This is a genomic window from Micromonospora sp. WMMC241, assembly GCF_027460165.1.
Classification (GTDB): domain Bacteria; phylum Actinomycetota; class Actinomycetes; order Mycobacteriales; family Micromonosporaceae; genus Micromonospora; species Micromonospora humi.
In genome coordinates this window covers 3,816,267-3,873,937 of sequence record NZ_JAPZBF010000001.1, presented here as the reverse complement: position 1 = coordinate 3,873,937, position 57,671 = coordinate 3,816,267, and the positions used below count along the sequence as shown (strand labels likewise).

At 75.5% G+C, this 57,671-nt stretch carries 4 protein-coding genes (2 of these 4 cut by a window edge); all 4 read left to right on the top strand.

What is annotated here, in order from left to right; all coding sequences use genetic code 11:
* Window positions 1-12,587 carry the 3' portion of a type I polyketide synthase gene (locus tag O7598_RS17575; RefSeq protein WP_269692420.1) on the top strand. Its footprint begins 10,792 nt before the window's first position, so only the last 12,587 of its 23,379 coding nucleotides appear in the window; its start codon lies off the left edge, out of view; its stop codon occupies window positions 12,585-12,587.
* A gap of 192 nt (window positions 12,588-12,779) precedes the next feature.
* Window positions 12,780-46,658 carry a type I polyketide synthase gene (locus O7598_RS17570; protein ID WP_269692419.1) on the top strand — a complete coding sequence of 11,293 codons (33,879 nt, stop codon included), beginning with the start codon at window positions 12,780-12,782 and terminating at the stop codon, window positions 46,656-46,658.
* Complete coding sequence (locus O7598_RS17565; protein WP_442929929.1) at window positions 46,655-55,132, top strand: type I polyketide synthase; 8,478 nt, start codon at window positions 46,655-46,657, stop codon at window positions 55,130-55,132. Before O7598_RS17570 ends, O7598_RS17565 begins: the two co-directional genes overlap by 4 nt.
* A 25-nt stretch (window positions 55,133-55,157) precedes the next feature.
* Window positions 55,158-57,671: the 5' portion of a type I polyketide synthase gene (locus O7598_RS17560; RefSeq protein WP_269692417.1), read on the top strand. It continues 7,326 nt past the right edge of the window; 2,514 of the gene's 9,840 nt are visible here — the first part of the coding sequence; its start codon is at window positions 55,158-55,160; the stop codon falls past the right edge of the window.

Below are 57,671 nucleotides of genomic sequence, written 5' to 3'. Positions count from 1 at the left end.
ACACCGCGTGCTCCTCGTCGCTCGTCGCGCTGCACCTCGCCGTCCAGGCGCTACGGGCCGGCGAGTGCGACCTGGCGCTGGCCGGCGGCGTCACGGTGCTGACCAACCCCGGCATCTTCACGCTCTTCGCCCGCCAGCGCGGGCTGGCCGCCGACGCCCGGTGCAAGCCGTTCGCGGCCGCCGCCGACGGCACCAGCATGGCCGAGGGCGCCGGCGTGCTCGTCGTGGAACGCCTGTCCGACGCACGCCGGCACGGCCACCGCGTGCTCGCCGTGGTGCGCGGCAGCGCGATCAACTCCGACGGCGCCTCCAACGGCCTCACCGCACCCAACGGACCCGCCCAGCAACGCGTCATCACCCAGGCGCTGGCGAACGCCGACCTCACCCCGACCGACGTCGACGCGGTCGAGGCGCACGGCACCGGCACCGCGCTGGGCGACCCGATCGAGGCGCAGGCGCTGCTCGCCACGTACGGGCAGGACCGGGACCGGCCGCTCTGGCTCGGCTCGGTGAAGTCGAACATCGGCCACACCCAGGCCGCCGCCGGGGTCGCCGGGATCATCAAGATGGTCATGGCGTTGCGGCACGAGGCGCTGCCGGCGTCGCTGCACGTCGACGAGCCGACCCCCGAGGTCGACTGGTCCACCGGAGCCGTCCGCCTGCTCACCGAGGCCCGCCCCTGGGACACCACCGACGACCGCCCGCGCCGCTTCGCGGTCTCCTCGTTCGGCATCAGCGGCACCAACGCCCACGCGATCCTCGAAGCGCCGCCGGTGCCACCCGCACCGCCCGCACCGGGGCCGGTCGACGGTCCGGTGGTCTGGGCCGTGCACGGCCGTACCGAATCGGCGCTGCGGGCCCAGGCGGCCAGCCTGCGGGAGCTGCTCGCGGAGGGCCCGGCGCTCGCCGACGTCGCGGTCTCGCTCGCCACCACGCGGGCCCGACTCGCCCACCGCGCGGCGGTCGTCGCGTCCGACGTGCCGGGCTTCCTGGCCGGTCTCGCCGCGATCGAGTCCGGCCGGGCCGGTGGCGCCGCGACGGCCGGGCGGACCGCGTTCCTGTTCACCGGTCAGGGCGCGCAGCGGATCGGGATGGGCACTGGTCTGGCGGCGCGGTTCCCGTTGTTCGCGGAGGCATTTGACGGGATCGTGGCCCGGTTCGACGGGCTGCGGGAAGCCCTCGACTCCGACGCGATCCACCGGACCGTGCACACCCAGGCCGGCCTGTTCGCGGTCGAGGTGGCGCTGTTCCGGCTGCTGGAGTCGTGGGGCGTGACCCCCGACTACCTGCTCGGGCACTCGATCGGGGAGATCGCCGCCGCGCACGTCGCGGGGGTGCTGTCACTGGACGACGCGGTCACGCTCGTGGCCGCCCGGGGCCGGCTGATGCAGGCGCTGCCGGCCGGCGGCGCGATGCTGGCGGTGCAGGCGTCCGAGGAGTCGGTGCGGGAGACGATTGCCGGCACGGGCGTTGACGTCGCGGCGGTCAACGGCCCCACCTCGGTCGTGATCTCCGGCCCGGCCGACGTGATCGACGAGCTGGCGCCACGGTTCGCCAAGGCCACCCGGCTGACGGTGTCGCACGCGTTCCACTCCGCGCTGATGGAGCCGATGCTTGCCTCGTTCGCATCCGAGATCGAGAACCTCACCCACGACCGGCCGGCCGTCCCGGTCGTGTCCAACCTGACCGGCGAACCGGTCGAGGAGTTCACCACCGACCACTGGGTGCGGCACGTCCGGGAGGCGGTGCGCTTCGCCGACGGGGTGCGGTGGCTCGCCGACCACGGCGCGACCCGCTGCGTCGAGATCGGGCCGGCCGCCGTCCTCACCACGATGGCCCGCGACGTCGCCCCCGACCTCACCAGCATCCCGACCCAGCGCAAGGACGCCGAGGAGGACCGCACGGTGCTCCAGGCGCTGGCCGACCTGCACGTCGCCGGGCACGACGTGGACTGGGCGGCGGTGACCGCACACTCCGGCGGCACCGTGGTCGACCTGCCCACGTACGCCTTCCAGCACGAACGGTTCTGGCTCGACCCCGGCCGGCAGCCCGCCGCGGCGCGCGACGCCGAGTCCGGCGACGCCGGCTTCTGGGACGCCGTCGAGCGCGAGGACCTCACCGGCCTCGCCGGCGTGCTCGACGCCAACGACGACCTGCTGCGTCCGGTGGTCCCGGTGCTGTCGTCCTGGCGGCGCCGCAACCGGGCCGCCGGCACCGCCGACGCCTGGCGGATGCGCGCCGGCTGGCAGCCCCTCGACGCGATGCCGGCCGGCCACCTGACCGGCACCTGGCTGCTCGTCGCCCCGGAGAACGTCGACCCGTCCGGCGTGCGGGACGCCCTCGAAGCGGCAGGCGCCACGGTCCGGCTGGCGACCGGCCCCGACCGGCTCGGCGACCACACCGACCTGGCCGGTGTCCTCGCCCTCACCGGGCCGGCCGACGAGCCCGACCCCCGCCACCCCGCGGTCCCCGCCGGCATCGGCGCCACCCTCGACCTGATCCGCGCCCTGGCCGCCGCGGACGTCACCGCCCCGCTGTGGTGCGTCACCCGCGGCGCGGTCTCGGTCGGCCGCTCCGACCCGCTGCGACGGCCCGCCCAGGCCCAGTTCTGGGGCCTCGGCCGGGTCGCCGCGCTGGAACTGCCGCAGCGGTGGGGCGGCCTGCTCGACCTGCCCGACACCCTCGACGCGAAGGCCGGCGAGCGGCTCGCGGCGGCGCTCGCCCAGCGGACCGAGGACCAGATCGCCGTACGCGCGTCCGGAATCTTCGGACGCCGCATCACCGCCGCGCCGGTGAACCGGACGGCGACGCCCTGGCAGCCCCGCGGCACGACAGTCATCACCGGCGGCACCGGCGCGCTCGGCGCCGAGGTGGCCCGCCTGCTCGCCCGCCGGGGCGCGCCGCACCTGCTGCTCACCAGCCGTCGCGGCATCGACGCCCCCGGGGCGCGGGCGCTGGAGGCCGAACTGGTCACCCTGGGCAGCCGGGTCACCGTCGCGGCGGTCGACGTCGCCGACCGGGACGCGCTCGCCGCGGTCCTCGACGCCGTCGCCGCCGACGTGCCGGTGCACGCCGTGGTGCACGCCGCCGGCGTCGCGCCCTCGCTCGACCTGGCACACACCGACACCGCCGCGTACGCCGACACCGTCGCCGGCAAGGTGCTCGGCGCGAGCCACCTCGACGCCCTGCTCGCCGGCACCGACCTCGACCGGTTCGTCGTGTTCTCCTCGATCGCCGGCATCTGGGGCAGCGGCGGGCAGGCCGCGTACGCCGCCGCCAACGCCCACCTCGACGCGCTGGCCGTCGCCCGTGCCGCCCGGGGCGCCCCGGCCACCGCCGTGGCCTGGGGTCCGTGGGCCGAGATCGGCCTCGCCGCCGACGACGTGGCCGCCGACCACCTGCTCCGCCGGGGACTCCGGGCGATGCCACCGGCGCTGGCCATGACCGCGTTCGCGCGGGCCGTCGACCACGGCGACACCGAACTCGTCGTCGCCGACGTCGACTGGCCGCGCTTCACCGACGCGTTCACCGCCGGCCGCCCGAGCCGGCTCTTCGACGGGCTGGTCGCGGCGCGCGTCGAGACGCCGCCGACCGCCGAACCGGCCGCACGACGCGAGCTGCCCGCGCTGCTCGACCTGGTGCGGGTACGCGCCGCCGCGGTGCTCGGCTTCGCCGACGCCACCGAGATCACCCCGGCCACGGCGTTCCACGACCTCGGCTTCGACTCGCTGACCGCTGTCGACCTGCGCAACGCCCTGCAACGCGAGCTGTCGCTGGCCCTGCCGTCGTCGCTGGTGTTCGATCACCCCTCCCCGGAGGCCCTGGCCCGGCACCTGCACGACCTGCTCGGCGGTGGCGCCGTGACGGATGTGACCGCCCCCGCCGCCGCGTACGCGCCGGTGGTCGGCGACGACATCGTCATCGTGGGGATGGCCTGCCGGTATCCCGGTGGGGTCGAGTCGCCGGAGGACCTGTGGTGGCTGGTCGCGGACGGCGCGGACGGCACCTCCGGGTTCCCCGTCGACCGGGGCTGGCAGGTGCCGGCCCGCACGACGTACGCCCAGACCGGCGGATTCGTGCACACCGCGGCGCAGTTCGACGCGGGCCTGTTCGGGATCTCGCCGCGTGAGGCGGTGGCGATGGATCCGCAGCAGCGGCTGTTGTTGGAGGTGTCGTGGGAGACCCTCGAACGTTCGGGGGTGGATCCGCGCTCGTTGCGGGGTCGTCCGGTGGGTGTGTTCGTCGGCGCGTCGCACTCGGGCTACACGGCCGACGGCGCCGACGGTCATGTGTTGACGGGTACGGCGAACAGTGTGATCTCGGGTCGGGTGTCGTACTCGTTCGGGTTCGAAGGCCCGGCGATGACCGTGGACACGGCGTGTTCCTCGTCGTTGGTGGCGTTGCATCTGGCGGCGCAGGCGTTGCGTTCTGGTGAGTGTGATCTGGCGCTTGCCGGTGGGGTCACGGTGATCACGGGTCCGGAGGTGTTCGCGGAGTTCGCCCGCCAGGACGGGTTGTCGTCGGACGGCCGGTGCAGGTCGTTCGCCGGGAGCGCGGACGGCACGGGCTGGGGCGAGGGCGTCGGGATGCTGCTCGTCGAGCGTCGCGGTGACGCCGAGCGCCTCGGGCATCGGATCCTCGCGGTGGTCGCGGGTTCCGCGATCAATTCCGACGGCGCGTCGAACGGCCTGACCGCGCCGAACGGGCCCGCGCAGCAGCGGGTGATCCGGCAGGCGTTGGCCAGCGCCGGGTTGACCGTCGGTGATGTGGACGTGGTGGAGGCCCACGGCACCGGCACGAAACTCGGTGACCCGATCGAGGCGCAGGCGTTGCTGGCGACGTACGGGCAGGATCGTGAGCAGCCGTTGTGGTTGGGTTCGATCAAGTCGAACATCGGCCACACCCAGGCCGCCGCCGGTGTGGCCGGGATCATCAAGCTGGTCATGGCGATGCGCCACGGCGTGCTGCCGGCGACGCTGCACGTCGACGAGCCGACCACCCACGTCGACTGGAGCGCCGGGGCGGTCCAGCTGCTGACCGAGGCCCGGCCGTGGGAGCCGGACGGCAACCCGCGGCGGGGTGCCGTGTCGGCGTTCGGCATCAGCGGCACCAACGCCCACCTGATCCTGGAGGAACCGGCCGAGCAGCCCGCCCCGGCCGAGACGCCCCAGGTCGAGGGTCCGCTGCCGTGGCCGGTGTCGGCGCGGTCGGCGGAGGCGCTGGCCGGGCAGGTACGGCGGTTGCGCGACGTCGTGGCCGCCGAACCGGAGCTGGACCGGACCGCCGTGGCGTGGTCGCTGGCCACCGGCCGGGCCGCGTTGGAGCACCGCGCGGTCCTGCTGGCCGGCACGCGCGACGAGGTCCTCGCCGGCCTGCGGGCGACCGCCGGGCCCGACGCCGTCGGTGCGCACGCGGCCGTGGTGTCGGGCGTGGTCACCGAGGGAAGCCTGGCGTTCCTGTTCACCGGTCAGGGTGCGCAGCGCGTGGGCATGGGCCTGCGGCTGGCGGAGCGGTTCCCGGTGTTCGCGGCGGCGTTCGACGGCATCTGCGCCCGCTTCGACCAGCTCCTCGACGTGCCGCTGCGGGAGGCGATCGACTCCGACGCGATCCACCGGACCGTCTACACCCAGGCCGGGTTGTTCGCGGTCGAGGTGGCGTTGTTCCGCCTGGTCGAGTCGTGGGGGGTCACCCCGGACTTCCTGCTGGGTCACTCGATCGGCGAGATCGCCGCCGCGCACGTCGCGGGTGTCATGTCGCTCGACGACGCGGTGACGTTGGTGGCGGCGCGGGGCCGGTTGATGCAGGCGTTGCCGTCCGGCGGCGCGATGCTCGCCGTGCAGGCGTCCGAGGAGTCGGTGCGCGAGATCATCGCCGGCACGGGTGTCGACGTCGCGGCAGTCAATGGCCCGACGTCGATCGTGATCTCCGGCGAGACGGCCGCCGTCGACAAGCTCGCGGCGCGCTTCCCGAAGACCACCCGGCTCACCGTGTCGCACGCGTTCCACTCGTCGCTGATGGAGCCGATGCTGGCCGACTTCGCGGCGGCGATCGGGCACATCTCGTTTGCGCCGCCGCGCATTCCGGTGGTGTCGAACCTGACCGGTGCGCCGGTCGAGGAGTTCACCGCCGACTACTGGGTGCGCCACGTGCGGGAGGCGGTGCGCTTCGACGACGGCATGTCCTGGCTCGCCGCCAACGGGGTGACCCGTTGCCTGGAGGTCGGGCCGGCGGGCGTGCTGTCCGCGACGGCCGCCCCCGAACTCGCCTACGTCCCGGCGTTGCGCAAGGACCGCGACGAGACCGAGTGCCTCCTGCACGCGGTCGCGACGCTGTGGACCGCCGGCGTGCCCGTGGACTGGACCGCGATCCTGCCCGCCGCGCCCCGCGTCGACCTGCCCACCTACGCGTTCCACCACAGGCACTACTGGGCCGAACCGGTCACCGCCTGCCGCCACCACGGCAACCAGCCGGCCGAGACCGACACCTGGCAGCATCACGTCACCTGGCAACCGATCGACCTCGCCCCGACGGCGCTGACCGGACGCTGGCTGGTGGCCACCGCCGACGGCACCGACCCGGGGGACGTCACCGCCGCGCTCACCCGCGCCGGCGCCGAACCGGTACGGCTGCCCCTCACGCCCGACGACGACCGCTACTCGATCGCCGACCGGCTGCTCGACGAGGCGTTCGACGGTGCCGTCGTGCTCCCCGGTCCCGGCGACCACGGCGTTCTCGTCACCACCGCCCTGCTCCAGGCGCTCGGCGACGTGGAATCCGACGCCCCGCTGTGGTGCCTGACCCGGGGCGCGGTGAGCGTCGCGCCGTCCGAGCCGCTGGCCGACGTCGCCGGCGCGCAGGTCTGGGGGCTCGGCCAGGTGGCCGCGCTGGAGCTGCCGCACCGCTGGGGCGGCCTCGTCGACCTGCCGCCGACGCTCGACGAGCGGGCCGCCGACCGGCTGGTCGCGGCGCTGGTCCGGCGCGACGAGAGCCAGGTCGCGCTCCGCGCCGCCGGCGCGTTCGCCCGCCGGCTCGACCGGGCGCCCGACACCGGCGCCGACTTCGTACCCCCGGACGGCCCGGTGCTGGTCACCGGCGGCACCGGCGCGCTCGGCGCGCACGTGGCCCGCTGGCTCGCCGGGGCCGGAGTCGGCCGGCTGGTGCTGACCAGCCGCCGCGGCCCCGACGCACCGGGCGCCGCCGACCTGCTCGCGGAGCTGACCGCCCTCGGCGCCGAGGCGACCGCGGTGGCCTGCGACGTCACCGACGAGGCGGCGCTGCGGGACCTCGTCGCCGCCCACCGCTGGCGGGGCGTCGTGCACGCGGCCGGCATCCTCGACGACGGCGTGCTGGAATCCCTCACCCCGGAGCGGATCACCGAGGTCGCCCGGGTCAAGGTGGGCACCGCCCGCCTCCTGGACGCGCTGACCGACGACCTCTCGATGTTCGTGTTGTTCTCCTCCGTGGCCGGCACGATCGGCAGCCCCGGGCAGGCCAACTACGCGGCGGCGAACGCCGGTCTGGACGCGCTCGCCCGGGACCGGCAGGCCCGTGGCCTCCCGGCCACGTCGATCGCCTGGGGACCCTGGGCCGACGGCGGCATGGCCGACGGCGACGCGGTCGGGCGGCGACTGAGCCGGGGCGGCCTCACGCCGATGGACCCGGCGCGCGCGATGGCCGCGTTCGCCTCGGCCGTCGCCGGGGGCGCGCCGGCCGTCCTGGTCGCCGACGCCGACTGGCCGGCGCTGGCCACCGGTCGCGCCGACCGGCTGCTCGACGTGCTCGCACCCGTCGCGCGGCAAACCGCCGCCGACGCCGGGGTGATGGTCGGGGCCTCGTCGGCGGAGCTGCTGCGGATGGTCTGCGAGAGCACCGCACTGGTGCTGGGCCACGGTTCCGCCGCCGACGTCGACCCGGACCGCGCGTTCCGCGACCTGGGCCTGGACTCGCTGACCGGGGTCGAGCTGCGCAACCTGCTCACCCGGGCGACCACGATGCCGCTGCCCGCGACGCTGGTGTTCGACCACCCCACCCCGGCCGCGCTCGCCGAGCACCTGCGCGAGCAGCTCAGCGGCGCGACCGGCGCGCCGCAGGAGCCGGTGGGCGGCCCGGAGCGCGACGCCGACGACCCGATCGCCATCGTCGGCATGTCCTGCCGGTTCCCCGGCGGGGTCACCAACCCCGACGAGCTGTGGGAGCTGCTGCTCGCCGGCCGCGACGGCCTGTCCGGCTTCCCGACCGACCGGGGTTGGGGCGCCGGCCTGCCGGTCGGCGTCGGCGGCTTCATCGAGGACGCCACCGGATTCGACGCGGAACTGTTCGGGGTGTCGCCCCGCGAGGCGCTCGCCATGGACCCGCAGCAGCGGGTGCTGCTGGAATCGGTGTGGGAGGCGTTCGAGCGGGCCGGCATCGATCCCGGATCGCTGCGCGGTAGCCGCACCGGCGTCTTCGCCGGCACCAACGGCCAGGACTACACCGGCGTCGTGCTCGGCTCCGGCGACCCGCTGGTCGACGGCTTCGTGAGCACCGGCAACGCCGCCGCGGTGCTCTCCGGCCGGATCGCCTACACGTTCGGGCTCGAGGGCCCGGCGATGACCGTGGACACCGCGTGCTCCTCCTCGCTCGTCGCGCTGCACCTGGCGACGCAGGCCCTGCGGGCCGGGGAGTGCTCGCTGGCGGTCGTCGGCGGCGTGACGGTGATGTCCACCCCGGGGGCGTTCGTGGAGTTCGCCCGGCAGGACGGGCTCGCCGCCGAGGGCCGGTGCAAGGCCTTCGCCGCCGCCGCCGACGGCACCGGCTGGGCGGAGGGCGCCGGCGTCCTCGTCGTCGAGCGGCTCTCCGACGCCCGGCGGCAGGGCCACCAGGTCCTCGCCGTCGTGCGAGGTTCCGCGATCAATCAGGACGGCGCCAGCAACGGCCTGACCGCACCGAACGGGCCGTCGCAGCAGCGGGTCATCCGGCAGGCGCTCGCCTCCGCCGGTCTCGCTCCGTCCGACGTGGACGCGGTCGAGGCGCACGGCACCGGCACGAAGCTCGGCGACCCGATCGAGGCGCAGGCACTGCTCGCCACGTACGGGCAGGACCGGGACCACCCGCTGTGGCTCGGCTCGATCAAGTCGAACATCGGCCACACCCAGGCCGCCGCCGGGGTCGCCGGGATCATCAAGATGGTCATGGCACTGCGGCACGGCGTGCTGCCGCCGACGCTGCACGTGGACGCGCCGTCCCCGCACGTGGACTGGTCGGCCGGCGCGGTCGAGCTGCTCACCGAGGCGCGGGACTGGCCGGCGGGGGACCGGCCGCGCCGCGCGGGCGTCTCGTCGTTCGGCCTCAGCGGCACCAACGCGCACACCATCCTGGAGGCGTACGAGCAGGAGCCGGCCGACGTCGGGACCCCGGCCGGGCCGGTGGCCTGGTTGCTGTCCGCGAAGACCCCGGCCGGCGTACGCGACCAGGCCGCGCGCCTCGGCGCCCTGCCCGACCAGGACGTCTTCCGGGTCGGGCACGACCTGGCGCTGGGCCGCCGCGCGCTGGAGCACCGGGCCGTGGTGGTCGGCACCGACCCGGACGACTTCCGGGCCGGCCTCGGCGCGCTTGAACGGGACGAGCCGGCCGGCAACCTGGTCCGCGGCACGGCGAGCCGGGGCGGGCTCGCGTTCCTCTTCTCCGGGCAGGGCTCGCAACGCCCGCACATGGGACGCGGGCTGTACGAGCGGCACCCGGTCTACGCCGCGGCGTTCGACGACGTCTGCGCCCGGTTCGACGGACTGCTCGACACCCCGCTGCGCGAGGTGGTCCTCGGCGGATCGGAACTGATCCACCGCACCGACTACACCCAGGCCGGGCTCTTCGCGGTCGAGGTGGCGCTGTTCCGCCTGCTGGAGTCGTGGGGCGTCACCCCGGACCACCTGCAGGGCCACTCGATCGGCGAGGTCGTGGCCGCGCACGTGGCCGGCGCGCTCTCCCTCGACGACGCGGTGACCCTGGTCGCCGCCCGAGGCCGGCTGATGCAGGCGCTGCCGGCCGGCGGGGCGATGCTGGCGGTGCAGGCCTCCGAGGCCGAGGTACGCGACGCGCTGGCCCCCTACGCGGACCGGCTGGGCATCGCCGCGATCAACGGCCCCACCGCCGTCGTCGTCTCCGGCTCCGCCGAGGCGGTCGACGAGCTGGCGCCCCGGTTCGCGAAGACCACCCGGCTCACCGTCTCGCACGCGTTCCACTCCCCGCTGATGGAGCCGATGCTGGACGCGTTCGCGTCGGCGATCGCGGGCATCGCCTACCAGCCGCCGCGCATCCCGGTGCTGTCCAACCTGACGAACGAACCGGTCGAGAGCTTCTCGGCCGGCTACTGGGTGCGTCACGTCCGGGAGGCGGTCCGCTTCGCCGACGGCGTCGGTCACCTGGCCGCCGCCGGCGTCACCCGGTTCGCCGAGGTGGGCCCGTCCGGCGTGCTGGCCGGCATGGTGCAGTCGTGCCTGGCCGACCGGGACGGCGCCTTCACGCTCGCCCCGATGCTGCGCGGGGACCGGGACGAGGCGACCGCGGTGCTCCAGGCGACCGCCGCGCTGCACGTGGCCGGCGTCGACGTCGACTGGGCCACGGTCTTCGGCGGGCACCGCGGCCGGCTGGCCGACCTGCCCACGTACCCGTTCCAGCGGCAGCGGTTCTGGCCGGAGGTCACGGCCGCGGCCCGGCCGGCCCCGGCGTCGCCGACCGACGCCTGGCGCTACGCCCCGGCCTGGCAGCGGATCGACCCGCCGGCCACGCCACGGCTCACCGGGAACTGGCTGGTCGTCACCGCGGGCGGCGGCGCCGACGACGTCGTCGCGGCGCTGCGGGCGGCCGGCGCGGACCCGGCCGAGCTGGTCCTGGACGCCGACGTCGACCGGCGCGAGCTGGCCGACCAGCTCGCCGACCGGCCGGAACCGGCCGGGATGCTGTGCGCGTTCGACGGCCCGCGGGCCGCCGCCCAGCTCACCACGCTGTTGCAGGCGCTCGACGACGCCGACGTGCTCACCCCGCTGTGGTGCCTGACCCGCGGCGCGGTGTCGGTCGCCGCGGTCGAGCCGCTCGGCGACCCGGCCCAGGCCCAGCTCTGGGGGCTGGGCCGGGTGGCGGCGCTGGAGTTCCCGCGCCGCTGGGGCGGCCTGGTCGACGTGCCCGCCGTGCTGACCGCCCGGGACGCCGACCGGTTGGCCGCGGCGCTCACCGTCGCCGGCGAGGACCAGATCGCCGTACGCTCCGCCGGGCTCCTCGTCCGCCGCCTGCGCCCCGCCCCGGCGCCGGTCGCGGCGAACCCCTACCAGCCGCGCGGCACGATCCTGGTCACCGGCGGCACCGGCGCGCTCGGCGCGCACACCGCCCGTTGGCTGGCTGCCCGCGGCGCCGAGCACCTGCTCCTGGTGTCCCGCCGCGGAGAGGCAGCGCCGGGCGCCGCCGACCTGGTCACCGAGCTGGCCGGGCTCGGCACCCGGGCGACCGTCGCGGCGTGCGACGTGGCCGACCCGGCCGCGCTGGCCGACCTGCTCGCGACCGTGCCGGACCTGACCGGCGTCGTGCACGCCGCCGGGGTCAACGGGCTCACCGGGCTCGCCGACGTCACGCCCGCCGAGTTCGCCGAGGTGCTGCACGGCAAGATGGCCGGCGCGGTGAACCTCGACGCGCAGACCCGCGACCTGGACCTGTTCGTGGTGTTCTCGTCGATCTCCGGGGTGTGGGGCAGCGGCGGCCAGGGCGCGTACGCGGCCGGCAACGCCTTCCTCGACGCGCTCGTCCGGTCCCGGCGCGACAGTGGGCGGACGGGCACCTCGATCGCGTGGGGGCCCTGGGCCGGCTCCGGCATGGCGGCCGACCCGGAGGCCGAGGAGTACCTGCGCGGTCGCGGCCTGGCCGCGCTCGACCCGGCCGCCGCCGTCGCCGCGCTGGAGCGGGCGGTCGACGGCGGCGACATCGAGGTCACCGTCGCCGACGTCAGCTGGGAACGGTTCGCCGAGACCTTCACGGCCGGGCGGCCGTCCGCGCTCTTCGCCGACCTGCTGGCCGAGGCGCCGCCGGTCGACGCGCCGCGGGCGGACGCCGGCCTCCGCGAGCGGCTGCTGCCCCTGCCGCGCGGCGAGCAGGCGGAGGAACTGCTCACGCTGGTACGCCGGGAGGTGGCCGCCGTCCTCGGGCACGCGACGATCGCCACCGTGCCGGGCGGTCGCGCGTTCAAGGAGCTCGGCTTCGACTCGCTGACCGCCGTCGAGCTGCGCAACCGTCTCAAGGTTGCCACCGGCGCCGAACTGCCGGCCAGCCTGGTGTTCGACCACCCCAGCCCGGTCGCGGTGGCCACCCTGCTGCACGACCTGGTGATCGGGGCGCCGGAGTCGGCCGTGGAGCCGTTCCTCGCCCAGCTCGACCACCTGGAGGCGGCCGGGGCCGACCTCGACGGTGTCGCCCGGGCCCGGATCGCCATGCGGCTCAACGCGTTCCTCGCGCGGTGGAACACCGGACGCCCGCTGGAGACCGTCGAGACGACCCCCGACGAGCTGATGGCGGCCAGCGACGACGAGCTGATCGACTTCATCAAGCAGCAGCTCGACCAGGCGTGACGGAGGCCGGGGGCCCTCGGGCTCCCGGCCCCCGGTAGGGGTTGTTGGCCCTCCGAACCCGCTCATAGGCTCCGGTCAAACAGCAGTGTCGTGCCGGGCGGCCAGTGTTCACCCGGTTCTCCATCGTCAATTCCGCGGTCGCCGGAACGGCTCATGCTGCCCGGAAAACGCTTGCCTGGACGGGTGAAACGAGTGGCGGACGAAGAGAAGTATCTCGGCTATCTCAAGCGGGTCACGACGGATCTGCGGCACGCGCGTCGCCGGCTGCGTGTCGCCGAGTCCCGCGAGCGCGAACCGATCGCGATCGTCGGGATGAGCTGCCGGTATCCCGGCGGCGTCACCTCGCCGGAGGAGCTGTGGCAGCTCGTCGCCGACGGCCGGGACGGCATCGGCGGCTTCCCGGCCGACCGCGGCTGGGCCACCGGCGAAGGCGACTACCGGCGCGAGGGCGGCTTCGTCCTGGACGCGGGCGACTTCGACGCCCGGCTCTTCGGCATCTCGCCGCGCGAGGCCCTCACCATGGACCCCCAGCAGCGCCTGACGCTGGAGGCCTGCTGGGAGGCGGTCGAGCGGGCCGGCATCAACCCGCAGAGCCTGCACGGCGACCAGGTCGGCGTCTTCATGGGCGCCCCGGTGTCCGGCTACGGCCTCGGCGCCGCCGACCTGCCGGCCGGAGCCGACGGACACCTGCTGACCGGCACCGCCGGCAGCGTCGTGTCCGGCCGGGTGGCGTACGCGCTCGGCCTCGAAGGCCCCGCCGTCACCATCGACACCGCCTGCTCGTCGTCGCTCGTCGCACTGCACCTGGCCGCCCAGGCGCTGCGACAGGGCGAGTGTTCGATGGCGCTCGCCGGCGGCGTCACCGTGCTCACCAGCCCCGGCATCTTCGCCGAGTTCGACAACCAGGGCGGCCTCGCCGGCGACGGCCGCTGCAAGCCGTTCGCCGACGCCGCCGACGGCACCGGTTGGTCCGAGGGCGTCGGCGTGCTGCTCGTCGAGCGGCTGTCGGACGCCCGCCGCAAGGGCCACCCGATCCTCGCCGTGGTCCGGGGGAGCGCGGTCAACTCCGACGGGGCCAGCAACGGGCTGACCGCACCGAACGGCCCCTCCCAGGAACGCGTCATCCTGCAGGCCCTCGCCAACGCGCGACTCGGCCCGGCCGACGTCGACGTGGTCGAGGCGCACGGCACCGGCACCCGGCTCGGTGACCCGATCGAGGCGCAGGCGCTGCTGGCGACGTACGGGCAGGACCGCCCGGAGGACCGCCCGGTCCGGCTCGGTTCGATCAAGTCGAACATCGGGCACACCCAGGCCGCGGCGGGCGCCGCCGGCCTGATCAAGATGGTCATGGCGATGCGGCACGACACCATGCCGCGCACCCTGCACGTGGACGCGCCGAGCAGTCACGTGGACTGGACCGCGGGCGCGGTCGAGCTGCTCACCGAGGCCCGCCCGTGGGCCCCCGGCGAGTCCCCGCGCCGGGCCGGCATCTCGTCCTTCGGCGTCAGCGGCACCAACGCGCACGTCATCCTGGAGGAGGCGCCGTCCGCCACCGCCCCGGTCGAGGACGAGTTCGGCGACGACGAGGGCGAGTCCGCTCCGTCGGTGGCCGAGGCACGACCGGTTGTGGAGGCCCCGTCGGTGCTCCCGTGGGTGCTGTCCGCGCGGACGCCGGAGGCGTTGCGGGCCCAGGCCGAACGGCTGCGGGCGTACGCGCTGGCGCGCCCGGAGCTGCGGCCGGTGGACGTGGGCGCGGCGCTGGTGTCGTCGCGGGCGTCGCTGGAGCACCGTGCGGTCGTCGTCGGGTCGGATCTCGCGTCCTTCGCGGCGGCGCTCGCCGAGGTCGAGGGCGGCCTGGTCGCGGGCCGGACCGCGTTCCTGTTCACCGGTCAGGGCGCGCAGCGGGTCGGGATGGGCGCCGGGCTGTCGGCGCGGTTCCCGGTGTTCGCGGAGGTGTTCGACGGCATCGTCGCCCGCTTCGACGGGCTGCGGGAGGCGCTGGAGTCCGAGGCGATCCATCGGACCGTGCACACCCAGGCCGGGCTGTTCGCGGTCGAGGTGGCGTTGTTCCGGCTGCTGGAGTCGTGGGGGGTCACGCCCGACTACCTGCTGGGCCACTCGATCGGTGAGGTCGCCGCCGCGCACGTCGCGGGGGTGCTGTCGCTCGACGACGCGGTCACGTTGGTGGCGGCGCGGGGCCGGCTGATGCAGGCGTTGCCGGCCGGCGGGGCGATGCTCGCGGTGCAGGCGTCCGAGGAGTCGGTGAGGCAGATCATCGCCGGCACGGGTGTCGACGTCGCGGCGGTCAACGGCCCGACCTCTGTCGTCGTCTCCGGCCCGGAGGAGAAGATCGACGCGTTGGCGCCACGGTTCGTCAAGGCGACCCGGTTGACGGTGTCGCACGCGTTCCACTCGTCGCTGATGGCGCCGATGCTCGCGGACTTCGCGGCCGCGATCGGGCACATCGAGTTCGGGGTGCCGCGTATTCCGGTGGTGTCGAACCTGACCGGTGAGCCGGTCGAGGAGTTCGACGCCGACTACTGGGTGCGGCACGTGCGCGAGGCGGTGCGCTTCGCCGACGGCATGACCTGGCTGGCGTCGCACGGGGTGACCCGCTGCGTGGAGGTCGGGCCCGCCGCCGTGCTCAGTGGCCCCGCCCAGGACGCGATCGCCGACGGGCTCTGCGTCGCGGCGCTCCGGAAGGACCGGGACGAGACCGAGGCGCTGCTGGTCGCGCTGGGCCGCCTGCACACCGCCGGAGTGACAGTGGACTGGCCGGCCATGTTCGCCGGGTGGGGTGGCGTGCCTGTCGACCTGCCGACCTACGCCTTCCAGCGGGACCGCTACTGGCTCACCCCGTCCGAGCCGGCGCCGGCGCCGGGCGGCGACGACAGTGGCTTCTGGTCCGCGGTGGAAGCGGCCGACCGGGACGGGCTCGTCGCCGAGCTGGGCCTGACCGCCGACGACGCGGCGGCGTTGGACGGCCTCCTGCCGTCCCTGTCCGCGTGGCGTCGCCGCCGTCGTTCGCAGGCCGTGGTGGAGGGCTGGCGGTACCGGGTCGGCTGGGCGCCGGCGGGGGAGCCGGCGTCGGCGGTGCTGTCGGGTACGTGGCTGGTGGTGTCGGACACGCCGGCGGATGACGTGGTGTCCGCGCTGGCGTCGGCGGGTGCCGAGGTGGTGCGGGCCGGCTCGGTGGCGGCGTTCGACGATGCGCGGGCGAGCTCGGTGATGGCGTCCGACGATGCGCGGGCGAGCTCGGTGATGGCGTCCGACGATGCGCGGACGAGCTCGGTGATGGCGTCCGACGATGTGCGGGCGGGTTCGGTGTCGGCGGTGGACGGCCTGCGCGGTGTGGTGTGGGTCGGCGGTGAGGGTTGGCCGCTGGTTGCCGCGTTGCAGGAGGTCGCCGCCGCGGGCATCACCGCGCCGGTGTGGGCGGTGACCCGTGGCGCGGTCGCGGTGGGTCGGTCGGAGTCGGTGACCGATGTCCCCGCCGCGACGGTGTGGGGTGTGGGCCGGGTCGCCGCGCTGGAGATGCCGCAGTCGTGGGGCGGTCTGGTCGACGTTCCGGCGGTCCTGGGGGAGCGGGAGGGTCGCCGCTTCGCGGCGGTGCTCGCCGGGGCCGGTGAGGACCAGGTCGCCGTTCGTCCGTCGGGGGTGTTCGTCCGCAGGTTACGGCAGGCGTCTCCGGTGGGTTCGGTGGCTCCGGTGGCGCTGTCCGGCACGGTGTTGATCACGGGTGGGACGGGTGCGCTGGGTGCGCGTGCGGCGCGGTGGGTGGTGCGTCGCGGCGCGTCGCGGGTGGTGCTGCTGTCGCGCCGGGGCGAGCAGGCGCCGGGTGTCGGCGATCTCGTCGCCGAGCTGACCGGCCTGGGCGCCGAGGTGTCGGTGGTGGCGTGTGATGTGGCCGACCGGGACGCGGTCCAGCGTGTGGTGGCCGGTGTCGCCGGGCTGACCGGTGTGGTGCACGCGGCCGGGGTGTCCGGCATGGAGAACCTGTCCGAGGTGACGGCGGAGTCGTTCGGGGCGGTGCTGTCGGGCAAGGTGTCCGGTGCGCTGCACCTGGACGAGGTGACCGCCGGCCTGGATCTCGACCTGTTCCTGGTGTTCTCGTCGATCGCGGGTGTGTGGGGCAGCGGCGGTCAGGCCGCCTATGCCGCCGGTAACGCGGCGTTGGACGCGCTCGTGGAGTCCCGGCGCGCGGCCGGGAAGGCGGGCACCGCGATCGCCTGGGGTCCGTGGGCCGAGGGCGGGATGGCGGGCGAGGCGGGTGCCGCGGACTATCTGGCGCGCCGTGGCCTGAGCGCGATGGACCCGGATCTGGCGATGCGGGCCCTGGCGTTGGCGGTCGACGCCGGTGACGTCACCACGACGGTCGCCGACGTGGACTGGTCACGGTTCGTCCCGACGTTCGCCGCCCAGCGGCCGGCGCCGCTGTTCGGCGAGCTTGTGGTGGCCGAGGAGGCGGTCGCGGACGGCGGACTGGCCGCCCGCCTCGCGGGCCTGTCCGACGCCGAACGGCGTCGGGAACTTTTGGCCTTGGTGCGGGCGCAGACCGCGAAGGCCCTGGGCTATTCCGGGGCGGCGCAGGTGGAGGCCGGGACGGCGTTCCGGGACCTGGGTATCGACTCGGTGACCGCGGTGGAGGTGAAGAGCCGCATCAACGCGGCCACCGGCCTGCACCTCGGGTCGTCGCTGGTGTTCGACCATCCGACGCCGCAGGTCCTCGCCGACCACCTCCTCGACGCGTTGGGACTGGCCGGCTCGGGAGACGCTCCCGTTGCCACCGTGACGCAGCCGCTCACCGGCGACGACGTCGTCATCGTGGGGATGGCGTGCCGGTATCCCGGTGGCGTGCAGTCACCCGAAGACCTGTGGCGGCTGGTCGCCGGTGGCGCCGACGGCATGTCGACGTTCCCGGTCGACCGTGGTTGGGCCGTTCCCGCCGACGCGTCGTACTCGGCGGTCGGCGGTTTCGTACCGACCGCCACGCAGTTCGACGCGGGTCTGTTCGGGATCTCGCCGCGTGAGGCGGTGGCGATGGATCCGCAGCAGCGGCTGTTGTTGGAGGTGTCGTGGGAGACCCTCGAACGCTCCGGGGTGGATCCGCGGTCGTTGCGCGGGCGGCCGGTGGGTGTGTTCGTGGGGGCGTCGAATTCGGGTTACGGCACGGGTGGGTTGTTCGCGGAGACCGGTGACGGTCACGTCCTGACCGGTACGGCGAACAGTGTGATCTCGGGTCGGGTGTCGTACTCGTTCGGGTTCGAGGGCCCGGCGATGACGGTGGACACGGCGTGTTCGTCGTCGTTGGTGGCGTTGCATCTGGCGGCGCAGGCGTTGCGTTCTGGTGAGTGTGATCTGGCGCTTGCCGGTGGGGTCACGGTGATCACGGGTCCGGAGGTGTTCGCGGAGTTCGCCCGCCAGGACGGCCTGTCGTCGGACGGCCGGTGCAAGTCGTTCGCCGGGAGCGCGGACGGCACGGGGTGGGCCGAGGGCGCCGGGATGCTGCTGGTGGAGCGGTTGTCGGACGCGCGGCGCAACGGGCACCGGATCCTGGCCGTGGTTTCCGGCAGTGCCGTGAATCAGGACGGCGCGTCGAACGGCCTGACCGCGCCGAACGGTCCGGCGCAGCAGCGGGTGATCCGGCAGGCCCTGGCCAGCGCCGGGTTGACGACCGCCGACGTGGACGCGGTGGAGGCCCACGGCACCGGCACGAAACTCGGTGACCCGATCGAGGCGCAGGCGTTGCTGGCCACGTACGGGCAGGACCGTGAGCAGCCGTTGTGGTTGGGTTCGATCAAGTCGAACATCGGGCACACCCAGGCCGCGGCCGGTGTCGCCGGGATCATCAAGATGATCCTGGCGATGCGCCACGGTGTGCTGCCGGCGACGCTGCACGTGGACGAGCCGTCCCCGCACGTGGACTGGTCCGCCGGAGCGGTGGAGCTGCTCACGGCGGCGCGGCCGTGGGAGCCGAACGGCCACACCAGGCGGGCGGCGGTGTCCGCGTTCGGGATCAGCGGCACCAACGCGCACGTGATCCTGGAAGAGCCGGCCGCGCGACCGACGGAGGTCGAGGCGCCCGAGGTCGACGGTCCGCTGCCGTGGCTGGTGTCGGCCCGCTCGCCGCAGGCGCTGGCCGAGCAGACCGTCCGCCTGCACGACGTCGTGGCTGCCGATCCGGAGCTGGACCCGGCGGCGGTGGCGTGGTCGCTGGCGACCGGCCGGGCCGCGCTGGAGCACCGCACGGTGGTGCTGGCCGGAAGCCGTGCGGACTTCCTGGCCGGCCTGCGGGCGCCGGCGGTGTCGGGCGTGACCGGCGAAGGTGGTCTGGCGCTGCTGTTCACCGGTCAGGGCGCGCAACGCGTCGGCATGGGCGCCGGCCTGTACACCAGGTATCCGGTGTTCGCGGAGGCGTTCGACGGGATCTGCGCCCGCTTCGACCAGCTCCTCGACATGCCGCTGCCCGACGCTATCGGCTCCGACGCGATCCATCAGACGGCGTACACGCAGGCCGGCCTGTTCGCCGTCGAGGTGGCGCTGTTCCGGCTCCTCGAATCCTGGGGCGTCACCCCCGACCACCTGCTGGGCCACTCGATCGGCGAGATCGCCGCCGCCCACGTCGCGGGTGTCATGTCGCTCGACGACGCGGTCACGCTCGTCGCGGCGCGCGGTCGGTTGATGCAGGCGCTGCCGGCCGGCGGCGCGATGCTCGCGGTGCAGGCGTCCGAGGCCGAGGTCCGGTCGATGCTGGCCGGCGGCGTGGACGTCGCCGCCGTCAACGGCCCGACGTCGGTCGTCATCTCCGGCCCGGCGCACGCGATCGACGAGCTGGCGCCGCGCTTCGCCAAGACGACGCGGTTGACGGTGTCGCACGCGTTCCACTCCGCGCTGATGGAGCCGATGCTCGCCGAGTTCGCGACCGCGATCGCGCACATCGACCACGCCCAGCCCCGCATCCCGGTGGTGTCGAACCTGACCGGCGAGCCGGTGGCGGAGTTCAGCGCCGACTACTGGGTGCGGCACGTACGGGAGGCGGTCCGCTTCGACGACGGCATGCGGTGGCTGGCGTCGCACGGGGTGACCCGCTGCCTGGAGGTCGGACCGACCGGGGTGCTGTCCGCGATGGCCGCCCCGGAACTCGCCGCCGTCCCGGCGTTGCGCAAGGACCGCGACGAGGCGTCCACGCTGCTGGCCGCCGTCGGGCGGCTCTGGACCGTCGGCGTGCCCGTCGACTGGACCGCGATCCTGCCCGCCGCGCCCCGCGTCGACCTGCCGACGTACGCGTTCCAGCGCGACCACTACTGGCTGACCCCGATCGAGCTGCCGACGACGCACACGGACCCGGTCGACGCGGCGTTCTGGCAGGCGGTCGAGGGTGAGAGCCTGCACGACCTGCTGCACACCGACGTCCCGGCCTCGCTGGGCGCCGCGCTCGCCGAGTGGCGCCGCGACCGGCTCGCCGCCACCGAGGTGGCCTCCTGGCGCTACGACGTCACCTGGCGCCCGGTCGCGGACTCCCCGCAGCCGTCCTCCGGCACCTGGCTCGTCCTGGCCCCGGTGGCCGGAACGGCCGACGCGTTCCTGGGCGGCACCGGCCTCCACCTCGTCGAGTTGGTCGTCACGGCCGACGACCTGGACCGGCAGGCGCTGGCGGCCGCGATCACCGCCTCCACCCGTACCGTCGACGACCTGGCCGGCGTGGTGTCGCTGCTCCCGGTCGGCTCACCGGCCGACGCCCACCACGGTCTCCTGACCACGGTGCAGGCAGTGGCCGACAGCGGCGTGCCGGCCCGCCTCTGGTGGGTCACCCGCGGCGCGGTGTCGATCGGCCGCTCCGACCCACTGACCGACGTCGCGGGTTCCGTGGTCTGGGGCGCCGGCCGGGTCGCGGCCCTGGAGCTGCCGGAGCTGTGGGGCGGCCTCGTCGACGTGCCGGCCGAGACCGACGAGCGGACCCGCCGGCGCCTGGCAGACCTCCTCGGCGGTGCCGAGGACCAGGTCGCCGTGCGCTCCTCTGGCGTCTACGTCCGCCGGCTGCGGCCCGCGGCGACCTCGCCCCGGCCACCGGCCCCCCGGACGTGGGACGGCACGGTCCTGGTCACCGGCGGCACCGGCGCGCTCGGCGGGCACGTGGCCCGCTGGCTGGTCGGCCGCGGCGTACGCCGCCTGGTGTTGACCTCCCGCCGGGGGATGGACGCCCCCGGCGCCGCCGACCTGGTGGCCGAACTCTCGCCCGCGCAGGTGTCGGTGGTGGCCTGCGACGTCTCCGACCGCGCCCAGGTGGCCGACCTGCTGGCCGGAATCCCGGACCTGTCCGGCGTGGTCCACGCGGCCGGCGTCTCCGGGGTGGGCCTGCTCACCGAGACCGACGCGGAGGACTTCGCCGAGGTCGTCCGGGGCAAGGTCGCCGGCGCCGTCCACCTGGACGCCCTGACCGGCGACCTGGACCTGTTCGTGGTCTTCTCGTCGATCTCCGGTGTCTGGGGCAGCGGCGGCCAGGCCGCCTACTCGGCCGGCAACGCGTTCCTGGACGCGCTGGTGCAGTCGCGGCGCGCGCGGGGCAAGGCCGGTACGGCGGTGGCGTGGGGCCCGTGGGCCGAGGCCGGGATGCTCGTCACCGAGGAGGGCGCCGAGGACTACCTGCGCCGTCGCGGGCTGCGCCCGATGTCGCCGGCGCTGGCCGTCCAGGCGCTGGCCGAGGCGGTCGACGCCGACACCGGTTGCCTGACCGTCGCCGACGTCGACTGGCCACAGTTCACCGCGCTCTTCACCGCCGGCCGGCCCAGCCCGTTCCTCGCCGACGTCGTTCCGGCCGAGGCACCCGCCTCCCCGCCCAGCCGGTCCGAATCCCGGTTCGCGGCCATGACCGCCGCCGAGCGGCGCGCCCTCCTGCTCGGCGAGGTACGGTCCGCCGTCGCCGGGGTGCTCGGCTACGACACCGTCGAGCGGATCGCGCCCGGCAGGGCGTTCAAGGACCTCGGCATCGACTCGCTCACCGCGGTCGAGCTGCGCGACCGGCTGCAGACGCTCACCGGACTGACGCTGCCGGCCGGCCTGGTGTTCGACTATCCCAGCGCGGCGCAGCTCGCCCAGCACCTCGACGTGCTCCTGGGCGGTGGCGGCGCTCCCGCCGAGGCCGCGCCCCCGACCACCGTCGCGGACGACGAGCCGATCGCCATCATCGCGATGAGCTGCCGCTTCCCCGGCGGTGTCCGCACCCCCGAGGAACTCTGGGAGTTCGTGCGCGACGGCGGGGACGCCGTGGCCGACTTCCCCACCGATCGAGGCTGGACCACCGACACCTCCGGCCTGTACGCACCGCTCGGCGCCTTCGTCCACGACGCCGGCGACTTCGACGCCGAGCTGTTCGGCATCGCCCCGCGTGAGGCGCTGGCGATGGACCCGCAGCAGCGGCTCTTCCTCCAGGCGAGCTGGGAGGCGTTCGAGCGGGCCGGTCTCGACCCGCTCGGGCTGGCCGGCAGCCGCACCGGTGTCTTCGCCGGCACCAACGGCCAGGACTACGCGGCCCTGCTGCTGCACAGCGCTGTCGACAGCTACGTCAGCACCGGCAACGCCGCCGCGGTGCTCTCCGGCCGCACCTCGTACGCGTTCGGGTTGGAAGGCCCCGCGGTCACCGTCGACACCGCCTGCTCCTCGTCACTGGTGGCCCTGCACCTGGCGATGCAGGCGCTCCGCAACGGCGAGTGCGACCTGGCCCTGGCCGGCGGCGTCACCGTCATGGCGACCCCCGGCGCGTTCGCCGAGTTCGGCCGGCAGGACGGCCTGGCCGCCGACGGGCGCTGCAAGCCGTTCGCGCAGGCGGCCGACGGCACCGGCTGGGGCGAGGGCGTGGGCATCCTCCTCGTCGAGCGCCTGGCCGACGCGCGGCGCCACCAGCACCGCGTGCTCGCCGTGGTCCGGGGCTCCGCGGTCAACCAGGACGGCGCGTCGAACGGCCTGACCGCGCCGAACGGGCCCGCGCAGCAACGGGTCATCCAGCAGGCGCTGGCCAGCGCCCGACTGGCCCCCACGGACGTGGACGCCGTCGAGGCGCACGGCACCGGCACCCGCCTCGGCGACCCGATCGAGGCGCAGGCGCTGCTGGCCACCTACGGGCAGGACCGGGACCGGCCGCTCTGGTTGGGCTCGGTCAAGTCGAACATCGGCCACACCCAGGCGGCGGCCGGGGTGGCCGGCATCGTCAAGATGGTGATGGCGCTGCAGGCGGGTGTCCTGCCGCCGACGTTGCACGTCGACGAGCCGACCCACCACGTCGACTGGTCCGGCGGCGCCGTCGAGCTGCTCACCGAGGCGCGCGACTGGCAGCCGGGTGACCGCCCGCGTCGCGTCGGCGTCTCGTCCTTCGGCGTCAGCGGCACCAACGCCCATGTGATCATCGAGGAGGCGCCCGACCGGTCACCGGCCGAGCAGCCGGCGACGGTCGAGGCGCCCGAGGCCGACGGTCCGTCGGCGCGGCCGTCGGCCGAGCAGCTCGTGGTCGAGGGTCCGTTGCCGTGGTTGGTGTCGGCGCGGTCGGCCGAGGCGCTCGCCGGGCAGGTGGAGCGGTTGCGCGACGTCGTGGCGGCTGATCCGGGGCTGGACGCTGCCGGGGTGGCGTGGTCGTTGGCGACCGGTCGGGCGGCGTTGGAGCACCGTGCGGTGGTGCTGGGTGGCACGCGCGAGGACTTCCTGGCCGGCCTCGGGGCGCCTGCGGTGTCGGGTGCGGTGTCCGAGGGTGCTCTGGCGTTCCTGTTCACCGGCCAGGGTGCGCAGCGGATCTCGATGGGTGCCGGGCTGGCGGCGCGATTCCCGGTGTTCGCGGCCGCGTTCGACGGGATCTGCGCCCGTTTCGACCAGCTCCTCGACGTGCCGTTGCGGGAGGCCATCGACTCCGAGGCGATCCATCTGACCGGGTACACGCAGGCCGGCCTGTTCGCCGTCGAGGTGGCGTTGTTCCGGCTGGTCGAGTCGTGGGGGGTCACCCCGGACTTCCTGTTGGGTCACTCGATCGGTGAGATCGCGGCGGCGCATGTCGCGGACGTGCTGTCGCTGGACGACGCGGTCACGCTGGTGGCGGCGCGGGGTCGGTTGATGCAGGCGTTGCCGACCGGCGGCGCGATGCTGGCGGTGCAGGGGACCGAGGAGTCGGTGCGGGAGGTCATCGCCGGCGCCGGTGTCGATGTCGCGGCGGTCAACGGTCCGACGTCGATCGTGGTCTCGGGCCCGGCGGAGGCGATCGACGCGCTGGCGCCGCGGTTCGCCAAGGCGACCCGGTTGACGGTGTCGCACGCGTTCCACTCGTCGCTGATGGAGCCGATGCTCGCGGAGTTCGCGTCGGCGATCGAAAGCATCACGTACGCCCCGCCGCGTGTTCCGGTGGTGTCCAACCTGACCGGCGAGCCGGTGCAGGAGTTCACCGCCGACTACTGGGTGCGCCACGTCCGGGAGGCGGTGCGCTTCGCCGACGGCATGCGGTGGCTGGCGGCCAACGGGGTGACCCGGTGCCTGGAGGTCGGGCCGGCGGGCGTGCTGTCCGCGCTGGCCGCATCGGACCTCACCTGCGTCGCGGCGCTGCGCAAGGACCGCGACGAGGCGTCGACGGTGCTGGAGGCGGCCGCGAAGCTGTGGACGATCGGCGTGCCTGTCGACTGGACCGCGATCCTGCCCGCCGCGCCCCGCGTCGACCTGCCCACCTACGCCTTCCAGGGCCGCCGGTTCTGGCCGCGCCTGGACCGGGCCCTCACCGGCGACATGGAGGCGGCCGGCCTGGGCCGCGCCGAACACCCGCTGCTCGGGGCGACGGTGTCCATCGCCGGCGGCGACGGGCTGCTGCTGACCGGCCGGCTGTCCGCCCAGCGGCAGCCGTGGCTCGCCGACCACGTGGTGCTCGGCCGTACCGTGCTGCCCGGCACCGCCTTCGTCGAACTCGCCACCTCGGCCGGACGCCAGACCGGGCGGCCGGTGCTGGAGGAACTCACCATCGAAGCTCCGCTGGTGCTGCCCGCCGACGGGGTCCAGCTCCAGGTCAGCGTCGGCGCCGACGACGGGGCCGGGCACGTGCCGGTCAACATCTGGTCGCGGACCGGGCCGGACGCGCCCTGGCAGCGGCACGCCACCGGCAGCCTCACCGCGCACACGCCGGACCGGCCCGCCGCCGACCTGTCGACGTGGCCCCCGGCCGACGCCACCGCCATCGACCTCGACGGCTTCTACGACCAGCTCGCCGACCGGGCCGGCCTGGCCTACGGCCCGGCGTTCCGGGGCCTGCGGGCCGCCTGGCGCTCCGCGGACGCGGTCCACGCCGAGGTGGCGCTGCCCGAGGACGCCCGACCCGAGGCGGCCGCGTACGGTCTGCACCCGGCCCTGCTGGACGCCGCGCTGCACGCCATCGGGCTCAGCGACCTGGCCGGGGAGGGCGCCACCCGGCTGCCGTTCGCCTGGTCGGACGTGCGCCTGCTCGCCACCGGCGCCGGCGTGCTGCGGGTGCGGCTGTCCGCCACCGGATCGTCCGGCATCGCCATCGACGTGGCCGACGGCACGGGCGCGCAGGTGGCCCGCATCGGCCGGCTGTCGATGCGCGCCGTCACCGCCGACGCGTTGGAGCGGCCGGCGCCGGTCACCGACGGCTCCCTCTACACCGTGGACTGGACCCCGTTGCCCGCCCCGGCGGGCGGCTCGGCTCCCTTCGCCGCGATCGGCGTGGACGAGCGGGCCGGCGCCGCCACCACGTACCCCGGTTTCGCCGATCTGCGCGACGCCGCGCAACTCCCGGACCTGGTCCTGTGGCAGATCGCCGGCCCGGACCGCGACGGCCTCGCGGCCGCCGCCCACACGCTGACCACCGAGGCGCTCGACGCCGCCCGGGCGTGGCTGGCCGACGACCGCTTCACCGACACCCGGCTGGCGGTCCTCACCAGCGGCGCCGTGCCCGCGACCGGTCCGGTCGCCGACCCGGCGGCGAGCGCGGCCTGGGGTCTGCTGCGCTCGGCGCAGAGCGAGAACCCGGGCCGGATCGTGCTCGTCGACATCGACGGCGACGACCGTTCGTGGTCGCTGCTCGGCGCGGCAGTGCGAGGGGACGAGCCGGAACTCGCCCTGCGGGCCGGGACGGTCCTCGCGCCGCGCCTGATCACCGCGCCGAGCCGGCTCGACCTGCCGGCGGCTGCCGGGTCGTGGCGGGTTGCCCCGGGTGGTGACGGCGCGTTGTCGAGCCTCGGTGTCGTCGAGGTTCCGATCGTGGGGCTGGCCGCCGGTGAGGTGCGGATTGCGGTTCGCGCGGTGGGGGTGAACTTCCGTGACGTGCTGCTGGGTCTGGGGGTCTATCCCGACCCGTCGGCGGTGATGGGTTCCGAGGGTGCGGGTGTGGTGGTCGAGGTCGGCCCGGACGTGTCGGGTCTGGCGGTGGGTGATCGGGTGTTCGGCCTGTTCCACGGTGGGTTCGCGCCGCAGGTGGTGGCGGATCACCGGGTGGTGGCGCGGATGCCGCAGGGGTGGTCGTTCGCGCAGGGCGCGGCGGTGCCGATGGCGTTCCTGACGGCCTGGTACGGGCTGCGGGATCTGGGCGGGTTGCGGGCCGGTGAGCGGGTGTTGGTGCACGCCGCTGCCGGTGGTGTCGGTTCGGCGGCGGTGCAGCTGGCCCGGTTGTGGGGTGCGGAGGTGTTCGCGACGGCGTCGCCGGCGAAGTGGGCGGCCGTCGAGGCGCTCGGCGTCGAGCCCGGTCACATCGCGTCGTCGCGGGATCTCGGGTTCGCGGGCGTGTTCGGCGGTGTGGACGTGGTGTTGGACTCGCTTGCCGGTGAGTTCGTGGACGCGTCGTTGGGCATGCTGCGCCCGGGTGGTCGGTTCGTGGAGATGGGTAAGGCCGACATCCGCGACGCCGCGCAGGTCGAGCGGGAGCGTGGGGTCTGGTACAAGGCGTTCGACCTGTCGGAGGCGGGCGCGGATCGCACGGCGGTGATGCTGGCCGAGCTGGTGGCGTTGTTCGAGTCGGGGGAGCTGCGGCTGTTGCCGCCGACGGTGGCGGACGTGCGGGAGTTGCCGGGTGTGCTCGGGACGATGAGTCGTGGGGCGCACGTCGGGAAGAACGTGGTCCTGGTGCCCCGGCCGGTCGACGGGCCGGTGCTGATCACCGGTGGCACCGGTGGGTTGGGTGCGTTGGTGGCGGCGCATCTGGTCGAGGCGCACGGGGTGCGGGATCTGGTGCTGGTGAGTCGTTCCGGCGGTCCGGCGCCGGAGTTGGACGCGCGGGTGCGGGTGATCGCGGCCGACGTCACCGACCGCGCCGCCCTGGCCGCGGTGATCGACGGCATCGACGACCTCGCCGGCATCGTGCACTGCGCCGGTGTCCTCGACGACGGCGTCTTCACCAGCCTGACCGCCGAGCGGGTGGCCGGGGTCATGGCGCCCAAGGTCGACGCCGTGGTGCACCTCGACGAGCTGACCCGCAACCGGGACCTCGCGCTGTTCACCGTCTTCTCCTCGATCTCCGCCGTGTTCGGCACCGCCGGCCAGGCCGGATACTCGGCCGCCAACGCGTTCCTCGACGGCTTCGTCTCGTACCGTCGCGGTCTCGGTCTGGTCGGTCAGTCCCTCGGCTGGGGATTGTGGGCCAACGCCGCGGGCATGGGCGGCGCGGTGGCCGCGCGCGTCGGCGGCGGCCTGTCCGACGAGCTGGGCCTTGCCCTGTTCGACGCCGCTCACCGGCTGCCCGACGCGCACGTGGTCCCGGCGCGGCTTGACCTCGACGCGGTACGGGCCTCGGGGACGGTGCCGCCGCTGCTGCGCCGGCTGGTCACCACCGCGGTCCGCCGGGCCGACGACGGCGGCGTCACGGGCCCCGACCTGGCGCGACGCCTCGTCGGGCTGGCGGACGCCGATCAGGACCGGCTGCTGACCGACGTGGTGTGCACGGCCGCCGCCGGGGTGCTCGGCCACGGCTCCGGCGACGCGGTCCAACCGACCCGGGCGTTCAAGGACCTCGGGTTCGACTCGCTCACCTCCGTCGAGCTGCGCAACCGGCTGAACACCGCGACCGGGCTGCGGTTGCCCGCCACGCTGGTATTCGACTACCCCACCCCGGTCGTCCTGGCCGGCTGGCTGCGCACCGAACTGCTCGGCGCGCCGGCCCCGCAACAGGCACGGATCGTCCGGACCGCCACCGACGACGACGCGATCGCGATCGTCGGCATGGCCTGCCGCTACCCGGGCGGCGCCAACAGCCCCGACGACCTCTGGCGGCTCGTCACCGACGGCACGGATGCGATCGGCCCGTTCCCGACCGACCGCGGCTGGGCCGCCGACGCCGCCGACTACGTACGCCAGGGCGGCTTCATCGACGACGCGACCGCGTTCGACTCCCGCCTCTTCGGCATCTCGCCGCGCGAGGCCCTGACCATGGACCCGCAACAGCGGGTGCTCCTCGAAGCCTGCTGGGAGGTCCTCGAGCGGGCCGGGTTCGACCCCGAGTCGCTGCGCGGTGAGCCGGTCGGCGTCTTCATCGGCTCGTCCTCGTCCGGCTACGGCACCGCCGGCCCGCTGCCGGACGGCGCGGAGACCCACGCGCTCACCGGCACCGCGCCGAGTGTGATCAGCGGACGGGTCGCGTACACCTTCGGCATCGAAGGTCCCGCGGTCACCGTCGACACGGCCTGCTCCTCGTCGCTGGTCGCCCTGCACCTCGCCGCCCAGGCGCTGCGGTCGGGGGAGTGCACGATGGCCCTCACCGGCGGTGTCACCGTGCTGGCCGGCGCCGACATCTTCCCGAGCTTCGACAGCCAGGGCGGCCTGGCCGGCGACGGCCGGTGCAAGCCGTTCTCGGCCGACGCCGACGGCACCGGCTGGTCCGAGGGCGTCGGCGTGCTGCTCGTCGAGAAGCTCTCCGACGCCCGGCGCCACGGCCACCAGGTGCTGGCCGTGGTCCGCGGCACCGCGGTCAACTCCGACGGCGCGTCCAACGGGCTGACCGCCCCCAACGGGCCGTCGCAGCAGCGGGTCATCACGCAGGCCCTCGCGAACGCCCGGCTCACCCCGGCCGACATCGACGTGGTCGAGGCGCACGGCACCGGCACCGCGCTCGGTGACCCGATCGAGGCGCAGGCGCTGCTCGCCACGTACGGCCGGCAGCGGCCCGCCGACCAGCCGCTGCGGCTCGGCTCGATCAAGTCCAACATCGGCCACACCCAGTCCGCGGCCGGCGTCGCCGGCATCATCAAGATGGTGCTGGCCATGCGGCACGGCGAGCTGCCGCGCACGCTGCACGCCCGGACCCCGTCCGAGCACATCGACTGGACCTCCGGCGCCCTGCACCTGCTGACCGAACCGGTCGCCTGGCCGGCGGGCGACCGGCCGCGCCGGGCGGCGGTGTCGTCCTTCGGCATCAGCGGCACCAACGCCCACGTGGTGCTCGAGGAGGCGCCCACCCCGGTCTCCACGCCGGCCCCGGCCGAGCCGGTCGCCGGACCGGTGCCGTGGGTGCTGTCCGCCCGGACGCCGGCGGCGCTGCGGGCCCAGGCCGAACGGCTCCGGGAGTACGTGCTGGCGCGGCCCGAGTCACGGCCGGCGGACGTCGGCGCGGCGCTGGTGTCGACCCGGGCCGTCCTCGATCACCGTGCGGTGGTCGTGGGATCGGACCTGGCGTCGTTCGCGGCGGCGCTGGCGGACCTCGAAACCGGAGCCGGCGGCACCGGTACGGGCCGCACCGCGTTCCTGTTCACCGGCCAGGGCGCCCAGCGGATCGGGATGGGCGCCGGCCTGGCTGAGCGGTTCCCGCTCTTCGCCGAGACGTTCGACGGCATCGTCGCCCGCTTCGACGGGCTGCGCGAGGCCCTGGAGTCCGACGCGATCCACCGGACCGTGCACACCCAGGCCGGGCTGTTCGCGGTCGAGGTCGCGCTCTACCGGCTGTTCGAGTCCTGGGGCGTCACCCCGGACTACCTGCTGGGGCACTCGATCGGTGAGATCGCCGCCGCGCACGTGGCGAGCGTGCTGTCGCTGGACGACGCGGTCACGCTGGTGGCGGCGCGCGGCCGGTTGATGCAGGCGCTGCCGGCCGGCGGCGCGATGCTCGCGGTGCAGGCGTCCGAGGCCGACGTGCGCAAGGCGATCGGCCGTCGGAAGATCGACGTGGCCGCGGTCAACGGGCCGAACTCCGTTGTCGTCTCCGGCAGGGCCGCCGCCGTCGACAAGCTCGCGGCGCGCTTCCCGAAGACCACCCGGCTCACCGTGTCGCACGCGTTCCACTCGTCGCTGATGGAGCCGATGCTGGCCGACTTCGCGGCGGCGATCGCGCACATCGACTTCGCGCCGCCGCGCATTCCGGTGGTGTCGAACCTGACCGGCGAGCCGGTCGAGGAGTTCACCGCCGACTACTGGGTGCGCCACGTGCGGGAGGCGGTGCGCTTCGACGACGGCATGTCCTGGCTCGCCGACCACGGCGTCACCCGGTGCCTGGAGATCGGCCCGAGGGGCGTGCTGTCCGCGACGGCGGCACCGGACCTCACCTACGTCGCCGCGCTGCGCCGGGACCGCGACGAGGCCACGACCGTCCTGGAGGCGGCCGGACGACTGTGGACCGCGGGCGTACCCGTCGACTGGACGGCGATCCTGCCGGCCGCGCCACGGGTCGACCTGCCGACGTACCCGTTCCAGCGCGACCGCTACTGGCTGATGCCCGCCGAGACGACCGCGATCACCGGCGCCGAGGACGGCGCGTTCTGGTCGGCGGTGGAACGCGGCGACCACGAGGGCCTCGCCGGTGAACTCGACGGCGTGGACGCGGGAGCGCTGGAGCGCATGCTGCCGGCCCTGTCCGCGTGGCGTCACCGGCGTCGGTCAGAGGGCGTGGTGGAGGGATGGCGCTACCGGGTCGGCTGGGCGCCGGCGCCCGAGCCGGCGCCGGCGGTGCTGTCGGGCACATGGCTGGTGCTGTCGGAGACGGACGCCGACGACATCGTCGCGGCGCTGGCGTCGGCGGGTGCCGAGGTGGTGCGGTCGAGTTCCGTCACGGTCGTCGACGGCCTGCGAGGTGTGGTCTGGACCGGCGGCGAGGGTTGGCCGATGGTGGCCGCGCTGAAGGAGGTCGCTGCCGTCGGGATCACCGCGCCGGTGTGGGCGGTGACGCGTGGCGCGGTCGCGGTGGGTCGGTCCGAGTCGGTGACCGACGTCGGCGCGTCGATGGTGTGGGGTGTGGGTCGGGTCGCGGCCCTGGAGCTGCCGCAGACGTGGGGCGGTCTGGTCGACGTGCCGGCGGTCCTGGGTGAGCGTGAGAGTCGCCGGTTCGCGGGAGTGCTGGCCGGCGGCGGTGAGGATCAGGTCGCCGTTCGCGCGTCCGGGGTGTTCGTCCGCAGGATGCGGCCCGCGTCTCCGGTCGGTTCGACGCCCCCGGTGTCGTTGTCGGGCACGGTTCTGGTCACCGGTGGGACGGGTGCGCTCGGTTCGCGTGCCGCGCGGTGGGTGGTGCGCCGTGGCGCGGAGCGGGTGGTGTTGCTGTCGCGTCGTGGCGAGCGGGCACCGGGCGTCGGTGACCTGGTGGCGGAGTTGGCCGCCGAGGGTGCCGAGGTGTCGGTGGTGGCGTGTGACGTCGCCGACCGTGATGCCGTGCACGCCGTGATCGCGGGCATCGAGGGCCTGACCGGCGTGGTGCACGCCGCGGGCGTCTCCGGCATGGAGGGCCTGCTGGACGTGTCGGAGGAGTCGTTCGGGGCGGTGGTGTCGGGCAAGGTGTCGGGTGCGCTGCACCTGGACGAGGCGACCGCCGACGTGGATCTCGATCTGTTCCTGGTGTTCTCGTCGATCGCCGGAGTGTGGGGCAGTGGCGGTCAGGCGGCCTACGCGGCCGGTAACGCGTTGTTGGACGCGTTGGTGGAGTCGCGCCGCGCCGCCGGGAAGGTGGGCACGGCCGTCGCGTGGGGTCCGTGGGCCGAGGGTGGGATGGCCGGCGAGGCGAATGCCGCCGACTACCTGGCCCGTCGTGGCCTGGCCGCGATGGACCCGGACCTGGCCATGCACGCCCTGGCGTTGGCGGTCGACGCCGGCGACGCGACGACCACGGTCGCCGACGTGGACTGGTCGCGGTTCGTGGCGACGTTCGCCGCGCAGCGTCCGGCGCCGCTCTTCGGTGAGCTGGCGGTGGTCGCCCCCGAGACGCCCGCCGACGATGCGCTGGCGGCACGCCTGGCCGGCCTGTCGGAGGCCGAGCGGCGTCGGGAGCTGCTGGCGCTCGTGCGGACCCAGACCGCGAAGGCACTCGGTTACGCCGGGGCGGCGCAGGTGGAGCCGCAGACGGCGTTCCGGGACCTCGGTATCGACTCGGTGACGGCGGTGGAGGTGAAGAGCCGCATCAACGCGGCCACCGGCCTGCACCTGGGGTCGTCGCTGGTGTTCGACTACCCGACGCCGCAGGTCCTCGCCGACCACCTCCTCGACACGCTGGGACTGGCCGGCTCGGACGACGCTCCCGTTGCCACCGTGACGCAGCCGCTCACCGGCGAAGACATCGTGATCGTGGGGATGGCGTGCCGGTATCCCGGTGGGGTCGAGTCGCCGGAGGATCTGTGGCGGTTGGTCGCCGGGGGCGCGGATGGCATGTCGGTGTTCCCGTCGGACCGGGGTTGGCGGGTGCCGGACGCCGCCGGGTATGCGGCGGTGGGTGGGTTCGTCGACAGCGCGACCGGCTTCGACGCGGGTTTGTTCGGGATCTCGCCGCGTGAGGCGGTGGCGATGGATCCGCAGCAGCGGCTGTTGTTGGAGGTGTCGTGGGAGACCCTCGAACGCTCCGGGGTGGATCCGCGCTCGCTACGCGGGCGGCCGGTGGGTGTGTTCGTGGGCGCGTCGAATTCGGGTTACGGCACGGGTGGGTTGTTCGCGGAGACCGGTGACGGTCACGTCCTGACCGGTACGGCGAACAGTGTGATCTCGGGTCGGGTGTCGTACTCGTTCGGGTTCGAGGGCCCGGCGATGACGGTGGACACGGCGTGTTCGTCGTCGTTGGTGGCGTTGCATCTGGCGGCGCAGGCGTTGCGTAGTGGTGAGTGTGATCTGGCGCTTGCCGGTGGGGTCACGGTGATCACTGGTCCGGAGGTGTTCGCGGAGTTCGCCCGCCAGGACGGCCTGTCGTCGGACGGGCGGTGCAAGTCGTTCGCGGGGGCCGCGGACGGCACGGGTTGGGCCGAGGGCGTCGGCATGCTGCTGGTGGAGCGCCGTGGTGACGCGGAACGGCTCGGGCACCGCATCCTGGCCGTCATCAGCGGCAGCGCCGTCAACCAGGACGGTGCGTCGAACGGCCTGACCGCGCCGAACGGGCCGGCGCAGCAGCGGGTGATCCGCCAGGCCCTGGCCAGCGCCGGTCTGACGACCGCCGACGTGGACGTGGTGGAGGCGCACGGCACCGGCACGAAACTCGGTGACCCGATCGAGGCGCAGGCGTTGCTGGCCACGTACGGGCAGGATCGTGAGCAGCCGTTGTGGTTGGGTTCGATCAAGTCGAACATCGGCCACACCCAGGCTGCGGCCGGTGTCGCCGGGATCATCAAGATGATCCTGGCGATGCGCCACGGGATGCTGCCGGCGACGTTGCACGTGGACGAGCCGTCCCCGCACGTGGACTGGAGCGCGGGCGCGGTGGAACTGCTGACCGCGGCCCGGACGTGGGAGCCGGACGGCAGTCCACGACGCGCGGCGGTGTCGGCGTTCGGGATCAGCGGCACCAACGCGCACCTGATCCTCCAGGAACCGGCCGCGCAACCCGCCACGGTCGAGGCGCCCGAGTTCGACGGCCCGCTGCCGTGGCTCGTCTCCGCCAGGTCGGCGGAGGCGCTGGCCGGGCAACTGGTCCGGCTTCGACAGACCGTGGCGGAGCTGGACCCGGCGGCGGTGGCCTGGTCGCTGGCGACCGGGCGGGCCGCGCTGGAGCACCGCGCGGTGGTGCTCGCCGGCACCCGCGACGACCTCCTCACCGGTCTCCAGGCGCCCACGGTGTCCGGCGTGGCCGCCGAGGGCGGCCTGGCGGTGCTGTTCACCGGCCAGGGCGCGCAGCGGATCGGCATGGGCCTGCAGCTGGCGGATCGGTTCCCGGTGTTCGCGGCGGCGTTCGACGCGATCCGCGCCCGCTTCGACCAGCTCCTCGACATGCCGCTGCGGGACGCCATCGACTCCGACGCCATCCACCGGACCGTCTACACCCAGGCCGGCCTGTTCGCCGTCGAGGTCGCGCTGTTCCGCCTCGTCGAGTCCTGGGGCGTGACCCCGGACTACCTGCTCGGTCACTCGATCGGCGAGATCGCCGCCGCGCACGTCGCGGACGTGCTGTCGCTCGACGACGCGGTCACCCTGGTCGCCGCGCGCGGCCGGCTGATGCAGGCGCTGCCGGCCGGCGGCGCGATGCTCGCGGTGCAGGCGTCCGAGGCCGAGGTCCGGTCGATGCTGGCCGGCGGCGTGGACGTCGCCGCCGTCAACGGCCCCACCTCGGTCGTCATCTCCGGTCCGGCGCACGCGATCGACGAACTGGCGCCCAGGTTCGCCAAGGCCACCCGGCTCACGGTGTCGCACGCGTTCCACTCGTCGCTGATGGAACCGATGCTCGCCGACTTCGCGGCCGCGATCGCGCACATCGAGTTCACGACCCCGCGCATCCCGATCGTGTCGAACCTGACCGGCGAGCCGGTCGAGCAGTTCACTACCGACTACTGGGTGCGTCACGTCCGCGAGGCGGTCCGCTTCGCCGACGGCGTGGCGTGGCTGCGGGCGCAGGGCGTGACCCGGGCCGTCGAGGTCGGCCCGTCGGGTGTGCTGTCCGCGATGGCGCGCCTGACCGCGCCGGACCTCACGTACGCGCCCGCACTGCGCAAGGACCGCGACGAGGCCGAGAGCCTGCTGTACGCGGTCGCCCAGGTGTGGACGGTCGGCGTGCCGGTCGACTGGACCGCGATCCTGCCCGCCGCGCCCCGCGTCGACCTGCCCACCTACGCGTTCCAGCGGGACCACTACTGGCTCACCCCGCTCGACCTGCCGGCGACCACCGCCACGGACCCGGTCGACTCGGCGTTCTGGCAGGCCGTCGAGGGCGAGAGCCTGCACGACCTGCTGCACACCGACGTACCGGCCTCGCTGGGTATCGCGCTCGCCGAGTGGCGCCGCGACCGGATGGCCGCCGGCGCTGTCGCGTCCTGGCGCTACGACGTCACCTGGCAGCCGGTCGCCGACCCGGCTCGGCCCGCCACGGGCTCCTGGATCGTGCTGACCCCGCACGACGGTGTCGCCGACCCGCTGGTGTCCGCGCTGAGCGGCGCCGGCCTGGACATCGTCGAACTCCCGGTCATGCCCGAGGACCTGGACCGTGCGGTCCTCGCCGAGGAACTCGCCGCCATGGGCGCGGGCCTGGCGGGCCTCGCCGGCGTCGTGTCCCTGCTGTCGCTGGCCGAGCCCGCCGATTCGGTGGTGCCGCACAACTTCCTGACCGTCGTGCAGGCCCTCGGCGACAGCGGCATCGCCGCGCGGCTGTGGTGCGTCACCCAGGGCGCCGTCTCGGTCGGCCGCTCCGACCCGCTGCACGACGCGACCGCGGCCCTCGTGTGGGGCGCGGGCCGGGTCGCCGCGCTGGAGTCGCCGGACCTGTGGGGCGGCCTCGTCGACGTCCCGGCCGGTCTCGGCGGGCGCGAGGGCGACCGGCTGGCCGGCGTCCTCGGCGGCGGCGAGGACCAGGTCGCGGTACGGGCCTCCGGGGTCTTCGTCCGACGGCTGCGACCCGCGCCGTCGCCGGCCCGACCGCCGGCCCCGCGCACGTGGGACGGTACGGTCCTGGTCACCGGTGGCACCGGGGCGCTCGGTGCTCAGGTGGCCCGTTGGCTGGTGGGTCGTGGGGTGTCGCGGTTGGTGTTGACGTCGCGGCGGGGGATGGACGCGCCGGGTGCCGCCGAGTTGGTGGCGGAGCTGTCGCCGGCGCGGGTGGACGTGGTGGCGTGTGACGTCGCGGACCGCGCCCGGGTGGCGGAGTTGCTGGCCGGGATCCCGGACCTGCGCGGGGTGGTGCACGCCGCAGGCGTCGCCGGCATGGGCCTGCTCTCGCAGACCACCGCCGAGGAGTTCGCCGAGATCGTCCGCGGCAAGGTCGCGGGCGCGGTCAACCTGGACGCGTTGACCGGCGAGCTGGACCTGTTCGTGGTGTTCTCGTCGATCTCCGGGGTGTGGGGCAGCGGCGGCCAGCCGGCCTACTCGGCCGGCAACGCGTTCCTGGACGCGCTGGTGCAGTCCCGTCGCGCGAGCGGCAGGGCCGGCACGGCGATCGCCTGGGGCCCGTGGGCCGAGGCCGGCATGCTGGTCACCGAGGAGGGCGCAGAGGACTACCTGCGCCGTCGCGGGCTGCGCCCGATGCCGCCGGCGCTGGCCGTCCAGGCGCTGGCCGAGGCGGTCGACGCCGACACCGGTTGCCTGACCGTCGCCGACGTCGACTGGGCCCGGTTCGGGCCGGCGTTCACCGCCTCCCGGCCCAGCCCGCTGCTGCACGACCTGCTCCCCGTCGACGAGGCCCCGGCCACGTCGACGCCCGACACCAACCAGTGGGCCGGACACCTGGCCGCGCTCGGCCCGGCGGAACGCTCCCGCACGGTCCTCGGCCAGGTCCGTCGGACCGTCGCCGAGGTGCTCGGGTACGCCGACGTGGACCGGGTGCCGCCGGGCCGGGCGTTCAAGGACCTCGGCATCGACTCGCTCACCGCGGTCGAGCTGCGCGACCGGTTGCAGGCGCTGACCGGGCTCGCGCTGCCGGCCAGCCTCGCCTTCGACCACCCCACCGCCACCGCGGTCACCGACCTCCTCCAGTCCCACGTCAGCGGCGCCGACGCGGACGCGCCGGTGCTGACCGCCACCGCCGTCACCACCGACCCGATCGTCATCGTGAGCATGGCGTGCCGGTACCCCGGCGGGGTGACCGGTCCCGAGGACCTGTGGCGGCTGGTCGCCGACGGCGCCGACGCGGTCGGGCCGTTCCCGACCGACCGGGGCTGGGACCTGGACGCGCTGTTCGACCCGGACGGCAGCCGAGCCGGCAGCTCGTACGTGCGGGAGGGCGGCTTCCTGCGCGACGCCTCCACGTTCGACGCCGACATGTTCGGCATCTCGCCGCGCGAGGCGCTGGCGATGGACCCGCAGCAGCGGCTGCTGCTGGAGACGACGTGGGAGGCGCTGGAGCGGGCGGGCGTCGACCCGACGTCGCTCTCCGGCACGCCCACCGGCGTGTTCGTCGGCACCAACGGCCAGGACTACACCACCCTGTCCGCGTCCGCGGCCGAGTCCGAGGGCTACGTCGCGACCGGCACCATCGCCAGCGTGATGTCCGGGCGGCTGTCCTACGCGTTCGGCCTCGAAGGCCCGGCCGTCACCGTCGACACCGCCTGCTCGTCGTCGCTCGTCGCGCTGCACCTCGCCGGGCAGGCGCTGCGGCAGGGCGAGTGCGACCTGGCGCTGGTCGGCGGCGTGACCGTGATGACCACCCCGTACACGTTCGTGGAGTTCAGCCGCCAGCAGGGCCTGTCGTTCGACGGCCGGTGCAAGTCCTTCGGCGCCGGTGCGGACGGCACCGGCTGGTCCGAGGGCGTGGGCATGCTGGTGGTCGAGCGACTCAGCGACGCCCGGCGCAACGGTCACCGGGTGCTCGCTGTGGTACGCGGCAGCGCGGTCAACCAGGACGGCGCCAGCAACGGGCTCACCGCGCCCAACGGCGGCGCGCAGCAGCGGGTGATCCGGCAGGCGCTCGCGAACTCCGGCCTCACCACCGGCGACGTGGACGTGGTGGAGGCGCACGGCACCGGCACCAAGCTCGGTGACCCGATCGAGGCCCAGGCGGTGCTGGCGACCTACGGCCAGGAGCGGAGCGCGGAACGGCCGCTGTGGCTGGGCTCGATCAAGTCGAACCTCGGTCACACCCAGGCCGCCGCCGGCGTCGCCGGGATCATCAAGCTGATCATGGCGATGCGGCACGACACGATGCCGCCCACGTTGTACGCCGAGGAGCGCACCCCGCACGTCGACTGGAGCGCCGGCGCGGTGGAGCTGCTGACCGAGGCCCGGCCGTGGAAGCCGAACGGCCACCCCCGCCGGGGCGCGGTGTCGTCGTTCGGGATCAGCGGCACCAACGCCCACGTGATCATCGAGGAGCCGGCCGCGGTCACCGACCCGCAGCTCGGCGTCCCGCCGGTCGAGGGCCGTCAGCCGTGGCTGGTCTCGGCGCGCTCGGCGACGGCGTTGGCCGGTCAGGTGGAGCGGCTGCGTGAGTTCGTGACCGCCGAGCCGGAGCTGGACCCGGCCGCGGTGGCCTGGTCGCTGGCGACCGGTCGGGCGGCGCTGGAGCACCGCGCGGTGCTGCTGGCCGGCACGCGTGAGGGCTTCCTCACCGGCCTGCGGGCCGGGCGGGACGACGCCGGCCGGCACACGTCCACGGGTGCGGACGCCGCCGCGCGGGGCGCGTCCGTCGAGCCGGATGCCGCCGGTGTGCCGGCGTCCTCGGTGCCCGACGTCGCCGGCCTGCCGGCGTCAGTGGTGTCGGGTCTGGTCACCGAGGGCGACCTGGCGTTCCTGTTCACCGGTCAGGGCGCGCAGCGGATCGGCATGGGCGCCGGCCTGTACGCCCGGTATCCGGTGTTCGCGGCGGCGTTCGACGCGATCCGCGCCCGTTTCGACCAGCTCCTCGACGTGCCGTTGCGCGACGCGATCGACTCCGACGCGATCCACCGGACCGTCCACACCCAGGCCGGGTTGTTCGCGGTCGAGGTGGCGCTGTTCCGTCTGGTCGAGTCGTGGGGGATCACCCCGGACTACCTGCTGGGCCACTCGATCGGTGAGATCGCCGCCGCGCACGTCGCGGGCGTGCTGTCGCTCGACGACGCGGTGACGCTCGTCGCGGCGCGCGGACGGCTCATGCAGGCGTTGCCGGCCGGCGGGGCGATGCTCGCCGTGCAGGCGTCCGAGGAGTCGGTGCGCGGGATCATCGCCGGCACGGGTGTCGACGTCGCGGCGGTCAACGGCCCGACCTCTGTCGTCGTCTCCGGCCCGGAGGAGAAGATCGACGCGTTGGCGCCACGGTTCGCCAAGGCGACCCGGTTGACGGTGTCGCACGCGTTCCACTCGTCGCTGATGGAGCCGATGCTCGCCGACTTCGCGGCGGCGATCGGGCACATCGAGTTCGGCGCGCCGCGTATTCCGGTGGTGTCGAACCTGACCGGTGCGCCGGTCGAGGAGTTCACCGCCGACTACTGGGTGCGCCACGTCCGCGAGGCGGTGCGTTTCGACGACGGCATGTCCTGGCTCGCCGCCAACGGCGTCACCCGCTGCCTGGAGATCGGCCCGGCGGGCGTGCTGTCCGCGCTGGCCGCCCCGGACCTCGCCTACGTCCCGGCGCTGCGCAAGGACCGCGACGAAACCGACAGCCTGCTGCACGCGGTCGCCACCCTGTGGACCGCCGGCGTACCTGTCGACTGGGCCGCGATCCTGCCCGCACGCGCTCGACTGGAACTGCCCACGTACGCCTTCCAGGGCCGCCGCTTCTGGCCCGACGCCGCCCCCGGCGCCGCCGTCGCCGTGCCCGGCCTGACCGTCACCGACCACCCGCTGGTCGGCCTCGCGATGCCGGTGGCCGGCGCCGACGAGGTGCTGCTGACCGGCCGCCTGGCCGCGTCCGCCCAACCTTGGCTGGCCGACCACACCGTGTGGGACCGCGTGGTCGTCCCCGGCACCGCCTTCGTCGACCTGGCCCTGCGAGCCGCCCGGCAGGTCGGCGGCGGCCGGATCGACGAGCTGACCGTCGAGGCGCCGCTGATCCTGGCGGCCGGTGGCGCCGAGGTGCAGGTGCGGGTCACCGCACCGGACGGGTACGGCGTGCGCGACGTGCGGATCCACGCCCGGCCGGCGCACGACGCCGACGGCCCGTGGACGCTGCACGCCTCCGGCGCGCTCACCGACGCCGACGCAGACGACACGTTCACCCTGGCGCAGTGGCCGCCGGCCGACGCGCAGCCGGTGGAGCTGGACGGCTTCTACGACCGCCTCGCCACCGACGCCGGCCTCGACTACGGGCCGGTGTTCCGGGGCCTGCGGTCCGCCTGGCGCACCGCCGACACGGTCTACGCCGAGGTGGCGGTGCCCGCCGAGGCGCACGCCGACGCGGCCCGCTTCGACCTGCACCCGGCGCTGCTGGACGCCGCCCTGCACGGCTGCGCCCTGCTGTTCCCGGCCGACGGCACCGCACGCCTGCCGTTCGCCTGGTCCGGCGTCACCCTGCACGCCACCGGGGCCACCCGGCTGCGCGTCGAGTTGAGCCTGGCCGGGCCGGACGCGGTGACCGTACGGGTCGCCGACGGCATCGGTGAGCCGGTCGCCACCGTGCGACGGCTGATGCTGCGCGGCGCCTCCGCGGAGCAGCTCCCCACCGGTGCCCCGGCCGCCGTCCGCGACGCGCTGTTCACCGTCGAGTGGACGCCGCTGCCGTCCCCGGCCGGGGACCCGGTCGAGGGCGTCGTGGTGCTGCCGGTCCGCGACGTCGACCAGGCTCTCGACGCCGTACGGAACTGGCTCGCCGCCGACGACGCGGCCGGCACGCTGGCCGTCGTCACCCGGGGCGCGGTCCCGGCCGGCGGCCCGGTCTCCGACCTGCCCGGCGCCGCGGTGTGGGGCCTGCTGCGGTCCGCGCAGACCGAGAACCCGGACCGGATCGTGCTCGTCGACGTGGACCACGACGACCCCGCCGCGCCGGCCGTCGTCGACGCGGTCGGGCTCGGCGAGCCCGAGGTGGCGATACGCGCCGGCGAGTTCCTCGTCCCGCGCCTGGTGCGCGCCACCCCCGGAATCGGGGCGCCCGCCCCGATCGACGGGACCGTGCTCATCACCGGCGGCACGGGTGGCCTCGGTGCGCTGCTCGCAGCGCATCTGGTCGAGACGCACGGGGTGCGGGACCTGGTGCTGGTGAGCCGCTCCGGCGGGCCGGCACCGGAGTTGGACGCGCGGGTGCGGGTCGTCGCGGCCGACGTCACCGACCGGGCCGCGCTCGCCGCGGTGATCGACGGCATCGACGACCTCGCCGGCGTCGTGCACTGCGCGGGCGTCCTCGACGACGGGGTGTTCACCGGCCTGACCGCCGAGAGGGTGGCCGGGGTCATGGCGCCCAAGGCGGATGCGGTGGTGCACCTGCACGAGCTGACGCGCGACCTCGACCTGGCGATGTTCACCGTGTTCTCCTCGGTGTCGGCGGTGTTCGGGTCGGCGGGTCAGGCGGCGTACGCGGCCGCGAACGCGTTCCTGGACGGCTTCATGTCGTACCGTCGTGGTCTCGGTCTGGTCGGTCAGTCCCTGGGCTGGGGATTGTGGGCCAACGCCGCGGGCATGGGCGGTGAGCTGGCCGCGCGACTGGGCGGCGGGATGTCCGACGAGCTGGGCCTGGCGTTGTTCGACGCGGCCCGCCGGCTGCCGGACGCGCACGTCGTCCCGGCGCGGCTCGACCTCGACGCGGTACGGGCCTCGGGGACGGTGCCGCCGCTGCTGCGCCGGCTGGTCACCACGACGGTCCGCCGGGCCGACGACGGCGGCGCCACCGGCACCGGCCTGGCCGACCGGCTGGCCGCGCTCGCCGACGCCGACCGCGACCGGCTGCTGACCGACGTGGTGTGCACGGCCGCCGCCGGCGTGCTCGGCCACTCCTCGGGTGACGCGGTGCTGCCCGGCCGGGCGTTCAAGGACCTCGGGTTCGACTCGCTCACCTCGGTCGAGCTGCGCAACCGGCTCAACGCGGCGACCGGACTGCGGCTGCCCGCCACGCTGGTGTTCGACTATCCGACCCCGGACGCGCTCGCCGGCTGGCTGCGCACCGAACTGCTCGGCGCACCGGCCCCCGCCCAGGCGCGGCGCGTCCGGGCCGCCACCGACGACGACCCGATCGCCATCGTCGGCATGAGCTGCCGCTTCCCCGGCGGGGCCAACAGCCCCGAGGAGCTCTGGCAGCTGCTCAGCGACGGCGCCGACGCGATCGGCCCGTTCCCCACCGACCGCGGCTGGCCCGCCGACCCGGCCGGATACGCGCGCCAGGGCGGCTTCCTCGACGCGGCCACCGACTTCGACGCCCGGCTCTTCGGCATCTCGCCGCGCGAGGCGGTCGCCATGGACCCGCAGCAGCGGGTGCTGCTCGAAGCCTGCTGGGAGGTGTTCGAACGCTCCGGCATGGATCCCGAGTCGCTGCGCGGGGAACCGGTCGGCGTCTTCATCGGCGCCTCCACGTTCGGCTACGGCATGAACGGCGGGATGCCCCCGGGCAGCGAGGGTCACCTGCTCACCGGCACCGCCCCCAGCATCATCTCCGGGCGGGTGGCGTACACGTTCGGGCTGGAGGGGCCGGCGCTGACCGTGGACACGGCCTGCTCGTCGTCCTCGGTCACGCTGCACCTGGCGGCGCAGGCGCTGCGCCGGGGCGAGTGCACGATGGCGCTCGCCGGTGGCGTCACGGTGATGGCCAGCGCGGGCATCTTCCCGAGCTTCGACAGCCAGGGCGGCCTGGCCGGCGACGGGCGGTGCAAGCCGTTCTCCGCCGACGCCGACGGCACCGGCTGGTCCGAGGGCGTCGGCGTGCTGCTCGTCGAGAAACTCTCCGACGCCCGGCGCCACGGCCACCAGGTGCTCGCCGTGGTCCGCGGCACCGCGGTCAACCAGGACGGGGCCAGCAACGGGCTGACCGCCCCCAACGGCCCGTCCCAGCAGCGGGTCATCGGGCAGGCGCTCGCCGACGCCCGGCTCACCCCGGCCGACGTGGACGTGGTGGAGGCGCACGGCACCGGCACCGTCCTCGGCGACCCGATCGAGGCGCAGGCGCTGCTCGCCGCGTACGGCGGCGACCGGGACGGGCAGCCGCTCTGGCTCGGCTCGATCAAGTCGAACATCGGCCACACCCAGTGCGCCGCGGGCGTCGCCGGCATCATCAAGATGGTGCTCGCGATGCGGCACGGCGTCCTGCCCCGGACGCTGCACGCCGACCAGCCCTCGCCGCACATCGACTGGACCGGAAACGCGCTGCGCCTGCTGACCGAGCCGGTGTCGTGGACCGCCGGCCCCGGGCGCCCGCGCCGGGCCGCCGTCTCGTCCTTCGGCATCAGCGGCACCAACGCCCACGTCGTGCTGGAGGAGGCGTCCACCCGGGCGCCCGCCCCGGCGCCGGCCGAACCGGACCCGAGCGTCGTGCCGTGGGTGCTCTCGGCCCGCACCGCGGAGGCGTTGCGGGCCCAGGCGGGCCGGCTGCACCAGCACCTGCTCGCCCACCCCGACCTGCGCCCGGTCGACGTGGGGCACACCCTGGCGAGCGCCCGCGCGGTCCTGGAGCACCGCGCCGTGGTGCCCGCCGCCGCCGTGGAGACCCTGGCCCGCATCGCTGCCGGTGACGACACCGGCACGCCGGCCGGCACCGGCCGGACCGCCGTCCTGTTCACCGGGCAGGGCGCGCAGTGGCCGGGGATGGGCGCCGGCCTGGCGACCCGGTTCCCGGTCTTCGCCGAGGCGTTCGACGCGATCGTGGCACGCTTCGACGGGCTGCGGGAGGCGCTGGAGTCCGACGCGATCCACCAGACCGTGCACACCCAGGCCGGGCTGTTCGCGGTCGAGGTGGCGCTCTACCGGCTCTTCGAGTCGTGGGGCGTCACCCCCGACTACCTGCTCGGCCACTCGATCGGCGAGATCGCCGCCGCCCACGTCGCCGGCGTGTTCGACCTGGACGACGCGGTGACCCTGGTGGCCGCCCGGGGCCGGCTCATGCAGGCGCTCCCGGCCGGTGGGGCGATGCTGGCGGTCCGCGCGTCGGAGGCCGACGTCCGGGCCGCGCTGCCGGCCGGGGTGGACGTCGCCGCGGTCAACGGCCCGAACGCGGTGGTCCTCTCCGGGCCCGCCGACGCGATCGACGCGCTGGAGCCACGGTTCCCCCGCGCGACCCGACTGACCGTGTCGCACGCGTTCCACTCGTCGCTGATGGAGCCGATGCTCGCCGAGTTCGGCGCCGCGATCGAGAACCTCACCTACCGGGCGCCGCGGATCCCGGTGGTGTCGAACCTGACCGGCGAGCCGGTCGAGGAGTACACCGCCGGCTACTGGGTGCGGCACGTCCGGGAGGCGGTGCGGTTCGCCGACGGCGTCGCCTGGCTCGCCGCGCACGGCGTGGTGCGGTGCCTGGAGGTCGGCCCGCACGGCGTGCTCACCACGATGGCTCCGCAGACCGCACCCGACCTGCTCTACGCGCCCGGTATGCGGCGCAACCGCGACGAGGCGGCGACCGCGCTGGACGCCGTCGGTCGGCTGTTCGTCTCCGGCGCCGCCGTCGACTGGACCGCGGTGCTCGACGGTCGGGGCGGGCGCACCGTGCCGCTGCCGACGTACGCGTTCCAGCGTGAGCGGTTCTGGCCGGCGTCCGTCGGGGCCGGCGACGTCACCTCCGCCGGCCTGACCGGCGGCGGCCACCGGATGCTCGCCGCCTCCGTCCGGCTGACCGGCGGCGACGGCGACGTCTACACCGGCCGCCTGTCGGTCGACAGCCACCCGTGGCTGGCCGACCACGTCGTGCTCGGCCGGATCGTCGTCCCGGGCACCGCGTTCGTCGAGCTGGCGGTGCACGCCGGCCGCGGCGCGATCCGCGAGCTGACCCTCGCCGCGCCGCTCGTGGTGCCGGCCGGCGGCGCGGTCGACCTCCAGGTCCGGGCCGCCGAGCCGGACGAGGCGGGGGACCGGCACGTCGTGATCGCGGCGCGGGCCGACGGCGCGACGGACTGGACCACGCACGCGACCGGCGTGGTCAGCCCCGGCGCGGGCCCGGCGCCGGCGTTCGACCTCACCGCCTGGCCGCCGGCCGGCGCGGAGCCGGTCGACGTCAGCGGACTGTACGCGGCCACCGCCGCCGCCGGACTCGACTACGGTCCCGTATTCCAGGGCCTGCGGCGGGCCTGGCGGCTCGGCGCCGACGTCTACGCCGAGGTCGAGACCACCGATCCGGAAGCCGGCCTCTACGCGCTCTTCCCGCCGCTGCTCGACGCCGCGCTGCACGGCATCGGACTCGGCACCTTCGTCGGCGACGCCGACCGGCCGTGGCTGCCGTTCAGCTGGTCCGGCGTCACCCTGCACGCGATCGGCGCCACCGCCGCCCGGATCCGGCTCTCCCCGGCCGGCACCGACACCGTCGCGGTGCGGGTGGCCGACGGCGCCGGTCAGCCGGTCGCCACCGTCGACGCCCTGGCCCTGCGCCCGGCCACCCTCCCGGCCGACGCCGCCGGACCGGCGAACGCGTTCTTCACCGTCGACTGGGTCCCCGCCCCGGCGACCCCGGGCGACACCGCGCCGAACGCGGTCGTCGCCGGCGACCCGGCGACCGCCGAGCGGCTCGGCCTGCCGCTGGTCGACGAGCCGGCCGCCGTGGCGGACCTCGTCGTGGTCCCGGCGACGTCGGTCACCGAGGTCCTCGGTCTCGCCCAGCGCTGGCTGGCCGACGAGCCGGACGGGCCGTCCCGCCTGGTGCTGCTCACCCGATCGGCGGTCCCGGCCGGCGGCCCGGTGGCCGACCCGGACGGCGCGGCGGTCTGGGGCCTGATCCGCAGCGCCCAGAGCGAGAACCCCGGCCGCATCGTGCTCGCCGACACCGACGACGACCCCGCCTCGTGGGCCACCGTCGTCGCGGCGGCGGCCGGCGACGAGCCGCAGATCGCGGTACGCGCGGGCACGGTCCTCGTGCCCCGGCTGGTGCGGGCGGAGGCGCCCGCGGCGAGCGAGCCGGAGCCGTTCCCCGGCACGGTCCTCATCACCGGCGGCACCGGGGCGCTCGGCGCGCTCGTCGCCGAGCACGTGGTGCGGACCCACGGCGTACGCGACCTCGTGCTGGTCAGCCGACAGGGCGCGGACGCGCCCGGCGCCGCCGACCTGGTGGCGTCACTGGAAGCGCTCGGCGCCCGGGCGACGCTCGCCCGCGGCGACGCCGGCGACCGGGACGACCTGCGCCGCGTCATCGCCGCGGTCCCGGCCGCGTCGCCGCTCACCGGCGTGATCCACTGCGCCGGCGTGCTGGACGACGGCGTGCTCGGCAGCCTCACCGCCGAACGGGTCGAACGGGTGCTGCGCCCCAAGGCGGACGCCGCCCGGCACCTGCACGAGCTGACCGCGCATCTCGACCTGCGCTGGTTCCTGCTGTTCTCCTCCGTCGCGGCCACGTTCGGCGCGCCCGGGCAGGCCAACTACGCGGCGGCCAACGGGTTCCTCGACGGTCTCGCGTCGCACCGGCGCGGGCTCGGCCTGCCCGCCCAGTCGATGGCGTGGGGCCTCTGGGCGGTCTCCTCCGGGATGACCGGGCAGCTCGACGACCGCGACGTCGCCCGGATCGGCGGCGGCATGACCACCGCCGACGGGCTCGCCCTGTTCGACCGGGCACTGGCCGCCGGCCTGCCGCACGCGGTGCTGAACCCGCTGGACCTGCGCGCGCTGGCCGGGGCGGAACTGCCGCCGCTGCTGCGCACGCTGGTGCCGGCGGGACCGCGCCGCGCCGGGGAGTCCGCACCGGACGGCCGGGAACTGGCCCGGCGGCTGGCCGGTCTCGACCCGGCCGGGCGGCGGGAGGCGATGCTCGACCTGGTCCGCGGCCAGGCCGCCGCCGCCCTCGGCTACCCCGACCCCGTCGCGATCGAGCCGGAGCGCGGCCTCACCGACCAGGGCCTCGACTCGCTGACCGCGGTGGAGCTGCGCAACCGGCTGGCCGCCGCGACCGGACTCCGGCTGCCCTCCACCCTGGTCTTCGACCACCCCACCGCGGTACGGCTGGCCGCGGAAATCGACAGGCGGCTGGCGGCGGCGGGTCCCGCCGACCCGGGCCTGCTCGACGACCTCGACCGGGTCGCCGGCGGTCTCGCCCTCGACGGGCTGGACGAGTCGGTGCGCCGGCGGGCGGTCGCCCGGCTGCTGGCCCTGGCGGCCAAGTTCGGCGGCACCGACGGCACCACCGAACCGGCGGCCACCGGGGGCCTCGACGCGGCCACCGACGACGAGATTTTCGCCTTCATCGACAACGAGCTCGGCGCTTCCTGAGACTGCGGAGGACTGCGATGACCAACGAAGAGAAGCTCCGCGAATACCTCAAGCGCGTCACCGCCGACCTGGCCCAGGTCCGGCAGCGGCTGCGCGCGGTCGAGGAGGCGGACGCCGAGCCGATCGCCGTCATCGGGATGAGCTGCCGCTTCCCGGGCGACGCCGACACCCCGGAGCGGTTCTGGGACCTGGTCCACGACGGTGTGGACGCGATGTCCCCCTTCCCGTCCGACCGGGGCTGGGACCTCGGGGCGATCCCGGCCGGGCTCGAACCGGTGGGCGGCTTCCTGCCCGACGCCGCCCGGTTCGACGCCGGCTTCTTCGGCATCTCGCCGCGCGAGGCACTGGCCATGGACCCGCAGCAGCGGCTGCTGCTGGAGGTCACCTGGGAGGCGATCGAGCGGGCCGGCATCGACCCGTCCACGCTGCGCGGCAGCCGGACCGGCGTCTTCGCCGGACTGATGTACCAGGACTACGCCAAGCGGATCCTCGACATCCCCGAGGGCGTCGAGACGTTCCTCGGCACCGGCAACACCGGCAGCGTGTTCTCCGGGCGGGTCGCCTTCACGCTCGGTCTGGAGGGGCCGGCGCTCACGGTCGACACCGCATGCTCGTCGTCGCTCGTCGCCCTGCACCTCGCCGCCCGGTCGCTACGCTCGCGGGAGACCAGCCTGGCGCTCGCCGGCGGCGTCACCGTGATGGTCAACCCGGACACCTTCCTCGACTTCGCCCGGCAGGGCGGCCTGGCCGGCGACGGCCGGTGCAAGTCCTTCGCCGACGACGCCGACGGCACCGGCTGGTCCGAGGGCGCCGGCGTGCTGCTGCTGGAGCGGCTGAGCGACGCCCGTCGCCACGGGCACCCGGTGCTGGCCGTGGTGCGCGGCACCGCGGTGAACCAGGACGGCGCGTCCAGCGGGCTCACCACCCCCAACGGCCCCTCGCAGCAGCGGGTGATCGAGGACGCGCTGCGCGACGCCGGGATCGAGGCGGCCGACGTGGACGCGGTCGAGGCGCACGGCACCGGCACCCGGCTCGGCGACCCGATCGAGGCCCAGGCCCTGCTGTCCACGTACGGGCAGGGCCGGGCGGCCGGCGCCGACCCGCTGTGGCTGGGCACGGTGAAGTCCAACGTGGGCCACACCCAGGCCGCTGCCGGCGTGGCCGGAGTCATCAAGATGGTGCTGGCCCTGCGGGCCGGGGTGCTGCCCCGCACCCTGCACGCCGCCGAGCCCACCCGGGAGGTCGACTGGTCCGCGGGCGCGGTCCGCCTGCTCACCGAGGCGCGCGACTGGCCGGCGGGGGACCGGGTGCGACGCGCCGCGGTCTCCTCGTTCGGGATCAGCGGCACCAACGCCCACGTCATCGTCGAGGAGGCGCCGGCGTACGAGACTCCGCCCACGCCGCCCGTCGAGGCCCCGGACGTCGTCCCGTGGCTGGTGTCGGCCCGGTCCGCCCCGGCGCTGCGCGCCCAGGCCGCCGCGCTCGCCGACTTCGCCGGCACCGTCACCGACCCGGCCGCGGTGGCGTACGCGCTGGCCGGCACCCGCACCGCGTTCGAGTACCGCGCCGTGGTGTTCGGCCGTGAGCCGGGCGACTTCGCACGGGCGCTCACCGCGCTGGCGACGGGCGCCGAGGACGGACCGGTCGTCGTGGTGGACGGCGCGCCGGCGGAGACGGTCGCGCTGGCCGCGCGCTGGGCCGCCGGGGAGCGGGTCGACGTGCTCGCCGGCGAGCGCCCGGGGGAGCCGCATCCGCTGCCCACGTACGCGTTCCAGCGGGAACGCTACTGGCTCTCCGCCCCGGCGGCCCGGGCGCTGTCCGGCGCCACCGACGGCGCCTTCTGGGAGTCGGTGACCCGCCGCGACCGCGACGGCCTGGCCCGGGCGCTGCGCCTGGACTCGGAGGCCGAGCAGGCGTCGCTGACCGCGCTGCTGCCCGCGCTCGCCTCCTGGCACGAACGCCGCCGGACCGAGGCCGTCGTCGACTCCTGGCGCTACCGGGTGACCTGGCGTCCGCTGCCCGAGCCGCCCACCGGCCGGCTCACCGGCACCTGGCTGGTCGTCGGCGACGGCGACGACGTGGTCGAGGCGCTGCACGCGGCCGGGGCCCGCACCGTGCGCTGCCCGGCGGCGGCCGACGCCGAGACCCTGACCGACGAGCTGTTCGACGCGATCCTCGATGCCGACGACATCGCCGGCGTGGTGGCCCTGGCCGACGGGCCCGCCGCGCCGGCCGGAGTCTCCGCCGGCGCGTCGGTGGCGCTGGCGCTGATCAAGGCGCTGGGCGCGGTGGGACTGGACGCGCCACTGTGGTGCGTGACCCGCGGCGCGGTCTCCACCGGCCGGTCGGACCCGCTGCGCGAGCCGGACCAGGCCCAGGTGTGGGGGCTCGGCCGGGCCGCCGCGCTGGAGATCCCCCGGCGCTGGGGCGGCCTGGTCGACCTGCCGCCGACGATGACCGCCCGCGACGGCCGCCGCTTCGCCGCGCTGCTGGCCGTCACCGGCACGAACCCGGCCGCCGACGGGGAACCGGTCGAGGACCAGGTGGCCGTGCGCGCCTCCGGTGTGTTCGGCCGGCGACTGGTGCGCGCGGGCGCCGCCGACCCCGCCGAGTCCTGGCGTCCCCACGGGACGGTGCTGGTCACCGGCGGCACCGGGGCGGTCGGCGGGCACGTCGCCCGCTGGCTGGCCGGACGCGGCACCCCGCACGTCCTGCTGCTCAGCCGGGGCGGCCCCGACGCGCCGGGCGCCCGGGACCTCGTCGCCCAACTGTCGTCCGACACCACCACGGTCACCGTCGTCGCCTGCGACGTGGCCGACCGGGACGCGCTGGCCGCTGTGCTCGCCGGCATTCCCGCCGACCGGCCGCTCACCGCCGTCGTGCACGCCGCCGGGGCCGCCGACTCGGCCGCCCTCGCCGACGTGGACCCGGCCGGGTTCGCCGCCACCGTCCGGGCCAAGGTCGCCGGCGCGGCCCACCTGCACGCGCTCACCGCCGACCGGCCGCTGGAGCGGTTCGTCCTGATCTCCTCGGTCGCCGGGGTGTGGGGCGGCGGCGGGCAGGGCGCGTACAGCGCCGGCAACGCCTACCTCGACGCCCTCGCCGAGCGCCGCCGGTCCGCCGGGCTGGCCGCCACCGCGATCGCCTGGGGCGCCTGGGCCAGCGGCGGGATGGCGGCCGGGGACGACTCCGCCGCGTACCTGATCCGCCGCGGCCTGGTGCCGATGGCGCCGGCGGCGGCGATCGAGGCGCTCGCGACCGCCGTCGACGCCGGCGACGCCGACCTGGTGGTGGCCGACGTCGACTGGCCGCGCTTCGCGCCGGGCTTCCAGTCGGCGCGGCGCAGCGCGCTCCTCGCCGACCTGCCCGAGGCCGCCGTGACCGCCGAGCCCGACGCCGCCCCGGCCCGGCCGACGCTGCTCGCCGAACTCGCCGTCGCCGACCCGGGGGAGCGGGCGCGTCTCGTCCTGGCGACCGTGCTGGCCGAGGCCGCGGAGGTGCTCGGCCATGCCGGCGCGGACGCCGTCGAGGTCGACCGCGCCTTCGACGACCTCGGCTTCGACTCGGTCACCGCGGTCGAGCTGAGCGGCCGGCTGAAGGCCCGCACCGGGATCCGGCTGCCGGCCACACTGATCTTCGACTACCCGACCCCGGCCGTGCTCGCGGCGCACATCGAGCGGCAGCTCGACGCCGTGCCGGCCGACGAGCCGGAGCCGACGCCGCCGGTGGCCCGGCCGGAGACGGACGACGACCCGATCGCCATCGTCGCCGTCGGGTGCCGCTACCCGGGCGGCGTCCGGTCGCCGGAGGAGTTCTGGCGGCTGCTGGAGTCCGGCGGCGACGCGATCGGCGAGTTCCCGGCCGACCGGGGCTGGGACCCGGACGCCGACCCGGTCGACTACCCGCGCGCCGGCGGCTTCCTCTACGACGCGGGCGACTTCGACGCGGCGTTCTTCGACATCAGCCCCCGCGAGGCGCTGGCCATGGACCCGCAGCAGCGCGTCCTGCTGGAGACCGTCTGGGAGACCGTCGAGCGGGCCGGCATCGACCCGCACCGCCTGCGCGGCAGCGACACCGGCGTGTTCGTCGGCACCAACACCCAGGACTACGGCGTGGTGCTCACCAACACCGACACCGGCGCCGGCGGCCACCTGATCACCGGCGTCAGCGCCGCCGTCATCTCCGGCCGCCTGGCCTACACGTTCGGGCTGCAGGGCCCGGCCCTCTCGGTCGACACCGCGTGCTCCTCGTCGCTGGTCGCGCTCCAGCTCGCCGCCGCGGCGGTGCGCCGCGGCGAGTGCACGATGGCGCTCGCCGGCGGCGTCACCGTGATGGCCACCCCGGGGCCGTTCTCCGAGTTCGGCCGCCTCGGCGGGCTCGCCTCCGACGGCCGGTGCCGGCCGTTCGCCGCCGCCGCCGACGGCACCGGCTGGAGCGAGGGAGCCGGCGTGGTGCTGATCGAACGGCTCAGCGACGCGCGCCGCAGCGGCCACCCCGTCCTCGGGCTGGTGCGCGGCGGGGCGCTGAACCAGGACGGTGCCAGCAACGGCTTCACCGCCCCCAACGGCCCGGCCCAGCAACGCGTCATCCGGGCCGCCCTCGCCGACGCCGGCCTGCACTCCTCGGAGGTGGACCTGGTCGAGGCGCACGGCACCGCCACCACACTCGGCGACCCGATCGAAGCCCAGGCGCTGCTCGCCACGTACGGGCAGGAACGCCCCGCCGACCAGCCGCTCCGGCTCGGCTCGGTGAAGTCCAACATCGGCCACACCCAGGCCGCCGCCGGCATCGCCGGGATCATCAAGATCCTGCTGGCCATGCGGCACGGCGTGCTGCCCCGCACCCTGCACGTCGACGCGCCCACCCCGCACGTCGACTGGAGCGCCGGCGCGGTCGAGCTGGTCACCGAGGCGCGGCCCTGGCCGGAGACCGGCCGCCCCCGCCGGGCCGCCGTCTCCTCCTTCGGCGCGAGCGGCACCAACGCCCACCTCATCATCGAGCAGGCCCCGGCCGACGCGCCGGCCGAGCCGGACCCGGAGGCCCCCGCCGACGGCGGGCCGGTGCCGTGGGTGCTCTCCGGGCGCTCCGCCGAGGCGGTCCGGGCCCAGGCCCACCGCCTGCGCGCGTACCTGGCGGAGCACGCCGACCGGCCGGTGGCCGACGTCGCCGCGGCCCTCGCCCGGCGGTCCCGGTTCGAGCACCGGGCCGTCGTGGTCGGCCACGACCCCGCCGAACTCACCGGCGGCCTGGCCGCGCTGGCCACCGGTGAGCCGGCGCCCGGCGTCGTGCACGGCGTCGCCCGGAGTACGGCCGAGGCGGTCTTCGTCTTCCCCGGCCAGGGCTCGCAGTGGGCCGGCATGGCCCGCGAGCTCTACCAGCGCCATCCCGCCTTCGCCGCACGCTTCGACGCCTGCGCGCACGCCCTCACCCCGCACCTCGACTGGTCCGCCCACGACGTGCTGCTCGGCGTCGAGGGCGCCCCGGCGCTCGACCGCGACGACGTCGTCCAGCCGATGCTGTTCGCCGTGATGGTGGCGCTGGCCGAGGTGTGGCGCTCGCACGGCGTCCGCCCGTCCGCGGTGGTCGGGCACAGCCAGGGCGAGATCGCGGCGGCCTGCGTGGCCGGCGCGCTCAGCCTGACCGACGCCGCCACCGTGGTCGCGCTGCGCTCCCGCGAGCTGCGCCTGATCGCCGGCCGCGGTGGCCTGGTGTCGGTCGCGCTGCCGCCGGACGAGGCCACCGAGTGGATCGCGCCGTGGGCCGACCGGCTGGAGGTCGCCGTGGTCAACGGCCCGAGCGCCGTCGTGGTCGGCGGCGACGAGGACGCGCTGACCGAGCTGCTCGCGGCCGGCGAGACCGCCGGCGTACGGGTCAAGCGGGTCCCGGTCGTCTACGCGTCGCACACCGCGCACGTCGAGCCGCTGCGGGAGCCGATGCGGCGACTGCTGGCCGGCGTGACCGGCCGCCCGTCGACGGTGCCGCTCTACTCGTCGGTCACCGGCGAGCGCCTGGACACCACGACCATGGACGGCGACTACTGGTTCCGCAACCTGCGCGAGACGGTCCGCTTCGACCGGGCGGTCCTCGCCATGCCGGACGGCGCCGTGTTCCTGGAGGTCAGCCCGCACCCGGTGCTCGCCGTGCCGCTCGCCGAGCTGCTGACCGACGCCGGACGCCGCTCCGACGTGGTCGGCACGCTGCGCCGCGACGACGGCGGCCCGCAGCGGCTGCTGACCAGCCTCGCCGAGGCGTACGTGCGGGGCGTGCCGGTGGACTGGTCCACCGTGCTGCCACCGGCCGGGGCGGTCGCCGACCTGCCCACGTACGCGTTCCAGCGCCGGCGGTACTGGCCGCTGCCGTCCGCCACGTCGACCCCGGCGCCCGGGGCGGCCGCCGGCTTCGAGGCGTCCTTCTGGGACGCCGTCGACCGGTCCGACGCCGAGTCGCTGGCCGGCACGCTGGCCGTGGACCGGCCGGACGCCGTACGCGACCTGCTGCCCGCCCTGTCCTCCTGGCACCGCCGCGGCCTGCGGGCGAGCCGGCTCGACGGCCTGCGGTACGTCGCCGGCTGGACGGCCGCCGCCGACCGGCCGTTCGCGCCGCTGACCGGACGGTGGGTGGTCGTGGTCCCGCCCGCGTACGCCGCCGACCCGGACGTCCTCGCCACGCTCGCCGCCCTCACCGCGGCGGGCGCCGAGACCACTGTGGTGACCGGCGACGCCGCCGGGCCGGCGCAGCTCGACGGCGCGGCCGGCGTGCTGTCGTTCCTCGCCCTCGACGAGACCCCGCACCCCGACCACCCGGTCGTCACCGCCGGGCTCGCCGCGACTGTCGCCCTGCTCCGCGCCGTGGAGCGGGGCCGGCTGTGGTGCGTGACGCGCGGCGCGGTAGCCGTCGGCGCCGAGCCGGTGGACCGCCCGGAGCAGGCCGCGGTCTGGGGCCTCGGCCGGGTCGCGGCGCTGGAGAACCCGGCCCGCTGGGGCGGCCTGATCGACCTGCCGCCCACGGCGGACGGCCGCGCCGCGGACCGGCTCGTCGCCGCGCTGGCCGGCGCCGACGGCGAGGACCAGATCGCGCTGCGGACCGCCGGGGTGTTCCTGCGCCGGATCGAGCGGGCGCCGGTCGGGCCGAAACCCGCCCGACCGTGGACGCCGAGCGGCACCGTGCTGGTGACCGGCGGCACCGGCGCGCTCGGCGAGCGGGTCGCGCGCTGGCTTGCCGGTCGGGGCGCCGAGCACCTGGTGCTGGTGGGCCGCGGTGGCCGCGCCGCACCGGAGCTGGCCGACGACCTGGCCGCGACCGGCAGTCGGGTGACGGTCGCGGCCTGCGACCTCACCGACCGCGACCAGGTACGCGACCTGCTCGACGGCCTGGCGGCGGCCGGTGACCCGGTCCGCACCGTGTTCCACGTCGCCGGCGTCAACACCCTCGTCGACGTGGCCGACACCGGGCCGGACGAGCTGGCCGCGATCGCGTCCGGCAAGGTCGCCGGCGCCCGGCACCTGGCGGAGCTGCTCGACCCGGCGCAGCTCGACACCGTCGTCTACTTCTCGTCGATCGCGGCGACCTGGGGCGGCGGCCGGCACGGCGCGTACGCCGCCGCCAACGCCTACCTCGACGCGCTCGCCCGCAGCCGCCGGGCACCGGCCGCCCGGGTGCTCTCGATCGCCTGGGGGCCGTGGCGCGGCGGGGGCATGGTGCACCCGGACGCGGAGAGCGGGATGCGCCGCATCGGCCTGCCGCTGCTCGACCCGGACGACGCCGTCGCCGCCCTCGAACAGGCGCTGGAGCACGACGACACCACAGTCACCGTGGCCGACGTGGACTGGGCACGGTTCGCGCGGGCGTTCACCGCGCCCCGGCCCAGCCCGCTGATCGCCGACCTGCCGGACGTCGCCGGCCGGCGCGACGCGGCCCCGGAGCCCGGCGGCGACCCGGACCAGGACACCACCCGCCGGGAGCTGGCGGCGCTCGCCCCGGCCGACCGGGAACGGGCGCTGCTCGACCTGGTCCGGTCGCACGCCGCCGCGGTGCTCGGGCACGTCTCCAGCGGCGCGATCGAACCCGGCCGCGCGTTCCGCGAACTCGGCCTGGACTCGCTCACCTCGGTCGAGCTGCGGGACCGGTTGGCCGAGGCCACCGGCCTGACCCTGCCGGCGACGCTGGTGTTCGACCACCCGACCCCGGCGGCGCTGGCCGCCTGGATCGCCGCCGAACTCGGCCCGGCGGACGCGGCGGACGCCCTGCCCTCGGAGGCCGAGCTGGACCGGCTCGACTCCGCGCTGGCCGACCTGCCCGCCGACGACATCGACCGGATCCGCATCGTGCTCCGGCTCGAAGCCCTGCTCGACCGGCACGCCCGCGGCGCCGCCCCGGCCGTGCCGACCATCGACCCCGACCTCATCGACAAGCTCGGTTCGGCCTCCAGCGAAGAACTCTTCGCCCTCGTGGACCAGGACCTCGGCCTCGCCTGACCCTCCCGGAAGGATCGACGTTCGCATGGACAACGAGGAGAAACTGCGCGGCTATCTGGCGCGGGTCATCGCCGAGTTGCACGACACTCGGCAGCGACTGCGTACCGCCGAGTCGGGCGACCAGGAACCGGTCGCGATCGTCGCGATGGGCTGCCGGCTGCCCGGCGGCGTCACCGGACCCGACGACCTGTGGCGACTGGTCGCCGGCGAGGTCGACGCGGTCGGCCCGATTCCCGCCGACCGGGGTTTCGACCTGGCCGACTACTACGACCCGGACCCGGACCACGCCGGAACCACGTACTCCGCCGCCGGCGGTTACGTGGCCGACGCGACCATGTTCGACAGCGGCTTCTTCGGCATCAGCCCGCGCGAGGCCATCGCGATGGACCCGCAGCAGCGGATGATCCTGGAGGTGTGCTGGGAGACCGTCGAGCGGGCCGGCATCGCGCCGACCGCGCTGCGCGGCACCCCCACCGGCGTCTTCCTCGGCGCCAGCTCGCTCGGCTACAGCGCCGGGGCGGTGGGCGCGGCCACCGGGTCCGAGGGCTACCTGGTCACCGGCAGCTCGCTGTCGGTGGTGTCCGGCCGCGTCGCGTACGTCCTCGGCACCGAGGGCCCGACGCTCACCGTGGACACCGCCTGCTCGTCGTCGAGCGTCAGCCTGCACCTGGCCACCCAGGCGCTGCGCCGGCAGGAGTGCACGCTGGCCATCGCCGGCGGCGTGACGGTCATCCCCAACCCGATCAGCGTGCTGGAGCTCAGCCGACAGCGGGTGCTCGCCGCCGACGGCCGGTGCAAGGCGTTCGGGGCCGGCGCCGACGGCATGGGCTTCGCCGAGGGCGCCGCGGTGCTGCTGCTGGAACGGCTCGGCGACGCGCGCCGCAACGGCCACGAGGTGCTCGCGGTGATCCGCGGCTCGGCGGTCAACTCCGACGGCGCCTCCAACGGCCTGACCGCGCCGAGCGGCCCGGCCCAGCAACGCGTCATCCGGGCGGCGCTGGCCGACGCCCGGCTCTCGCCCGAGCAGATCGACACCGTCGAGGCGCACGGCACCGGCACCCCGCTCGGCGACCCGATCGAGGCCCGGTCGCTGATCGCCACGTACGGCCGGCAGCGCCCGCCGGGTCGCCCCCTGCACCTCGGCTCGCTGAAGTCGAACATCGGCCACATCCAGCAGGGCGCCGGCGTCGCCGGAGTGATCAAGATGGTGCTGGCCATGCGGCACGGCCTGCTGCCCCGCACCCTGCACGCCGACACCGCGACACCGCACGTCGACTGGAGCGCGGGCGACGTCAGCCTGCTGACCGAGGCCCGGCCCTGGCCGGAGACCGGCGCGCCGAGGCGGGCGGCGGTCTCCTCGTTCGGGATCAGCGGCACCAACGTGCACACCATCGTCGAGCAGGCGCCGCCGGTCGAGCCCGCGCCGGAGCGGGACCCGCGACCGGAGACCGGGCCGCTGCCCTGGGTCGTCACCGGCCGCACCCCGGAGGGGCTGCGGGCCCAGGCCGGGCGGCTGCGGGAGTTCGTCGACGCCGGCGACCTGGACCGGGCCGACGTGGCGTGGTCGCTGGTCGCCTCCCGGGGCCGGCACGAGCACCGGGCGGTGGTGGTGGCCGCGGACAACGGCACCGCCGCCGCCGGGTTGGCCGCCGTCGAGGCGGGCGAGCCTTCGCCGTACGCGCTGACCGGGGCGGCCGGCTCCGGCAAGCTCGCGTTCCTCTTCCCCGGCCAGGGCGTGCAGCGCGCCGGCATGGGCCGGGAGCTGTACGCGGCGTACCCGGCGTTCGCGGCGGCGTTCGACGAGGTGTGCGCGGCCTTCGGCCCGCTGCTCGACCGGCCGCTGCGCGACGTGGTGTTCACCTCCGACGACGCCGCGCTGCTCGACCGCACCACCTGGACCCAGCCGGCGACGTTCGCCGTCGAGGTGGCGCTGTTCCGGCTCTTCGAGTCCTGGGGGGTCCGACCCGACTACCTGCTCGGGCACTCGTTCGGCGAGGTGGTGGCCGCGCACGTCGGCGGCGTGCTCACCCTCGCCGACGCCTGCGAGCTGGTGGCCGCGCGCGGCCGGCTGATGGACGAACTTCCGCCCGGTGGCGTGATGATGGCGGTCCGGGCGAGCGCCGACGAGGCCCGCGAGGCCCTGACCGGGTACGCCGGCCGGGCCGACCTGGCCGCGGTCAACGGCCCGTCCTCGGTGGTGGTCTCCGGCGACCGGGACGCGGTCGAGGAACTGGCCGCCCACTGGCGGGACGCCGGCCGCAAGACCACGATGCTGCGCGGCTCGTACGCGTTCCACTCGGCCCGGATGGACCCGATCCTGGCCGAGCTCGGCGCGGTGGGCGCGGGCCTGACCCACGCCGAGCCGACCATCCCGATCGTCTCGGACCTGACCGGCGCGCCGGTCGGGCCGGAGATGCGCTCCGGCGACTACTGGGCCCGGCACGCCCGGTCGGCCGTCCGCTTCGCCGACGGCGTCGAGTGGCTGCGCCGCGAGGGCGTCACCCGGTTCCTCGAACTCGGCCCGGACGGCACCCTCACC